This is a genomic window from uncultured Comamonas sp. (genome assembly GCF_964277875.1).
GTDB classification, from domain to species: Bacteria; Pseudomonadota; Gammaproteobacteria; order Burkholderiales; family Burkholderiaceae_C; genus Comamonas; species Comamonas sediminis.
The window spans coordinates 1-56,071 of record NZ_CAXYJV010000046.1 but is presented as its reverse complement, the minus strand read 5'-3'; the positions used below and the strand labels follow the sequence as shown (position 1 = coordinate 56,071).

General features: G+C 65.2%; 46 protein-coding genes, 2 tRNA genes and 1 riboswitch. Of the genes, 27 read left to right on the top strand and 21 right to left on the bottom strand.

What is annotated here, in order from left to right; genetic code table 11:
* Positions 1–82: 82 nt before the first annotated feature.
* The 3 genes from ACHWUQ_RS18940 to ACHWUQ_RS18930 form a co-directional block, all read right to left on the bottom strand.
* A tRNA-Asn gene (locus tag ACHWUQ_RS18940) sits at positions 83–158 on the bottom strand.
* Positions 159–204: 46 nt separating this feature from the next.
* Positions 205–280 (bottom strand) — tRNA-Asn (locus ACHWUQ_RS18935).
* Between the two features lie 101 nt (positions 281–381).
* Positions 382–825, bottom strand: coding sequence for a YbaN family protein (locus ACHWUQ_RS18930; RefSeq protein ID WP_394682062.1), 444 nt, complete (start codon positions 823–825; stop codon positions 382–384).
* Positions 826–952: 127 nt separating this feature from the next.
* Here ACHWUQ_RS18930 and def point away from each other — a divergent pair, with 127 nt between their 5' ends.
* Positions 953–1,492 (top strand): peptide deformylase, encoded by a 540-nt coding sequence (gene def, locus ACHWUQ_RS18925; protein WP_312527123.1) that lies wholly within the window; start codon positions 953–955, stop codon positions 1,490–1,492.
* Positions 1,493–1,505: 13 nt separating this feature from the next.
* Here the strand turns inward: def and ACHWUQ_RS18920 are convergent, their stop codons facing one another.
* Positions 1,506–4,124: a [protein-PII] uridylyltransferase gene (locus ACHWUQ_RS18920; protein ID WP_394682061.1), complete on the bottom strand. Its 2,619-nt coding sequence runs from the start codon at positions 4,122–4,124 to the stop codon at positions 1,506–1,508.
* A 209-nt stretch (positions 4,125–4,333) separates the two neighbouring features.
* On the bottom strand, positions 4,334–5,149 hold the full coding sequence (gene map, locus ACHWUQ_RS18915; protein WP_239808748.1) for a type I methionyl aminopeptidase: 816 nt from the start codon (positions 5,147–5,149) through the stop codon (positions 4,334–4,336).
* A 182-nt stretch (positions 5,150–5,331) separates the two neighbouring features.
* On the opposite strand from map, the gene purL reads away from it, so the two are divergent.
* Positions 5,332–9,342, top strand: a complete 4,011-nt coding sequence (gene purL / locus ACHWUQ_RS18910; RefSeq protein ID WP_394682060.1) for a phosphoribosylformylglycinamidine synthase — start codon at positions 5,332–5,334, stop codon at positions 9,340–9,342.
* Positions 9,343–9,409: 67 nt separating this feature from the next.
* Here the strand turns inward: purL and ACHWUQ_RS18905 are convergent, their stop codons facing one another.
* Both ACHWUQ_RS18905 and ACHWUQ_RS18900 read right to left on the bottom strand, forming a co-directional pair.
* Positions 9,410–10,111, bottom strand: coding sequence for a glutathione S-transferase family protein (locus ACHWUQ_RS18905; protein ID WP_394682059.1), 702 nt, complete (start codon positions 10,109–10,111; stop codon positions 9,410–9,412).
* A gap of 3 nt (positions 10,112–10,114) precedes the next feature.
* The gene (locus tag ACHWUQ_RS18900; protein WP_394682058.1) at positions 10,115–10,900 is read right to left on the bottom strand and encodes an SDR family NAD(P)-dependent oxidoreductase; all 786 of its coding nucleotides are present in this window, start codon (positions 10,898–10,900) and stop codon (positions 10,115–10,117) included.
* Between the two features lie 337 nt (positions 10,901–11,237).
* Here ACHWUQ_RS18900 and ACHWUQ_RS18895 point away from each other — a divergent pair, with 337 nt between their 5' ends.
* The 13 genes from ACHWUQ_RS18895 to ACHWUQ_RS18835 all read left to right on the top strand — a co-directional run bounded on the left by ACHWUQ_RS18895 (position 11,238) and on the right by ACHWUQ_RS18835 (position 28,007).
* Positions 11,238–11,813 carry a sigma-70 family RNA polymerase sigma factor gene (locus ACHWUQ_RS18895; RefSeq protein WP_239808744.1) on the top strand — a complete coding sequence of 192 codons (576 nt, stop codon included), beginning with the start codon at positions 11,238–11,240 and terminating at the stop codon, positions 11,811–11,813.
* A gap of 18 nt (positions 11,814–11,831) precedes the next feature.
* A complete protein-coding gene (locus tag ACHWUQ_RS18890; protein ID WP_394682057.1) occupies positions 11,832–12,632 on the top strand; it encodes an anti-sigma factor domain-containing protein in 801 nt (266 codons plus the stop codon).
* Between the two features lie 218 nt (positions 12,633–12,850).
* Positions 12,851–14,164, top strand: coding sequence for a sigma-70 family RNA polymerase sigma factor (locus ACHWUQ_RS18885; protein WP_394682056.1), 1,314 nt, complete (start codon positions 12,851–12,853; stop codon positions 14,162–14,164).
* Positions 14,165–14,290: 126 nt separating this feature from the next.
* Entirely contained in the window at positions 14,291–16,636 is a 2,346-nt protein-coding gene (locus tag ACHWUQ_RS18880) for a TonB-dependent siderophore receptor (protein ID WP_394682055.1), read from the top strand.
* Positions 16,637–16,756: 120 nt separating this feature from the next.
* A complete protein-coding gene (locus ACHWUQ_RS18875) occupies positions 16,757–17,482 on the top strand; it encodes a cobalt ABC transporter substrate-binding protein (RefSeq protein ID WP_394682064.1) in 726 nt (241 codons plus the stop codon).
* A complete protein-coding gene (locus tag ACHWUQ_RS18870; protein ID WP_312836131.1) occupies positions 17,479–17,805 on the top strand; it encodes a DUF3649 domain-containing protein in 327 nt (108 codons plus the stop codon). The genes ACHWUQ_RS18875 and ACHWUQ_RS18870 overlap by 4 nt, the downstream gene beginning before the upstream one ends.
* The gene (locus ACHWUQ_RS18865; RefSeq protein ID WP_394682054.1) at positions 17,802–19,508 is read left to right on the top strand and encodes a PepSY-associated TM helix domain-containing protein; all 1,707 of its coding nucleotides are present in this window, start codon (positions 17,802–17,804) and stop codon (positions 19,506–19,508) included. Before ACHWUQ_RS18870 ends, ACHWUQ_RS18865 begins: the two co-directional genes overlap by 4 nt.
* Positions 19,505–19,792 carry a DUF3325 domain-containing protein gene (locus ACHWUQ_RS18860; protein WP_394682053.1) on the top strand — a complete coding sequence of 96 codons (288 nt, stop codon included), beginning with the start codon at positions 19,505–19,507 and terminating at the stop codon, positions 19,790–19,792. The genes ACHWUQ_RS18865 and ACHWUQ_RS18860 overlap by 4 nt, the downstream gene beginning before the upstream one ends.
* A 125-nt stretch (positions 19,793–19,917) precedes the next feature.
* A complete protein-coding gene (locus ACHWUQ_RS18855; RefSeq protein WP_394682052.1) occupies positions 19,918–21,330 on the top strand; it encodes an SWIM zinc finger family protein in 1,413 nt (470 codons plus the stop codon).
* Positions 21,327–23,036 (top strand): DUF5691 domain-containing protein, encoded by a 1,710-nt coding sequence (locus ACHWUQ_RS18850; RefSeq protein WP_394682051.1) that lies wholly within the window; start codon positions 21,327–21,329, stop codon positions 23,034–23,036. Before ACHWUQ_RS18855 ends, ACHWUQ_RS18850 begins: the two co-directional genes overlap by 4 nt.
* Positions 23,037–23,079: 43 nt before the next feature.
* A complete protein-coding gene (locus tag ACHWUQ_RS18845; protein WP_239808734.1) occupies positions 23,080–24,162 on the top strand; it encodes an AAA family ATPase in 1,083 nt (360 codons plus the stop codon).
* A 48-nt stretch (positions 24,163–24,210) separates the two neighbouring features.
* A complete protein-coding gene (locus ACHWUQ_RS18840) occupies positions 24,211–26,769 on the top strand; it encodes a DUF5682 family protein (protein WP_394682050.1) in 2,559 nt (852 codons plus the stop codon).
* Between the two features lie 116 nt (positions 26,770–26,885).
* Positions 26,886–28,007: a VWA domain-containing protein gene (locus tag ACHWUQ_RS18835; RefSeq protein WP_312416084.1), complete on the top strand. Its 1,122-nt coding sequence runs from the start codon at positions 26,886–26,888 to the stop codon at positions 28,005–28,007.
* 85 nt (positions 28,008–28,092) lie between these two features.
* On the opposite strand, the gene ACHWUQ_RS18830 is transcribed toward ACHWUQ_RS18835, so the two are convergent.
* Entirely contained in the window at positions 28,093–28,827 is a 735-nt protein-coding gene (locus tag ACHWUQ_RS18830) for an aspartate/glutamate racemase family protein (protein ID WP_021027627.1), read from the bottom strand.
* Positions 28,828–28,842: 15 nt separating this feature from the next.
* A complete protein-coding gene (locus ACHWUQ_RS18825) occupies positions 28,843–30,375 on the bottom strand; it encodes an NCS1 family nucleobase:cation symporter-1 (RefSeq protein WP_239808732.1) in 1,533 nt (510 codons plus the stop codon).
* A gap of 420 nt (positions 30,376–30,795) precedes the next feature.
* Positions 30,796–30,961: riboswitch (yybP-ykoY riboswitch) on the top strand.
* A gap of 17 nt (positions 30,962–30,978) precedes the next feature.
* On the opposite strand from ACHWUQ_RS18825, the gene mntP reads away from it, so the two are divergent.
* The 3 genes from mntP to ACHWUQ_RS18810 all read left to right on the top strand — a co-directional run bounded on the left by mntP (position 30,979) and on the right by ACHWUQ_RS18810 (position 33,870).
* The gene (mntP, locus tag ACHWUQ_RS18820; protein ID WP_239808731.1) at positions 30,979–31,548 is read left to right on the top strand and encodes a manganese efflux pump MntP; all 570 of its coding nucleotides are present in this window, start codon (positions 30,979–30,981) and stop codon (positions 31,546–31,548) included.
* Positions 31,549–31,990: 442 nt separating this feature from the next.
* Positions 31,991–32,986 carry a DUF808 domain-containing protein gene (locus ACHWUQ_RS18815; protein WP_312527092.1) on the top strand — a complete coding sequence of 332 codons (996 nt, stop codon included), beginning with the start codon at positions 31,991–31,993 and terminating at the stop codon, positions 32,984–32,986.
* A gap of 272 nt (positions 32,987–33,258) precedes the next feature.
* Positions 33,259–33,870 (top strand): OmpW family protein, encoded by a 612-nt coding sequence (locus tag ACHWUQ_RS18810; RefSeq protein ID WP_230773008.1) that lies wholly within the window; start codon positions 33,259–33,261, stop codon positions 33,868–33,870.
* An 87-nt stretch (positions 33,871–33,957) separates the two neighbouring features.
* Here the strand turns inward: ACHWUQ_RS18810 and ACHWUQ_RS18805 are convergent, their stop codons facing one another.
* Together ACHWUQ_RS18805 and ACHWUQ_RS18800 are read right to left on the bottom strand one after the other, a co-directional pair.
* Positions 33,958–35,241, bottom strand: a complete 1,284-nt coding sequence (locus ACHWUQ_RS18805; protein ID WP_394682049.1) for an O-acetylhomoserine aminocarboxypropyltransferase/cysteine synthase family protein — start codon at positions 35,239–35,241, stop codon at positions 33,958–33,960.
* Positions 35,242–35,356: 115 nt separating this feature from the next.
* Complete coding sequence (locus tag ACHWUQ_RS18800; protein WP_373451022.1) at positions 35,357–36,448, bottom strand: YeiH family protein; 1,092 nt, start codon at positions 36,446–36,448, stop codon at positions 35,357–35,359.
* A gap of 164 nt (positions 36,449–36,612) precedes the next feature.
* Here ACHWUQ_RS18800 and ACHWUQ_RS18795 point away from each other — a divergent pair, with 164 nt between their 5' ends.
* Positions 36,613–37,512 (top strand): LysR family transcriptional regulator, encoded by a 900-nt coding sequence (locus tag ACHWUQ_RS18795; RefSeq protein WP_394682048.1) that lies wholly within the window; start codon positions 36,613–36,615, stop codon positions 37,510–37,512.
* A gap of 7 nt (positions 37,513–37,519) precedes the next feature.
* On the opposite strand, the gene ACHWUQ_RS18790 is transcribed toward ACHWUQ_RS18795, so the two are convergent.
* From ACHWUQ_RS18790 to cyoA, 7 genes are all read right to left on the bottom strand, one after another.
* Complete coding sequence (locus ACHWUQ_RS18790; RefSeq protein ID WP_239808726.1) at positions 37,520–38,062, bottom strand: response regulator transcription factor; 543 nt, start codon at positions 38,060–38,062, stop codon at positions 37,520–37,522.
* Positions 38,025–39,383 (bottom strand): ATP-binding protein, encoded by a 1,359-nt coding sequence (locus ACHWUQ_RS18785; RefSeq protein ID WP_312836121.1) that lies wholly within the window; start codon positions 39,381–39,383, stop codon positions 38,025–38,027. Before ACHWUQ_RS18785 ends, ACHWUQ_RS18790 begins: the two co-directional genes overlap by 38 nt.
* An 81-nt stretch (positions 39,384–39,464) precedes the next feature.
* Positions 39,465–40,220, bottom strand: a complete 756-nt coding sequence (locus tag ACHWUQ_RS18780; RefSeq protein ID WP_394682063.1) for an SURF1 family protein — start codon at positions 40,218–40,220, stop codon at positions 39,465–39,467.
* 69 nt (positions 40,221–40,289) lie between these two features.
* Positions 40,290–40,718: a cytochrome o ubiquinol oxidase subunit IV gene (gene cyoD / locus ACHWUQ_RS18775; protein ID WP_394682047.1), complete on the bottom strand. Its 429-nt coding sequence runs from the start codon at positions 40,716–40,718 to the stop codon at positions 40,290–40,292.
* The gene (gene cyoC, locus ACHWUQ_RS18770; RefSeq protein ID WP_312527084.1) at positions 40,719–41,348 is read right to left on the bottom strand and encodes a cytochrome o ubiquinol oxidase subunit III; all 630 of its coding nucleotides are present in this window, start codon (positions 41,346–41,348) and stop codon (positions 40,719–40,721) included. It lies immediately after the preceding gene.
* Positions 41,341–43,344, bottom strand: coding sequence for a cytochrome o ubiquinol oxidase subunit I (cyoB, locus tag ACHWUQ_RS18765; protein WP_256460929.1), 2,004 nt, complete (start codon positions 43,342–43,344; stop codon positions 41,341–41,343). The genes cyoC and cyoB overlap by 8 nt, the downstream gene beginning before the upstream one ends.
* Positions 43,345–43,374: 30 nt before the next feature.
* A complete protein-coding gene (gene cyoA / locus ACHWUQ_RS18760) occupies positions 43,375–44,430 on the bottom strand; it encodes a ubiquinol oxidase subunit II (protein WP_239808722.1) in 1,056 nt (351 codons plus the stop codon).
* Positions 44,431–44,617: 187 nt separating this feature from the next.
* Here cyoA and ACHWUQ_RS18755 point away from each other — a divergent pair, with 187 nt between their 5' ends.
* Positions 44,618–45,970 (top strand): MFS transporter, encoded by a 1,353-nt coding sequence (locus ACHWUQ_RS18755; protein WP_239808721.1) that lies wholly within the window; start codon positions 44,618–44,620, stop codon positions 45,968–45,970.
* 135 nt (positions 45,971–46,105) lie between these two features.
* Here the strand turns inward: ACHWUQ_RS18755 and ACHWUQ_RS18750 are convergent, their stop codons facing one another.
* Positions 46,106–48,109 carry a U32 family peptidase gene (locus tag ACHWUQ_RS18750; RefSeq protein ID WP_369459855.1) on the bottom strand — a complete coding sequence of 668 codons (2,004 nt, stop codon included), beginning with the start codon at positions 48,107–48,109 and terminating at the stop codon, positions 46,106–46,108.
* Between the two features lie 93 nt (positions 48,110–48,202).
* Positions 48,203–48,931 carry an NUDIX domain-containing protein gene (locus tag ACHWUQ_RS18745; protein ID WP_394682046.1) on the bottom strand — a complete coding sequence of 243 codons (729 nt, stop codon included), beginning with the start codon at positions 48,929–48,931 and terminating at the stop codon, positions 48,203–48,205.
* 144 nt (positions 48,932–49,075) lie between these two features.
* Between ACHWUQ_RS18745 and ACHWUQ_RS18740 the strand changes: the two genes are divergently transcribed.
* The 6 genes from ACHWUQ_RS18740 (at position 49,076) to ACHWUQ_RS18715 (ending at position 54,411) form a co-directional block, all read left to right on the top strand.
* Positions 49,076–49,666, top strand: coding sequence for an RNA 2'-phosphotransferase (locus tag ACHWUQ_RS18740; RefSeq protein ID WP_394682045.1), 591 nt, complete (start codon positions 49,076–49,078; stop codon positions 49,664–49,666).
* Positions 49,663–50,277 (top strand): HAD family hydrolase, encoded by a 615-nt coding sequence (locus ACHWUQ_RS18735; RefSeq protein ID WP_394682044.1) that lies wholly within the window; start codon positions 49,663–49,665, stop codon positions 50,275–50,277. Before ACHWUQ_RS18740 ends, ACHWUQ_RS18735 begins: the two co-directional genes overlap by 4 nt.
* 108 nt (positions 50,278–50,385) lie before the next feature.
* Positions 50,386–51,321 carry an ADP-ribosylglycohydrolase family protein gene (locus ACHWUQ_RS18730; protein WP_394682043.1) on the top strand — a complete coding sequence of 312 codons (936 nt, stop codon included), beginning with the start codon at positions 50,386–50,388 and terminating at the stop codon, positions 51,319–51,321.
* Positions 51,322–51,354: 33 nt separating this feature from the next.
* On the top strand, positions 51,355–51,600 hold the full coding sequence (locus tag ACHWUQ_RS18725) for a hypothetical protein (protein WP_394682042.1): 246 nt from the start codon (positions 51,355–51,357) through the stop codon (positions 51,598–51,600).
* 5 nt (positions 51,601–51,605) lie between these two features.
* The gene (tadA, locus tag ACHWUQ_RS18720; RefSeq protein ID WP_394682041.1) at positions 51,606–53,111 is read left to right on the top strand and encodes a tRNA adenosine(34) deaminase TadA; all 1,506 of its coding nucleotides are present in this window, start codon (positions 51,606–51,608) and stop codon (positions 53,109–53,111) included.
* Between the two features lie 58 nt (positions 53,112–53,169).
* Complete coding sequence (locus ACHWUQ_RS18715) at positions 53,170–54,411, top strand: PLP-dependent transferase (protein ID WP_312835950.1); 1,242 nt, start codon at positions 53,170–53,172, stop codon at positions 54,409–54,411.
* 145 nt (positions 54,412–54,556) lie between these two features.
* Here ACHWUQ_RS18715 and ACHWUQ_RS18710 read toward each other — a convergent pair whose 3' ends face one another.
* Positions 54,557–55,171, bottom strand: a complete 615-nt coding sequence (locus ACHWUQ_RS18710; RefSeq protein ID WP_394682040.1) for an arylesterase — start codon at positions 55,169–55,171, stop codon at positions 54,557–54,559.
* Between the two features lie 79 nt (positions 55,172–55,250).
* Between ACHWUQ_RS18710 and ACHWUQ_RS18705 the strand changes: the two genes are divergently transcribed.
* Entirely contained in the window at positions 55,251–55,964 is a 714-nt protein-coding gene (locus ACHWUQ_RS18705; RefSeq protein WP_312835949.1) for an ABC transporter ATP-binding protein, read from the top strand.
* Positions 55,965–56,071 lie beyond the last annotated feature (107 nt).

Sequence of the window (56,071 nt, the reverse complement as noted above, 5' to 3'; positions counted from 1 at the left end):
AACAGTCCGGCGCTCTACCAACTGAGCTATTGAGGAACAAATTTTGGTCAATGCCCTGAACGATTGCAGGGCAGATAAGTGATGGCTCCTCAACCTGGGCTCGAACCAGGGACCTACGGATTAACAGTCCGGCGCTCTACCGACTGAGCTATTGAGGAATATCGGTCAACAGGCTTTGTTCGATTGCAAAGCCAAAAAATTCTGTGGCTCCTCAACCTGGGCTCGAACCAGGGACCTACGGATTAACAGTCCGGCGCTCTACCAACTGAGCTATTGAGGAACAAGACTGCGATTATAGAACGAATTTTTGGCCTGAAAAACGGACCAGGTCATTTTTTGCCGCCGGGGGCCGTACGCGAGGCTGTCCGCCAGGCCGTACGCTCAGCGGGGTGCGGGCGGTTCGGGCCGGCACCATAGCCAGGCCAGCACGCAGGCCATGCAGCTGATCGACAACAGCTTGGCCCAGCCGGGCGCTGGCACCAGCAGCATGATGACTGCACACACCGCCATCGTGATGCTGGCGCTCCACTTGGCCTTGCGGCTGACAAAGCCGCCTGCCGCCCAGTTGCGCAGCATGCCGCCAAACAGGCGGTGGCGCCACAGCCAGCCATGCAGCCGCGCCGAGCTGCGCGCGGCGCAGGCCCCGGCCATCAGGATGAAGACCGTTGTGGGCAGGCCCGGCACAAAGATGCCGATGATGCCCATTGTGAGGCAGGCCACCGCAGCCAGCAGCAGCAGCCAGCGCAGCACCGGGCTGCGGATGGGGCAGTAGGCCGGTGTCTGCGCTTCCTGCAGCGCAGTGGAGGAGGCTGCGGGCTCGTTCATGGTCATGCATTGTGCATCGCGCCGCATAACAGTGTCTTGATGCTGGGCAAGCCAGGCATTCTGAATAGCGCTGCTTTGGGTGGCAAAAGGCGTCAGACCGCATGCCCTGCTGCGCTACCATCCCGGTATGGCGATCTATCCAATCCTGAAAATGGGCGATGCCCGTTTGCTGCGCACTGCGCAGCCCGTGACCGAGTTTGACACCGATGCGCTGCACCAGCTGGTGCAGGACCTGCTCGACACCATGCGCGATGCCAATGGCGCGGGCTTGGCTGCGCCGCAGATCGGCGTGGATCTGCAGGTGGTGTTCTTCGGCTCGCCCGATCGCAACCCGCGCTACCCGGATCGTCCGCTGGTGCCGCCCACGGTGCTGGTCAACCCGGTGATCACGCCGTTGTCGGACGAGGAAGAGGATGACTGGGAAGGTTGTCTGTCGGTGCCGGGCCTGCGCGGCATGGTGCCGCGCTGGCGCAAGATCCGCTACACCGGTTTCGACCAGTATGGCGATCCGATCGACCGCGTGGCCGAAGGCTTCCATGCCCGGGTGGTACAGCATGAATGCGACCACCTCTGGGGCAAGCTCTACCCGATGCGGGTGCGCGATTTCAGCCAGTTTGGCTTCACCGAAGTGCTGTTCCCCGGCATCAGCGCGGCTGAGGACGACTGAGCCGGCCCCCGCGTCAACCGGCGGCGCCGCTGCCGGTCGCGGCCAGCGCCCACAGCAGCTCGGTCTCGATCGCGATCTGGCTCACATTGTTCTGCAGCTCCGGGCCCTGCAGCAAAAAGCTGTCTTCCACCCGCTCGCCCAAGGTGCTGATCTTGGCCAGCTCCACACTCAGCTGGTGGCGCGCGAGGATGCGCGCTACCGTGTAGAGCAGGCCTGCGCGGTCTGCCGCTGAAATGGACAGCAGCCAGCGCTGGCCCTTGTCATCGGGGCGCAGCAGCACGCGCGGCGCCACCGGAAAGCTCTTGACCCGGCGCGATACCCGGCGCTGCGCCGGCTCGGGCAGTGGCTGAGCGGCCACCAGCACGCGCGTCAGCTCGCTCTCGACCAGGTTGATCAACTCGCGGTAGCTTTGCGGTGCATCGGTGGCCACCACCTGGAAGGTATCGAGCGCATAGCGGTTGAGGGCGGTATGCACCCGGGCGTCCAGGATCGAGAAACCCGCCTGGTCAAAATAGCTGCAGATGCGGGCAAACAGATCGGGCTGGTCGGGCGCATACACCATCACCTGCAGGCCCTCGCCAGCCAGCGACTGGCGGGCGCGCACCAACGTGGCCTTGCTGCCCACCGAACGGGACAGGTGGCGCGTGTGCCAGGCAATATCGGCGGCCTCGTGGCGCAGAAAATAGTCCAGGCCCAAGGTGTCCCACAGCGCTTTTTGCGATTCATGCGGCTGGGCCGACAGCGCCAGCAGCACCAAGGCCTCGCGCTTGCGGATTTCCACCTGGGCGGCCACATCGGGGGCCCGCCCGCCCAGCACGCGCAAGGTGGCGCGGTACAGGTCTTCGAGCAGCTTGCCTTTCCAGGCATTCCAGACCTTGGGGCTGGTGCCGCGGATATCCGCCACCGTGAGCAGGTAGAGGGCAGTGAGCCTGCGCTCATTGCCCATGCGCTGGGCAAAGGCGGTGATCACCTCGGGGTCCGACGTGTCCTGCTTTTGCGCCACCTGGCTCATCGTCAGGTGCTCGCGCACCAGAAACTCGACCAGCTGCCGGTCGTCCTTGGCAATCTGGTGGTCGCGGCAAAAGCGCTTGACCTCCAGCGCACCGATCTCCGAATGGTCACCGCCCCGGCCCTTGCCGATATCGTGGAAGAGGGCGGCGAGGTACAGAATCCAGGGCTTGTCCCAGCCTGCGGCCAGCTGCGAGCAGAACGGGTACTCGTGCGCATGCTCGGCCATGAAGAAGCGCCGCACATTGCGCAGCACCATCAGGATGTGCTGGTCCACCGTGTAGACATGGAACAGGTCATGCTGCATCTGGCCGACGATGCGGCGAAACGGCCAGAGGTAGCGGCCCAGCACCGAGGTCTGGTTGAGCAGCCGCATCGCATGGGTGATGCCATGGGGCTGCTGCAGGATCTGCATGAAGGTGGCGCGGTTGACCGGGTCGCGCCGGAACTGCGCATCCATCAGCTGGCGTGCATGGTAGAGCGCGCGGAAGGTGCGGGCCGACAGGTCCTTCAGGCCCGGCTCGGTCTCGTAGAGCAGGAAGGTGCGCAAGATCGCATGCGGGTTGCGCTGGTAGACCTCGTCGTCGGCCACCTCGATGAGGCCGGCCTTGTCGTAGAACTCGTCATCGATGCGGCGCAGGGTGTGGTTGCCCGGGTGCAGGCGCTCGTCCATGTTCAGCATCAGGATCTGTGTGAGCTGGGCCACGGCCTTGGCGGCCCAGTAGTAGCGCTTCATCAGCTCCTCGCTGGCGCGCTTGGGAAAGCGTTGGCCGGCAGGGGTCACCGTCTTGAAACCAAAGGACTCGGCCACCGGCGTTTGCAGGTCGAAGACCAGCCGGTCCTCGCGGCGCCGCGCCACAATGTGCAACCGCGCGCGGATGAGGCAAATCAGGTCCTCGTTGCGCTGCAGGTTGCGCACCTCGTAGACGGTCGCCAGGCCCTTGTCGGCGAGCTCCTTCCAGCGGCTGCCCAGGCCGGTGGCGCGGCCCAGCCACAGGATCAGTTGCAGATCGCGCAGGCCGCCGGGCGATTCCTTGCAATTGGGCTCCAGCGCATAGACGGTGTTTTCGTATTTGTTGTGGCGCTGCTGCATCTCCAGCACCTTGGCCACGACAAAGGCATCGGGCTGGATGGACTGGGCCAGCGCTGACTGGAACAGGTGGTAGAGGCGCGGTGAGCCGATGATGCGGCGCGACTCCAGCAGCGCCGTCTGCACCGTCACATCGGCCTGGGCCTCGCTGATGCACTGGCTGAGGGTGCGCACGCTCGAGCCGATCTCCAGCCCCGCATCCCAGCAGGAGCCGATGAACTGCTCGATCGCGCTGCGCAATTCGCTGTCCTGCTCGGGGTCTGTGCCCTCGGGCAGCAGCAGCAGCACATCGATATCGGAATAAGGAAAGAGCTTGCCCCGGCCAAAGCCCCCTACGCCTACCAGGTTCAGGCGGCCGGGCAGGCCGGCCAGATGCCACAGCTCACGCAGCAAACCATCGGCCAGCTGCGACAGCTTGCGCAATTGCGTCTGTATGCCCCGGGTGCTGCTGCCCCCGGCCATGATGTCGTCAAACAGGGCGCTGCGTTGGGCCTGGTACTGCTCGCGCAGCTGCGGAATGCGAGGATCGTTCATGGTGCTCTATTCTGCTGTCGCTGGCAGTGTGCCATAGCATTCAACAGCGGATGCGAATAAGCACATTCCATGCCACGGCGCACCAAATGAGGGCGTGGCGGGGATCGGCCACCCGAAACGACAAAGGCGGCACGCTTGTCGCGATGCCGCCTTGGGTGCCGGGACCGCCGCCGGCCCGGTGCAGAGGGGTGGGCCGGATCAGCGCGCCATCAGCACTTGATCGTGGTCACAAAGCTTGGCGGCGTGGGCGAGCCTTCCGACCAGGTCAGCACTTCATAGCCGGTGTCGGTCACCAGCACTTCGACTTCCCATTGGGCCGACAGGCTGTGGTCCTTGGTGATGACCGTCCAGCCGTCATTGCCCAGGTCCTTGATGTCCTTCTTGCCCAGGTTGAGCATCGGCTCGATCGTGAAGATCATGCCGGTCTTGAGTTCCACCCCGGTGCCCGGGCGGCCATAGTGCAGCACCTGGGGCTCGTCGTGGAACACCTTGCCGATGCCGTGGCCGCAGTACTCGCGCACGACCGACAGGCCATGGCCTTCGGCGAACTTCTGGATCGCATGGCCGATATCGCCCAGATGGGCGCCGTTCTTGACCTGCACGATGCCATGCCACATCGCTTCAAAGGTCAGCTGGCACAGGCGCTTGCCGGCAATCGTGCCTTCGCCGATCACGAACATGCGGCTGTTGTCGCCGAAGTAGCCTTCGGGCGTGATGATGGTCACGTCCACATTGACGACATCGCCCTTCTTGAGCGGCTTGTCATTGGGAATGCCGTGGCAGACCACGTGGTTGACCGAGGTGCAGACATAGGCCGGGTAGGGCGTCATGCCCGGAGGCTGGTAGCCCAGGCAGGCCGATTTGGTGCCTTGCTTTTCCATCGCCTCGGCGCACAGCAGATCGATCTGCTTGGTCGTGATGCCCGGTTGGATGTGGGGGGTGATGTAGTCCAGGACCTCCGAGGCCAGACGGCCTGCGATCCGCATCTGCGCAATATCTTCTTCGGTATTGATTTTGATGGTCATAGCCCATGATTATCCCACCGCCGCCATTGGCCTGTTGTCCATGCGGCTACGTGTCCTGGCGGGGCACAGTAGAATCCCGGGTTATCCCGCCCTTGTCATGGTGCTGCCACGGTCCACCCGTCGCAGTGGGCAAGGCGCATGCGTGCTTTCTTCCCATCCTCCTAGTCCACATAGGCTGCCACGTGACACTGCACCTGACTCAGCTACCAGGCGGCAACGCCCTCAGCTCCTTCCGCGCCCAACAACTGCAGACTGCATTGACGGCGATCCATCCAAAGATAACGGGCATTGCTGCCCGTTTTGTGCATCTGGTCGCCACCGAGCAGCCGCTGGCCGGCGCGCAGGCCGAGCGCGTCGCAGCCCTGCTGACCTATGGCGACCCCTATGAAGGCGGCAGCGACGGCCAGGCCTTCATCGTCACGCCGCGCATGGGCACGATCTCGCCCTGGGCCTCCAAGGCCACCGACATCGCCCGCAACTGCGGCCTGGCGGTGTTCCGCATCGAGCGCCTGACCGAGTACCGCATCGAGCTCAAGGCCGGCCTGCTGGGCGGCAAGCCCGAGCTGAGCGCCGAGCAGACCGCGCAGATCGCCGCGCTGCTGCACGACCGCATGACCGAGTCGGTGTTTGGCACCCGTGCCGAGGCCGAGCAGCTGTTCTCCGCACTGCAAGCGCAGCCGATGGAGTTTGTCGATGTGCTGGGCGGCGGCCGCAGCGCGCTGGAACAAGCCAACAAGCAATGGGGCCTGGCGCTGGCTGAGGACGAGATCGAGTACCTGGAAAACGCCTTCAAGGGCCTGGCACGCAACCCCAGCGATGTCGAGCTGATGATGTTTGCCCAGGCGAACTCCGAGCACTGCCGCCACAAGATCTTCAATGCCCACTTCACCATCGACGGTGTGGCGCAGGACAAGAGCCTGTTCGGCATGATCCGCCACACCGAGGCGGTATCGCCCCAGCACACCGTGGTGGCGTACTCGGACAATGCCTCCATCATGGAAGGCCACCAGGTCGAGCGCTTTGTGGCACCGTTCAACACCCAGGCCGATGCGGTGACGGCGCCCAGCTACCAGAAGCAGGCGGCCACCAGCCATGTGCTGATGAAGGTCGAGACCCACAACCACCCGACGGCCATCTCGCCTTTCCCCGGTGCTTCCACCGGCGCGGGCGGTGAGATCCGTGACGAAGGCGCAACCGGCCGGGGCTCCAAGCCCAAGGCCGGCCTGACCGGTTTCACCGTCTCCAAGCTCTGGGGCAGCGAGGTCGGCAAGCCCGAGCACATCGCCAGCCCGCTGCAGATCATGATCGAAGGCCCGCTGGGCGGCGCCGCATTCAACAACGAATTCGGCCGTCCCAACCTGACCGGCTACTTCCGCGAGTACGAGCAGCAAGTCGGTGATATCACCCGTGGCTACCACAAGCCCATCATGATCGCCGGTGGCCTGGGCGTGATCGATGCCGAGCAGACCCGGAAGATCCTGTTCCCCGCCGGCACCTTGCTGATCCAGCTGGGCGGCCCGGGCATGCGCATCGGCATGGGCGGCGGTGCGGCCAGCTCGATGGCCAGCGGCACCAATGCAGCCGAGCTGGACTTTGACTCGGTGCAGCGCGGCAACCCCGAGATCGAGCGCCGTGCGCAGGAAGTCATCAACCACTGCTGGCAGCAGGGCGCGGCCAACCCCATCCTGGCGATCCACGACGTGGGCGCCGGTGGCCTGTCCAACGCCTTCCCCGAGCTGACCAATGACGCCGGCCGTGGCGCTCGCTTTGACCTGCGCAAGGTCAACCTCGAAGAATCGGGCCTGGCGCCCAAGGAAATCTGGTCCAACGAAAGCCAGGAACGCTATGTGATGGCGATTGCGCCCGAGTCGCTGGCACAGTTCACCGCCTTTTGCGAGCGCGAGCGCTGCCCGTTTGCCGTCATCGGCACGGCGACCGAAGAGCGCCAGCTGGTGCTCGAAGACCCGGCTGCGACTGCGGACGACCAGAAATTCCCGGTCGATATGCCGATGGATGTGCTGCTGGGCAAACCGCCCAAGATGCACAAGGATGTGCAGACCGTGGCGCGCAGCCTGCCCGCCATCGACCTGACCGGCGTGCCGCTGGAAAAGGCCGTGATCGACGTGCTGGCCCACCCGACGGTGGCGTCCAAGCGCTTCCTGGTCACCATTGGTGACCGCGCCGTGGGCGGCCTGACCCACCGTGACCAGATGGTCGGCCCCTGGCAGGTGCCGGTGGCCGACGTGGCCGTGACCCTGGCCGATTTCCAGGGCTTCAAGGGTGAAGCGATGGCCATGGGCGAGCGCACCCCGCTGGCAGCGATCAATGCCCCCGCCTCGGGCCGCATGGCGGTTGCCGAAGCCATCACCAACATGCTGGCCGCGCCGATTGCGCTGTCCAAGGTGAAGATGTCGGCCAACTGGATGGCCGCTTGCGGCGAGCCCGGTGAAGACGCAGATCTGTACGCCACCGTCAAGGCCGTCGGCATGGAGCTGTGCCCGCAGCTGAACATCTCCATCCCCGTGGGCAAGGACAGCCTGTCGATGCGCACGCAGTGGAGCGAAGGCGGCGAGACCAAGAAGGTCACCTCGCCGGTCAGCCTGATCATCACCGGCTTTGCCTCGATCGATGATGTGCGCGGCACGCTCACGCCCCAGCTGGATGCCAGCGAGCCTGACACCACCTTGGTGCTGGTCGATCTCTCGCGCGGCAAGATGCGCATGGGCGGCTCCATCCTGGGCCAGGTGCTGGGCCAAAGCGGCAATGAAACGCCTGACCTCGACGAGGCCAAGGACCTGATCGCACTGGTCGACGCTGTCAACGCGCTGCGCGCCCAGGGCAAGATCCTCGCCTACCACGACAAGGGCGACGGCGGCCTGCTGGCCACCGTGGCGGAAATGGCCTTTGCCGGCCATGTCGGCGTGGCACTGAATGTGGACATGCTGATCACCGAAGGCGATGGCATCTCCGACAGCCGCATGGACAGTGGCGAAGGCAAGAACTGGGGCGCCCAGGTATCGGGCCGCCGCGAAGACCTGACCTTGCGTGCGCTGTTCAACGAAGAGCTGGGCGTGGTGCTGCAGGTCAAGACCAGCGACAGCGCCGACGTGCTGGAGACCCTGCGCGCGCATGGCCTGTCCACCTGCAGCCACATCGTGGGCAAGACCCGTCCGGCCTCGTCCAGCATGGACATGGGCAAGGGCGAACTGCAAGTCTGGCGCGATGCCAAGAAGGTGTTTGGCGCCAGCCTGAGCGATCTGCACCAGGTCTGGGATGCCGTGAGCTGGAAGATTGCCCAGCAGCGTGACAACCCCGCCTGCGCCGACAGCGAGCACGCCTCGGTCGGTGTGCCGTCCGACCCCGGCATGCATGTGCACCTGACCTTCGATCCGCAGGAAGCGCTGTCTGCGCCTTTCGTCAATGTGGCGGCCAAGCCCCGCGTGGCGGTGCTGCGCGAGCAGGGCGTGAACTCCCACGTAGAAATGGCCTATGCCTTTGGCGAAGCCGGCTTTGAAGCGGTGGACGTGCACATGACCGACCTGCAGACCGGCCGCGCCCAGCTGCGTGACTTTGCCGGTATCGTCGCCTGCGGCGGCTTCAGCTACGGTGACACGCTGGGCGCCGGCATTGGCTGGGCCCGCTCGATCACCTTCAACGAGCCGCTGTCCGAGCAGTTCCAGGCCTTCTTCAGCCGCAAGGACACCTTCGGACTGGGCGTCTGCAATGGCTGCCAGATGTTTGCCGAGCTGGCCGACATCATCCCCGGTGCGCAAGACTGGCCGCGCTTCACGCAAAACCAGAGCAACCGCTTCGAGGCGCGTCTGTCGATGGTCGAGGTGCTGGAGTCGCCCAGCCTGTTCCTGCAAGGCATGGCCGGCTCGCGCCTGCCGATCGCGGTGGCGCACGGTGAGGGCTATGCCAACTTCCGCTTCCGCGGCAATGCCGACACGGTGATCGCCGCGATGCGCTATGTGGACAACCATGGCCAGGCCACCGAGCAGTACCCGTTCAACCCGAACGGCTCGGCCGGCGGTCTGACCGCGGTCACCACGGCCGATGGCCGCTTCACCGCGATGATGCCGCACCCCGAGCGCGTGTTCCGCAACGTGCAGATGAGCTGGACCGACGGCGACCGCTCGGCCCACAGTCCCTGGATGCGCGTCTGGCGCAATGCCCGCCACTGGCTGGGCTGATCTGCTGAACGCTCCATGACGAAGGCCCTGCACTGCAGGGCCTTTTTACAGCGCGGGTGTCGAGCGCTCAGAGCTTCATCACCACCGGGCCGCCTTTGGCAATGGCCCGCTGGTAGGCCTCGCGGGCCTGCATGCGCTGGCGGTAGGCATGCAGATGGGGCCAATCGGCTGCATTGGCGCAGCGGGCCAATGCCGCTTCCACCGCAAAGCCCATCTGGAAGTCGGCCATCGTCAGGTGGTCCCCGGCAAACCAGGGCTGGTGGGCCAGGTGGTTGTTCATATAGGCCATCGCTGCTTCCATGTGGGGGCTGATCAGCTGTTTGTGCACCTGCTGGCGAAGGGTGCGCAGCACCGGTCCCACAACGGGGCGCACCAGCAGCGGCAAAGGCTTGGCCGCGATGCTGTCGAACACCAGCTGCAGCAGCAGCCAGTTCATCAGCGAGCCCTCGGCAAAGTGCATCCAGTAGCGGCACTGCAGATGCTCGGGGCTGCCGCGCGGAGGCTCCAGGTAGGCCATGTCCGGGGGCGCCCAGGCGCCATAGCGCTCGGCCAGGTACTCGATGATGGCGCCGGATTCGGCGATCACCAGCCCCCGGTCGCAGAGGATGGGCGACAGGCCCAGCGGGTGGATGCGTTTGAGCGCCGGCGGTGCCAGGCGGGTCTTGGCATCGCGCGGGTAGGTTTGCAGCGCATAGGGGAGGTTCAGCTCTTCGAGCAGCCACAGCACGCGCTGCGAGCGCGAGGTTTCCAGGTGGTGAAGGGTCAGCATGCTTCAGTTCCCCTGCAAGCGGCGCACCCAGGCGAACAGACTGGATGCCGGGGAGGTGAACCCTGGGCGCCAGCTCAGCCTGGAGCGCCACGGCGCACCCAGCAAAAAGTGGCCGTGGGCCCAGCCTTTGAGCATGGCCTCGGCCGCCTGTGCCGGGTGCTGCCAGACCGGCAGGCTGGCAGGATGGGGTTCGGTCAACGAGGTCGCGGTCAGCGCGGGCTTGACGACGGCCAGGCTGACGCCCACACCTTGCGCCGGCAACTCCAGCTGCAAGGTCTGGGCCAGGTTGATGAGTGCCGCCTGGCTGGGTCCATAGGCCAGGTTGCCCTGCAGGCCACGCAGACCGGCGACGCTGGCCACCAGGCTGAGATGGGGTTGTCGCCCGTCGCGTGCCGCTGCCAGCAGGTGGGGGGTGACGGCCGTGATCACATGCAGCGCGCCAGTCAGATTGACCTCCCGGTGCAGCATGCGGTTGAGGTCCAGATCATCGGCCCTCATCGTCTGCCGCTGGCCTGCGCAGTAGCACACCATGTCCAGGGGCCCGTCCTCCAGCAGCTGGTGTACGGCGCTGACGACGGCATCGCGGTCGCTGACATCCAGCGGCAGGGGCAGACAGCCGGGGTGCTGCTCGGCGAAGGCGTCCAGCACCTCCTGCCGGCGCGCCGACACGATAATGCGGGCCCCTGCGGCATGCAGTTGCTCTGCCAGCGCCAGGCCGATGCCCGAGCTGGCGCCGATCAGCCAGACACGCAAGCCATACCAGCGCTCGATGGGGGTGTTCAGCGGCATGGTGGCCTCCGGGCGGGCGCGCAGGGGCCCGAGGGTATGGCAACTGCGGTGGTGGCTGTTTTCATAGGGTGCTCCGTTTTCCGACCCTGTCTGGGCAAGGTCTACGTTCTTCACTACGCATCAGCAGCTGGTTTGGATTCAGGGCTGCCGATTATTTTTTTGCATCGTTTTTGCATCCAGTGGGCCGTTTGCTGCGTATAGCGGCCAGATACCTGAAAGTTTTGGGGGTGTGCGAGTACTTACCTGTGGGCGATTGCCGATCGGGCTGCGCCGCTTGTTGCTTGGCAGCAATACAACGGATGCACCGGCCACCCGGCCTTCGCCCCACAATGCTTGGATGCGCACACCTACCACTGACACTGAACTGATGCTCTTGTTAGACCGCATTGCCGCCCGCGACGAAAAAGCGCTGCGGCTGTTGTACGACGATACCGCCTCGCGGCTGTATGGCCTGGCGCTGCGCATTCTGGGCAACAAGGCCTGGGCTGAAGACGTGCTGCAGGACAGTTTTGTCGCCATCTGGCGCCATGCCGGCAGTTACCGCGATTCGCTCAGCCCGCCGCTGGCCTGGATGGGTCTGCTGGTGCGCAGCCGGGCGCTGGATTTTCTGCGCCGGCGCAAGGCCGAGCGGCTCGACCAGCATGCGGTGGTGGACGACATGGATGACCTGCCGCAGGGCGACGACGCACAAAGCCCGATGCAGTCGGTGGAAGCGAGTGAGCAGGCGACGGTCTTGCAGCAGTGCATGGAGCGCCTGCAGCAGGCCCAGCGCCAGGTGGTGAGCCTGGCCTATTTGCGAGATTTGAGCCACAGCGAGCTGGCCAGCCATTTCCAGCTGCCGCTGGGCACCGTCAAAACCTGGATGCGCCGCAGTCTGGAGCAACTGCGCAAGTGCATGGACCGCCACGTGTAGGCGCAAAGGAGCGCTCTGATGAACCTGGTACAACACCCCGAACTGCTCGACCGTCTGGCCGCCGCCTATGCGCTGGGCACCTTGCGCGCAGGCGCCCGCCGCCGCTTTGAGCAGATGGCCCGCGCGCATCCGCAGGTGCGCTCGGCCGCACTGCTGTGGCAGGGCCGCTGGTCGGCGCTGTCCGAGCTGCAGTCGCCGGTGCAGCCCGATGCCGCCGTCTGGACCCGTATCCAGAACATGGTCGATGCCGACAAGGCTGGCTTGGCCCTTGAGCAGCAGCGCAGTGCTGCCAACGCCCGCAGCCCCAAGGCGCTGGCCTGGTGGCGTTCGCTGGCGCTGACGGGGGCCGTGGCCACCGTCGCTGCGGTGGCCATTGGCCTGTATGCGCAGCAAAGCCTGCAACGCAACACCGGCCAGCAGCTGGCCGCCTTGCAAACCGAGCTGCAAAAGACCCAGACCGCATTGCAGGCCGCCCCTCAGGTCCAGTACGTGGCCGTACTGGCCGATGGCAAGGCCCAGGCCTCGATGCTGGTGACCTTCGATGCCCGCCAGGGCCGGCTGGTGCTGCAGCGCGTCGGTGGCTACCAGGAGGCGGCCGACCGGTCACTGCAGCTGTGGGCCTTGCCGGCGCAGGGCGCGCCGCAGTCGCTGGGTGTCATGGGGGAGGGGCGGCTGGAGCAACTGCAGGCGCAGCTGGCCCAGGTGCAGGCGGTCCCGGCACTGGCGGTCAGCCTGGAGCCCAAGGGCGGCGTGCCCAGCGAGACGGGGCCCACCGGGCCGGTCTTGTTCAGCGGGGCTTTGATCAAGCGCGATTTGTAAGCAGTTTTGCCCGCCCCCACGCCCTGCAGCTGGCGCTGCAGGGCGTTTTTAGCGCTTATTACACAGCGGAAAACAGGTGTACAGGCACCAGTACCCGCCTTCCCGGGTGGGCGATTTAAGCCCCTGTTTTAAAAGAAAATTTCTATAACAAATGAGATTTATTCTCATTCGTAATATACTGGCGCGCCTCGTCATTTTTACTGCCCGCCCGTTCCGCCATGTCCGCCCTCCCGTTGGAAGCCTTTCGCGATAGCTATCGCGAGCTGATTGCCTTTGTCGCACGCCGTACCGGCAGCCGCCAATCGGCGCAGGACATCGTGCATGACGCCTGGCTGCGCGTGGTGGAAGCGGGGCCGCTGGCGCAGAGCCCGCACCCGGCGCCGCGTGCCTATCTGTACACGGTGGCCGAGCATCTGGTGATCGACCACCTGCGCCGGGCGGCGCGCACCTCCGAGCGCTTTGACAGCGCCCTGCATGACAGCAGCGCCGGTGTGCAGGCACTGGGCCAGGATGTGGCCGAGGCCAGCCTGCGGCGCGAAGCGCTGGCAGCCGTCGATGCCGCAATAGCCGCCTTGCCTGAGCGCTGCCGCAGCATGTTGCTGGCCGACCGGCTCGATGGCGAATCGCAGGCGTCGATTGCCGCAGCGCACGGCGTCTCGGTCAAGACGGTGGAGCGCGAGATCATGCGCGCCATGGATGCGATCGAGGCCGCGTTGCACGCATGGCGTGGTGATGGCGTTGTGCCGGCGCTGCCGCGCAAGGGGCGGCGCCGTGCGCTGTCGGCCTTGCTCGGCGTGGCAGGGCTGGGCGCCAGCGGCAGCCTGGCCTGGCGCATCTACCAAAGCCAGGTGGTGACATGGCAGATCCAGCTGGCCACGGCCACCGGCCGCCAGCTCAACCAGGCCCTGCCCGATGGCAGCAGCATTGCGCTGGATGCGCAGACCCGGCTGGAGGTGCGCTACTACGGCAACCGCCGCCATGTGCAGCTGCACGAAGGCGTGGCCTTCTTCCAGGTAGCACGCCAGGCCGATGCGCCTTTCATCGTCGATGCCGGCCCGGCCCGTATCACCGTGCTGGGCACCCGGTTTGAAGTCGCACTCGATGCCCAGGGCGGGCTGCGCGTGGCGGTTGAAGAGGGCCGGGTGCGCGTGCAGCAGCGGGGCAGCGATGGTGATTTGGCCGATGCGGGTGATGGCTGGGAGCTGACGGGCAGCCAGACCCTGGACTGGCAGCCAGGACAGTCGCCCCGGCGCGATACCAGCGCGGGCGAGGTGGCGGCCTGGCGCAATGGCTGGCTGGACTTCCGCCACGAGCCGCTGGGCCTGGCGGTGCAGCGCCTGGCCCGTTATTGCGACGTGCCCCTGCAGGTGGCGCCCGATGCCGAACATATGGCGATTTTTGGCCGGGTGCGCATTGCCGATGCCCGCGCCTGGCTGCAGCTGCTGCCGCGCAGCGTGCCGGTCGTGGTGCGCGAAGAAGGCCAGGGCGCTGCGCGCCGCATCACGATTGCACGGCGCAGGGCGCAGAGTTGAGCGATGGCGTGCAAGCACTATGGGCCGCTGTCCGGCCATTCAAAAATACTTGCGCAAGCGCTGAGGGAAAACTGCGTCTCGTTCGTATTACCTCGTGTGAACCACATGAGGAAAGTACCCACTGCTATGTCGCACCCCTGCAAACGCCACCTGATGGCCCTGGCGATGGCCGCCTTGGCCGGCGCGGCCTCGGCCGCTGATTTTGATATTTCCGCCCAGCCGCTCGACAGCGCGCTGGCCCAGCTGGCCCGCCAGGCCGGGCTGCAGTTGATGGCACCTCCTGCACTGGTGCAGGGCCGCCCCGGCGCTGCCGTCAAGGGCAGCATGAGCGCGCAGGACGCCGTACGCCAGCTGCTGCGCAACACCAACCTGGTGGCGCGCATCGAGGGCACGACTTTGGTCATCGACAACGGCCAGACCGCCGGTGAAGTGGCACTGAATCCGGTGGTGGTGACGGCCCCCGCCACCCGCGCGGGCGACCGCCCCGAAGCCTATGCCGGTGGCAAGCAGGCACGCGGCAGCCGCATTGGCATGCTGGGCGACCAGGATGTGATGGACACGCCGTTTTCCACCGTGGCCTATACCGCAGAAGCGGTGGCCGACCAGCAGGCACGCACCTTGGGTGAGGTGCTGGCCAATGACGCGTCGGTGCGCCTGACCACCGCCTCGCAGGGCTTCAGCGAAGACATCCAGGTGCGCGGCTTTGGCATCAGCGGTGGCGATGTGGGCCTCAATGGCCTCTATGGCCTGACCTCTGCCAGCCGGGTGCCGGCCGAGATTCTGGAACGTGCCGAGCTGCTCAAGGGCCCGGGCGCGATGGTGGGCGGCATGCCGCCGGGCGGCAGCATTGGTGGCGCGATCAATGTGCAGACCAAGCGTGCGGGCGATGCGCCGCTGAACCGCGTGGGCCTGCAGTACCTGGGCCGTGCGCAGTTCGGCACCAGTGTCGATATCTCGCGCCGCTTTGGCGAAAACAAGGAGTGGGGCGTGCGCGTCAATGGCGCAGCGCGCGGTGGCGAGGCCAGCATCCGTGGTGGTGACCAGAAGCTGGGTGTGGGCGCGATCGCGGTGGACTACCGGGGCAGCAATCTGCGCTGGTCGCTCGACGCCTATGCGCAGCGCGAAGAGATGGAAGACTTCCGCCCGCAGATCGGCTTCAACCCGGCGCTCACGTCCTTGCCCAAGCCGCCCAACGCGCGCAGCAACTGGTTCCCCGATACCGATCTGTCGCTGGACGACAAGGTCATCGCCTCGCGCCTGGAAGTGGATCTGAACGACCAGGTCACGGCGTTTGCGGGTATCGGCTACCGCAAGGGCAAGGCCCAGCAGATTTTCCCGACCACGACGACGTCGATGAATGCGGCTGGCGACTTCACGGTGCGCAGCAGCTTCTACGATTCCTACACCGACACCAGCAGCGCCGATGCGGGGCTGCGGGCCAAGTTCGCGACCGGCGGTGTCAAGCACTCGCTGGTGGTCAGCGCTTCCGATTTGCGCCAGGAATCCGGCAATGCCTATGTGGCCGGCCTGACCACGTCGCCATCGAACATCTACCACCCCGCGCCACTGCCACCGGTCGAGGGCGCGCGCATCGCGCCCAACAAGGCCTCCAAGGCGCACAACTACGGCATCGCGGTGACGGACACCCTCGCCCTGGCCGATGACCGCCTGCTGCTGACCCTGGGCCTGCGCCGCCAGACTGTGGACCTGCGCAACTTCAGCACCGCCACCGGCGCGCAGACCAGCAGCTACGCCAAGAGCGCGACCACGCCGCTGGTCGGCCTGGTGGTCAAGGCCAATGACCAGGTCTCCGTCTACGGCAACTACACGGCCGGTCTCTCGCGTGGTGGCACCGCCCCCAACACGGCCGTCAATGCCGGCGAGGTGTTTCCCCCATTCAAGTCCAAACAGTACGAAGCAGGTGTGAAGGTGGATTGGGGCAGCGTCATGACGACGGCCAGCCTGTTCCAGATCAGCCGCCCCAACAGCATGACCGACCCGGCCACCAACATCTACAGCTTTGATGGTGAGCAGCGCAACCGGGGCCTGGAGCTGGCCGCCTATGGTGAGCTGCAGCGGGGTCTGCGTTGGATGGGAGGCCTTGCCTTCAACCGTGCCAAGGTCACCAAGGCGGCGCAGTACCAGGGCAACGATGCCTACGGCGTGCCCAAGATCAATGCCAACCTGGGCGCCGACTGGGATGTGCCCGGCGTGCAGGGCCTGTCCGTCAACGGCCGGGTGATCCGCACCGGCTCGGCCTGGGCCAGCAATGCCAACACCCTCAAGCTCTCGGGCTGGACCCGCTTGGATGTGGGCGCGCGCTACCGCACCCAGGTCAGCGGCAAGGCGGTGGTGCTGCGTGCCAATGTCGAAAACCTGACGGGCAAGAACGTCTGGTTGATCAGTGGCAACAACTACCTGACCCTGAGCGCGCCGCGTACCGTGGTGCTGTCGGCGACGGTTGATTTTTGAGAACCTGCGGCTGGTCTCCGCGCAGTTGCGTAGAGACCGCCCACCGGTTCTGGGGAGTGGGCTGCGGGAGCGCGCAAGGCGCCGGCAGCATGTTTATCAAAAAAGGAGAGAGAGCATATGTTGAAGAAATCCCTGTCTGCGCTGAGTCTGGCCATGCTGGCCCTGTCCGCCCAGGCCCACCAGGTCTGGCTGGAGCCTGCCGGTGCCGACCAGGCCGTGGTGCTGCGCTTTGGCGAGTTTGGCGACAATTTGCGCGAAGCGTCTCCTGGCCTGCTGGACCACTTTGGCAAGCCCCAGGGCGTGCTGATCAGCGCCAACGGCGAAGAAAAGGCTGCGGCCGGCAACAAGACCGCCCATGGCTTTACGCTGCCTTTCAACGTCCAGGATGGGGTCTCCATCGTCGCTGAAGATGCCAACTACCCGCTGTCCAAGTTCAAGCGCGATGGCAAGGATGTCACCAACTGGTACCACCCTGCTGCACGCTTGGTCACCGGCTTTGCCGCGCAAAAGCCCAAGCTGGCGCTGGACCTGACACCGACCGGCAAGGACGGCGAGTTCAAGGCGACCTTCAAGGGCCAGCCGCTGGCCAAGACCCAGGTCGCGCTGGTCACCCAATCGGGCTGGATGAAGGAAGGCCACACTGACGCGCAAGGCCTGGTGCAGTTCGACCTGCCCTGGCAAGGCCAGTATGTGGCCGAGATCAAGCACAACGACCGCACGCCCGGCGAACGCGCTGGCGAAAAGTACGACGGCGTGAGCTATGTGACGTCGGTCACCTATGTGAAGCCACAAGGCCTGGCCCCGCTGGCGGCCGGCCCGGTTGCCACGCCTAACCCGGCCAAATGACCAGCCCAGCGCTGAGCGGCGCGTTGCGCGCCGCGCTGACCAAGGCCTGCCAGGTCGGGCCGCTGCTCTCGCGCATCGTCGCCGCCATCGGCGGCGGCTATGCGCTGGCGGCGGTGGCCAGTGTTGCCGCGCTGGCGCTGCCGATGGACAAGCCCCAGGCCGTGCTGGCTGGCACGATGGCCAGCTTTCTGGTCTACACCGGCGCGGTGGTCTGGGTGTTCGCGGTGCGCTCGGCCACCCGCGCCTGGCTGGGGCTGCTGCTGGCAGCGATACCGCTGCTGCTGGCCGCCTGGCCGGTATGGAATGGAGTGACTCCGGCATGACTGCCAACGATAAAAAACATAGCAAACCCGGTAAGCCCGCCGCACGCGGCATTCGCCAGACCATGTCCGACCTGCACATCTGGGCCGGCCTGCTGGTGGGCTGGATTCTGTATGCGATGTTTCTCACCGGTACGGTGAGCTATTTCAAGGAAGAGATTTCGCAGTGGATGCGGCCCGAGGTGGCCCACCAGGCCGCCGTGCCCAATGCCGCTGAAGTGGTCCCCCGCATCGCCGAGGAGCTGCAGCAGATGGTGCCCGGCAGCTCGCAGTGGAGCCTGGGCATGGCCGATGCGCGCAACAACGTCGTGAGTGCGTTCTGGCGCATCGCCAAGCCCGCGAAGGGCGAGCGCGGCTTTGGCAGCGCCGTGTTCGATCCGCAAACCGGCCAGAAGGTCAGCAGCCGCGAGACTGTGGGCGGTGAGTTCTTCTACCGCTTCCACTTCCAGTTCCATTACATGCCGGTGCTCTGGGCCCGCTGGCTGGCCAGTTTCTGCGCGATGTTCATGCTGGTGGCCATTGTCAGCGGCGTGATCACGCACAAGAAGATCTTTGTCGACTTCTTCACCTTCCGCTGGGGCAAGGGCCAACGCTCCTGGCTGGATGCGCACAATGCGCTGTCGGTTTTCGGCCTGCCTTTCCACGCGATGATCACCTATACCGGCCTGGTCACGCTGATGGCGATGACCATGCCCTGGGCCAGCAGTGCCGCCTTCAAGACCCAGGCCGAGCGCCAGGCCATGCAAAGCGAGATCAGCGCCTTCGTTCCTGCCGGCAAGCCCAGCGGCCAGGCTGTGCCGCTCGCCCCGTTGGGCGATATGGTGCGCCAGGCCCAACAGCGCTGGGGCGCGGACCGCATTGGCCGCGTCACCGTCAACAACGCCGGCGACGCCTCGGCACGCGTGATCGTCACCTACGGCGATTTCGAGCGCGTGTCGATCAGCCCCAAGTACATGCTGTTCGAGGGCAGCACCGGCAAGCTGCTGGAGGTCAAGGACCAGGTGGGCGCGGCAGCCGAGACGCGGGGCGTGCTCTATGCCTTGCACCTGGGCCGCTTTGGCGATACCACCGTGCGCTGGCTCTACTTCCTCACCAGTCTGGCAGGCACGGCCATGGTGGGCACGGGCCTGGTGATGTGGACCGTCAAGCGCCGCACCAAGCTGCCCCATCCGGACAAGCCGTACTTTGGCTTCTGGCTGGTGGAGCGGCTGAACATCGCTGCCATTGCCGGCCTGAGCATCGGCATGGCCGCCATGCTCTGGGCCAACCGCCTGCTGCCGCTGGACATGGAAAAGCGCAGCGACTGGGAGATCCACTGGTTCTTCATCCTCTGGGGGGCCAGCCTGGTCTGGGCCATGCTGCGGCCTGCCAAGCGCGCCTGGGTGGAACTGCTCTGGGCCGGTTGCGCGGCGCTGGCCTTGCTGCCGGTCGTCAATGTGCTGACCACGGACCGGCCGCTGTGGCGCAGCGCCATCGACGGTGACTGGGTGTTCACCGGGCTGGAGCTGACCTTGCTGGCGTTGGCCGCGCTGCATGCCTGGCTGGCGATCCGCACCTGGCGCCACCAACCCAAGCGCAAGCCGCAGCGCCAGGCGGCACCGCGCCCGGCTGCCAACTCCCCGGCGCCTGCCGCCCGGGATGTGGATTCCGGCGCAACGGCTGCCAGCGCGGCCATGGCGCCCGATCTGCAGGAGGCCCGGCCATGAACCACCTTGCCATTCAGCTGGTGTCGCTGCCGGCGTTTGCACTGCTGGCGCTGGCGATGGACCGCCACCAGCTCGATCTGTTGGGCCGTGAGCTGCCACCCGGCCCCACCCGGCGCCTGCGCCTGGCCGGCTGGCTGGCGCTGCTGGCCTCGCTGGCGATTGCCGTGGGGCTCAAGGGCTGGTCGCTCGGCCTGGTCACCTGGTGCGGCCATATCTCGCTCAGCGCCGCGATTGTCCTTCTCACGATGGTGGCCTGGGAACGCCGCAAATCTGTAAAAAAGTGACACGCAGGCGGGCCGGGGGCCCGTCTTGCCTCATTTCGTCTTCGACCCTGCCTACAATCTCCGTTGCCGCGACTAATAAACACATATAGCGGGTAACTAACAGATTGAACGGAAGGGGAGGCGGTTTGTCACGTGTCTTAGCAACCGAAGCCGAGGTGGTGGCGCTGTCCCCGGATGCCTCTTCCACCAAGGCGGCACAAGGGTTGAAGAACCCCAGCAAATGGCCCAGCCTGGGCTGCAACGAAACGGCAGCCTGGGGCGAATGCCAGGGCAGCGGCTCCAAGCCCTACCAGACCCAGGTCGACCTGAGCGGGCCGTCGTTCAAGTGCTCTTGCCCGAGCCGCAAGTTCCCCTGCAAACATGGCCTGGCGCTGATGCTGCTGCGCGCTGCCGGCCAGGTGGCCGACAACGCCGAGCCACCCGCCTGGGTCAGCGCCTGGCTGGACAGCCGTGCTGAAAAAGCCGAGAAAAAAGAAGCCAAGGCCGCTGCCATTGCCGCAGCGCCCCCGGCCGATCCCGCGCTGCTGGCCAAGCAGCAAGCCAAACGTGACGACAAGCGCTGGGACAAGGTGGCCGCCGGCATGCAGGAGCTGCAACTGTGGATGCAGGACATGCTGCGCAATGGCCTGGCCAACCTCTCGGGCGACCAGCAGGCGCGCCAGCACTGGAACACCATGGCCGCGCGCATGGTCGATGCGCAGGCCAGCGGCATGGCCGCCCGCATCAAGGACGCCTGGGAGCTGGTGGACAGCCACCCCCAATGGTCGCGTGACCTGCTGGTGCAGTTGGGCCACTGGCAACTGCTGGCCGATGCGGTGGCACGCCGCGATGCGCTGAGCGCCGATACCCGTGCCGATGTGATGGCCGCGCTGGGCTGGCCCATGGACAAGGCCGAGGTGCAGGCACGGGGCGAGGCGCTGGCCGACGACTGGTTGGTCGTGGGCCTGCGCCAGATCGAACGCGAGGGCCGCCTGCTGGAGCGCCGCGTCTGGCTGCAGGGCCAGCACAGCGGGCGCATCGCCTGGTTGCTGGATTACGCGCAGGGCGGGCGTGGTTTTGAGACCGCCTGGGTGCCGGCGCAAAGCTACCGGGGCAGCCTGCATTTCTACCCCGGCCAGGCACCGCTGCGCGCCATCGCGGGGGCTGATATCGAACTGCTGGCTCCCGGCGCCGGCGCCCCGTTGGGCGAGGGCGCATGGCGCGATGCGTTGGCGCAGCTGAGCCAGCGCATTGCCGCCAATCCCTTGCAGCCGGTGCAGCCGCTGTGGTGCGGCCAGGCGCGTCTGCAGGTCAGCGCGGGCCAGTGGTATGCGGTCTGGCCGCAAGGGGATGCGGCCGCCGCGCTGGTGAAGCTGGCCGTGGCCGATGACCATGCCTGGCAGCTGCAGGCACTCGGTGGAGGCGCGCCGATGGCGCTGTTTGGCGAATGGGAGGGCGGCCAGCAGTCAGGGCGCTGGCGCCTGCTCAGTGCCTGGCAGGCCGGCGATGGCCAGGCGCCGTGGACCAACATCTGGCAGAACCGGGGTGAAGTGCTGTGAGCCATGCAAATCTTTGGGCTGCGCTGCAGCAATCGGCGCTCGTCGGCGCCGAGCGGCTGGCGCTGCCAGCCATCTTTACCCAGGGCATCGACCGCACGGCGCCCGCCAGCCATCAGGCGCTGCAGGCGGCTTTGCTGCAACCGGCAGACAGCAAGGCGCAGCAGTTGCTGCGCGCCACCGCGGTGGCAGCGGTGCTGGAGCAGGCCGGTTGGCGCCCCGCGCAACCCGCTGCGACGGTGGCAACTGCCGCTTTGCCGCCACCGGCCGCTGAATCGCGCCCGGCGCCGCAGGGCGAGCCGCTGTTGCGGTTGCTGGGCGAGGTGCTGCAGGGCAATGCGCCCGAGCTGCTCGCGCTGGCCTTGGCCAGCCTTGATGAAGCCGGCCAGCGCCTGCCTTATGCGCTGTTGGTGGATGCGCTGCACCAAGGCCGCCAATCGGTCGAGCTGCGCCAGTGGCTGACCCCGGTGCTGGGCGAGCGCGGCCGCTGGCTGGCCGCCCAGAACCCGCAGTGGGCCTATGCGCATGGCGTGCAAGAGACGGCCGATGCCGAGCAGATCTGGCAGGAAGGCTCGCTGGAGCAGCGCGTGGCCTTGCTGCAGCAGCAGCGTGCCACGGACCCGGCAGGCGCCCGCGCGCGGCTGGAAGCCAGCCTCAAGGAGCTGGGTGCCCGCGAACGCGCACCGATGGTGCAGAGCCTGGCGCGCGGCCTGTCGGCAGACGACGAGGCCTTGCTGGAAAAGCTGCTCGGCGACCGCAGCAAGGAGGTGCGCGAATCGGCCGCCAGCCTGCTCGCGCGCCTGCCGCACAGCCCGCACAGCCAGCGCATGGGCGCCGCGCTGCAGGCCATGCTGAGCCAGGATGCCCAGGGCGAGTGGCAGATCGAGCCGCCGCAGGAAGGCCACAAGGACTGGGAGCGCGATGGCGTCACTTTGCAGCCGCCCGCCTATGTCAAGGGCCATCGCGCCTGGTGGCTGCAGCAACTGGTGGAACTCACGCCCCTCGATTTCTGGCACCAGCAACTGAACAAGACGCCCGAGCAGCTGTGGGAATGGAGCCGGCGCAGCGACTGGAAAAGCGCGCTGCGCCAGGGCTGGATCGCGGCGTTGCGCGCCCAGCGCGATGTGCGCTGGCTGCCACTGATCCAGAGCATGGAGAGCGACTCGCGCAGCAGCGATGTGCTGCCGCTGCTGATGGCCGAGCTGAGCGCCGAAGAACGCGAAACCCAGTGGCTGGCACAGCTGCAGGCCAAGCTGGGCAAGAGCGCGTTCATCGAGGCCATCCACCGCATCGACGAGGGCATGGGCCGCACCGAGTTGCTGTCGCCTGCGATGTCCCGCTGGTTGCTCGAGGCCTTGCTCGGCACCTTGCAGTCGCGCCAGCCTGCGGGCAACTGGCACAGCTGGCAGGCAGACCATGCGATTCTTGCCTGCGCACGCCGCCTGCAGGTGGGCGACCTGGAGCGCTTTGCGCAGCTGTGGCGTGCGCCACCTGCGGCAGCGCCCGCCGAGCCCGTGGCGTCGGACGACGCTAGCGCACTGGTGGTGCCCGAAGGCAGCGGCGAGGCCGACATCGCCAAGCTCCAACAGGAGCAGCAGGCGCGCCTGGAGCGCTCGCGCCTGCGCCCCTGGGATGACGAGCAGGTGCTCGCCCAACTCAACCGCATTGTCGATCTGCGCCTGGCGCTGCAAGCGGCCCGAATCGCCTGATGGCGCCCACCACGAACCTTTTGATCTCTACCGGAAGCACACCATGAGCCAAGTACTCCGCCAGCACGCCGAGCAGCAATTTGCCGAAGAACTGGATGCCTTGCAAAAGGCCGATGACCGTCCGCGTCCACCGAACTGGAAGCTCTCGCCCTGGGCCGTGCTGCAGTACCTGATGGGCGGCACGCTGAGCAATGGTTTTGAAGTGAGCGCCAAGTACATCGGCAGTCCGCGCCTGATGGAGATTGCCGTCTCAACCCTGGCCACCGACCGCGCACTGCTGCTGTACGGGGTGCCTGGCACCGCCAAGTCCTGGGTGTCCGAGCATCTGTCGGCGGCGGTGAGTGGCGACTCGACCATGCTGATCCAGGGCACGGCCGGCACCAGCGAAGAGCAGCTGCGCTATGGCTGGAACTATGCCCAGCTGCTGGCCCACGGCCCGTCGGAAAAGGCGCTGATCCCCAGCCCGCTGGTGCATGCGATGAAGCTGGGCAAGATCGCCCGCATCGAAGAGCTGACCCGCATCCCTGCCGATGTGCAGGACACCCTGATCACCGTGCTGTCCGAAAAGACCTTGCCGGTGCCCGAGCTCTCGACCGAGTTCCAGGCCGTCGCCGGCTTCTCGGTGATCGCCACGGCCAACAACCGCGACAAGGGTGTCAACGAACTCTCCAGCGCGTTGAAGCGCCGCTTCAACACCGTCGTGCTGCCCGTGCCTGCGTCGCAGGATGAGGAGGTGCAGATCGTCACCAAGCGCGTGGGCGAGCAAAGCCGCGCGCTGCAGCTGCCTGCCGAGGCCCCGGCACTGGAAGAAGTGCGCCGCGTGGTGCAGATCTTCCGCGAGCTGCGCCATGGCCAGACCGAAGACGGCAAGACCGTGCGCATCAAGTCGCCCAGCTCTACCTTGTCGACCGCCGAAGCGATCTCGGTGATCAACAGCGGCATGGCGCTGGCCGGCCATTTTGGCGATGGCGTGCTGCGTGCGCACGATGTGGCCTCCGGCCTGCTGGGCGCCGTCATCAAGGACCCGGTGCAGGACAGCGTGGTCTGGAAGGAATACCTGGAGACGGTGGTGAAGGAGCGCGCGGAGTGGAAGGATCTCTACCGCGCCTGCCGCGAGCAAATCTAAGCCGCTGATACCGTTCTTCTTCTGCCCCCGACAACGCTGACCGAGCCCATGGCCACTTCTGCTGACAACGTCCATTTCTTTGGCATTCGCCACCATGGCCCGGGCTGTGCGCGCAGCCTGGTGCAAGCGCTGGCGCAACTGCAGCCCGACTGCCTGCTGGTGGAAGGCCCGCCCGAGGGCGAGGCCCTGCTGCCGATGCTGCGCAGTGCCGAGCTGCGCCCGCCGGTGGCCATGCTGGTGTACATGCAGGACGAGCCCAGCCAGGCGGCGTTCTACCCCTTTGCCGAGTTTTCGCCCGAGTGGCAGGCGCTGCAGTGGGCGAGCGCGCAGGGGGTGACCACGCGCTTTATCGACCTGCCCCAGACCCATGCGATGGCCCAGGACTGGGCGCGGCGCCAGGCGCTGAAAAAGCCGGAGCCTGCGCAAGACGTGGATGGCGAAGAGGGCGAGGACGATGCGGTGAAGGCAGCGGACGAGGCGCCAGGCGATGCCGCCGAGGCCAGCGCCGACACGGCCCCGGTCGCCGATGTGGACAGCGATGCAGCGGATACCACTGCGCCCCCGCAGGCGCCGATGCGCGACCCGCTCGACTGGCTCGCCCATGCGGCCGGCTTTGAGGACGGCGAGAGCTGGTGGAACCGCCTGGTGGAAGAGCGCGGCAACAGCGAAGCGCTGTTTACCAGCATCAACGAGGCCATGACGGCGGTGCGCAGCGAGCTGGGTGACGAGGGCGAGGCCTGGCGCGGCCCGCACCATGTGCTGCGCGAGGCCCAGCGGGAGGCGCATATGCGCCAGTGCATCCGCGAAGCAGTTAAGGCCGGTTACCAGCGCATTGCCGTGGTCTGCGGCGCCTGGCATGTGCCGGCCCTTCAGCTAAGCACCACCGCCAAGGCCGACAGCGCGGTGCTCAAGGGCCTGCCCAAGGCCAAGGTGCTGGCGACCTGGGCGCCCTGGACCTACCGCAACCTGGCCAGCCGTAGCGGCTATGGCGCAGGCGTCACCTCGCCGGGCTGGTACGAGCACCTGTGGCAGTGCTACCGGGCCGATGCGGCCTTGGCACAGCAAGCGGAAGAAGGCCTGTCCGTACCTGCACGCAGCGCGCGTGATGCCGCCACCTTGCGTACCGCAGGCTGGCTGACCCGCGTGGCACGCCTGCTGCGCGACAAGGACCTGGACTGCTCCAGCGCCCACATCATCGAGGCCACCCGCTTGGCCGAAGGCCTGGCTGCCATGCGCGGCCAGCCGATACCGGGATTGCAGGAGATCAACGAGGCCATCGTCACGGTGGTCTGTATGGGCGAGACCGCGCCGCTGAACCTGATCGACGACGAGCTCACCGTCGGCCATGTGCTGGGCACGGTGCCCGCCGATGTGCCGCAGGTGCCGTTGCAGCGGGATATCGAGCAGCAGCAGAAATCGCTGCGCATGAAGCCCGAAGCAGCCAGCAAGCTGCTGGCCTTGGATCTGCGCAAGGAGACCGACCTGGCGCGCAGCCATTTTCTGCACCGCCTGCGTTTGTTGGGCATTGGCTGGGGCACCCGTGCCGCCGATGCGCAGCGCAACCGCGGCACCTTCCGCGAGAGCTGGCAGATGCAGTGGGAGCCGGAGCTGGCCGTGCGCATCATCGAGGCCAGCGTGCATGGCGCCACCGTGGCGCAGGCCGCCACCGCGCGCCTGCGCGCCAGCCTCTCGCCCGATACCCCCTTGCCCGAGATTGCACAGGCGATTGACGACGCGCTGCTGGCGAACCTGCCGCAGCTGGTCGAGTCGCTGATTGCCACGTTGGCTGATCGCGCGGCCACCACCGGTGATGTGGCCCAGCTGCTGCAGGCGCTGCCGCCACTGGCCAATGTGTACCGCTACGGCAGCGTGCGCCAGACCGATACCGCCCTGCTGGCCACGGTCATCGATTCGCTGGTGCTGCGCGCAGCCATTGGCTTGCCAGTGGCCTGCATGGCGATGGACGAAGAGGCCGCTGCGGCGATGAAGGGCAAGGTGCTGGCCGCGCACGAGGCACTGCGCCTGCGCGGCACCGATGCCCAGGCCGCCGTGGACGCCTGGCGCGCTGCGCTGCGCAGCCTGGCGATGGGCGATGCCGCTGCGGCCTTGCTGCGCGGCATGGCCTGCCGGCTGCTGCTGGACGAGCATCTGCTAGACAGCGCCGAGGTGGTGCTGCAGTTCAACCGCAACCTGTCGCTGGGCGCGGCGCCGCTGGATGTGGCCGCCTGGCTGGATGGCTTTTTGAACCAGCAGGCGCTGGTGCTGCTGCATGACGAAGCGATCTGGGGCGCCGTCGATGCCTGGCTGGCCGGGCTGGGCGAAGTGCAGTTTGCACAGATCTTGCCGCTGGTGCGGCGCAGCTTTGCCCACTTCAGCAAGCATGAGCGCCAGAGCCTGGGCGACAAGGCCCGGCGCGCGCCGGTGGCCGGTGCTGCCGCGCCTGCTGCGTTGGCAGCCGGGGATGACGATTCGCCCTGGGACGAGGCGCGCGCCGTGCTGGCGCTGCCGCTGCTCAACACCTTGCTGGGGCTGGAGCTGCCGCCCGAGTTGCTGGCGCAGATCGCCGCTGCCTCGGCCCCCCGCAACGACGCCCCAGCGCTGGAGTGATGACGATGACGAATGCCACCCATTCCGCGCCAGGACCGGCGCAAAACGATAGCCAAACCCTGGCCGCCGACGCGGCAGAGGCGCTGCAGCCAACCACCCGCTTGCAACGCTGGCGCATGGTGCTGGGCAGCCCGGCCGATGCCAGCTGCGGGACCGTGGGCGGGCGCCTGCAGGAGATGGACCAGGCGCTGGCCGCGCTCTACGAGGGCGACAGCCAGCTGGGCTCACGCAAGGGTGGCCGGGGCAATTCTTCGCCGTCGGTGTCGCGCTGGCTGGGCGATATCCGCAAGTACTTCCCCAGCCAGGTGGTGCAGGTGATGCAGCGCGACGCGATGGAGCGCCTGCAGCTGCGCGAGTTGCTGCTGCAACCCGAGATGCTGGAGAACGTGCAACCCGATGTGCACCTGGTCGCCAACCTGATGTCGCTGGGCTCGGTCATCCCGCAAAACACCAAGGCCACCGCGCGCCTGGTGGTGCGCAAGGTCGTGGACGAGCTGATGAAAAAGCTCGAAGAGCCGATGCGCAGTGCCGTGGCCGGCGCGCTGGACCGCAGCCAGCGCAACCGCCGCCCGCGCCATGCCGAGATCGACTGGAACCGCACGATACGCGCCAATCTGCGCCATTGGCAGCCCGAGTACAAGACCATCGTTCCCGAGACCTTGATCGGCTATGGCCGCAAGGCGCGCCGCCCGCAGCGCGAGGTGATTCTGTGCATCGACCAAAGCGGCTCCATGGCCAACTCGGTGGTCTATTCCAGCATCTTTGGTGCGGTGATGGCCAGCCTGCCTGCGGTCGCCACCAAGCTGGTGGTGTTTGACACGGCCGTCGTGGACCTGACCGAGAAGCTCGACGACCCGGTCGATGTGCTGTTTGGCGTGCAGCTGGGCGGCGGCACCGACATCAATGGCGCCGTGGGTTATTGCCAGAGCCTGATCAGCGAGCCGCGCAACACCATCCTGGTGCTGATCTCGGATCTGTACGAGGGGGGCGTGGAGTCAGGCCTGCTGCGCCGCGCCCATGAGCTGGTGGAGTCGGGCGTGCAGTTCATCACCTTGCTGGCGCTGAGCGACGAAGGTGCCCCCGCTTACGATGCCGCACTGGCGGCCAAGCTGGCCGCCTTGGGCGTGCCTTCCTTTGCCTGCACGCCGGACGCCTTCCCGCAGCTGATGGCCGCTGCGATCCGCCGCGATGATGTGGCCGCCTGGGCGGCGACCCAGGGCTTCAAGACCAGCCAATAACGGCCAACAGCGGCCAACAGCGGCCAGAAAAAAGCCCTGCGGAGCAGGGCGGTTGGAGTAAACAGGGATGGGTGGTTGAAGACGTTCAGCGGCCCAGCGAATCGGGCAGCGGAAAGCCGGTAATCCGCTTGGCGCGCGGCGGTGCATAGGTGCGCACCTTGGAGGTCTTGAGGCCCAGGCGCACCAGCGATTCGGCAATCGTCACCGCTGCAGCCACGCCATCGACCACCGGCACGCCGGTGCGGCTGCGCACCTTGTCTTCGAGCTCGGCCATGCCGCCGCAGCCCAGGCAGATCACCTCTGCATGGTCTTCTTCAACAGCCTTGGCGGCCTGCTGCACGATGGCATCGACCGCGCGCTCGGGCTGGCTCTCCAGCTCCAGCACGGCCATGCCGCTGGCGCGCACCGAGGCGCAGCGCGCATCCAGACCGGCCAGCTTGAGCCGGTCTTCGATCAGTGGCACGGCCCGGTCCAGGGTGGTCACGACGGCGTACTTGTGGCCCAGGAACATGGCCGTCGATGCCGCTGCCTCGGTGATGTCCACCACCGGCACTTCCAGCAGCTCTTGCAGGCCTTCGCGGCCATGCTCGCCGTAGCCGGCCTGGATGACGGCATCAAAGGGCTGGTCATAGCGCATGACCGCATCCATCACACCGACAGCGCAGAGGTAGCTCTCAAAATTGCCCTCCACCGACTCGGCGCCAAAACGCGGGGTGAGGGCGACGATCTCGGTGCCCGGTGCCGCTGCCCGGCGCGCCTGGGCGCCAATGGCCTCGGTCATGCTCTCGGTGGTGTTGACGTTCACGATCAGAATGCGCATGCAAAAAACTCCGTCTCAATGTTGGGCATGGTTCACGGCAATGGCCTCGCCGTCCTGGTCTTCGTAGTGCTGGCCCTTGGGGGTCAGCAGCCAGTAGAACAGGCCGCCGAGCCCGGCTGCAATGAACCAGGAGAAATGGGACACCGACTCCAGCGCCGGCAGAAAGGCGAACAGCAGCGCAATCAGCGCCGAGGGCACCAGGGCCTGGATGGCGCGGCGGTTGACGCCGTTGTGGTAATGGTAAGGGCCACGGTGGTCATCGCTGTAGAGGGCAGGCACATGCACGCGCTCCTTGCGGATCAGCCAGTAGTCGGCCATCACGATACCGAACAGCGGGCCCAGGAAGGAGCCCAGGCCACCGAGGAAATACAGGATCACCAGCGGCGAATCGTAGAGGTTCCACGGCAGGATCACAAAGCCCAGGATGGCGCTGACCAGCGCCGCGCGGCGGAAGTTGAGCTGGCGCGGCAGCAGGTTGGCCAGGGCCAGCGCGGGGGCGACAAAGTTGGCCATCAGGTTCACGGCGATGGTCAGGATCAGCAGCGACAGGCTGGCCAGGATCAGCAGCGGCTTGTTGGGGATCTTCTCGACGATGTCGGTGGGGCTGAGAATCAGGGTGCCATCGATGGCCAGTTGGCCGCCGGTCAGCACGACGACGATCAGGCCGAAGATCAGCATGTTGATGGGGATGCCCCAGAAGTTGCCCTTGACCACGGCGCTGCGCGAGGTGGCGCCCCGGGTGAAGTCACAGAAATTGAGCACAAAGGTGCCGTAGATGGCGACCCACAGCGAAGCCGCACCCATGATCTGCACCCACATCGCCCCACCGGTGCTGGGCTGGGGCGCCGTCCACTGGATCCTGCCGCCCGAGCTGTACAGCACCCAGCCGGCCAGCGCGATGAAGGTCACCAGAATCACCGGGCCGGCAAAGGCCTCGTACTTGCGGATGCTCTCCATGCCCCAGCAGGCAATCATCGTCTGCACCACCCACAGCAGGCTGAAGCTGATCCAGCCCAGCACCGGCAGGCCCAGCACCTGGTGCGCCAGCAGCGCCTGCAGGCTGGGAAAGAGGGTGATCAGCAGCACATCGAGCACCTTGGAGGCCAGGTAGGTCTGGATGCCGAACCAGGCAATCGCGACGCCGCCCCGGATCAGCGCCGGGATCTGCGCGCCCCGCGTGCCAAAGCTGATGCGGCTCATCACTGGAAAGGGCACGCCCGTCTTGGGGCCCATGAAGCCCGACAAGGTCAGCAGCACAAACAGCAGTGCGGCGCCCATCATCAGCGCCGTCAGAATCTGCCAGCCGCCCAGGCCCAGCGCAAACAGGCCGATGGCAAAGGCATAGTTGCCCAGGCTGTGCACATCATTGGCCCACAGCGTGAACAGGCTGTAAGCGCCCCAGGACCGGCTGTCTTTCCGGGTGGGTGCCAGGTCCTTGTTGTAGAGCGAGGGGCATACACCAGCGGGCAAATCGGTGGTGGCCGCGGGCCGCTGCTGGGCGGGGTTGAAGGCAAAGCCTGCGTTCTGGTCTGCTGCAAGATCGGTCATTGACATCCTTGGATCGGGCGCATCCAGGTGCGCCTTAGTAACGGCCTGGCGGCCTGATTTGTCTCGTCATGTGCGCGGTTCCATGCATGGCATGTGCAGCAGAGAAGCGGGCCTCAATGGCTATGCTTTGTGTGCACATATGCATACATTAAGTGTATACAAAGCGTCCAAAAATGAACTAGGGCCAACCCTGAAAGGGCGCCGTTGCTGTTGCCTGGGAGACGCGTTTACCGGCGCTGCCAGAGGGCGCATCGCAGCAGCGCGGGTACATGAGGTTGCTCTTGTTTCGGCCTGTAGCTATCGGCCGTTTCGCTGCACCAACGCTGGGGCACCAGGCAGAAATGCGATCCATTTCTAAAGAGCCTGGCGCCTCCGGGGCCATGCGCCGCAACGCGCTGCGCAAGGTTTAGACTGCGGGCTCCCTTGGGGAGTAGCCTGCTTCCGCGCTGGAAGCGTCTGCGTCAACATACTCGGCATGACCCATGCTGTGGCGCAGACATCCGTTCTTCGGTTGGCGAGACCATCGGCATGCCAGCACGACCTCGGTCGGGCAGTGGTGGCATGCCGTTGTGCTCATGCCCGACTGTCCCAGAAGAACCTCCGATGAACGCTGCTTCCATTTCCCTGTTGGCGCTTGCCATGTCTACCGATGCCTTTGCCGCCGCGATTGGCAAAGGCTCTGCCCTTGTCAAACCCCGTTGGTCCGAGGCGCTGCGCACCGGCCTGATCTTTGGTGTCATTGAGGCCATCACCCCGCTGGTGGGCTGGGCGCTGGGCTATGCCGCTGCCGATTATGTGAAGGCCTGGGACCACTGGATTGCCTTTGTGCTGCTGCTGGTGCTGGGTGGCCGCATGGTGCTGGGCGCTTTCAAAAGTGCCGATGAACCCGGGATGGGCCGCCCGGCGCGCCATGGCTTCTGGCTGCTGGTCGCGACCGGCTTTGCCACCAGCATTGATGCGATGGCGGTGGGCGTGGGCCTGGCTTTCCTGGATGTGAACATCACCGTGGTCGCGCTGAGCATCGGCTTTGCGACCTTTGCAATGGTGACCTTGGGGGTGATGGTGGGCCGTGTGCTGGGCCATATCACCGGCCGCTGGGCAGAGGCGGTGGGTGGCGTGGTGCTGATCGCGATTGGCTCGCTGATTCTGTACGAGCACCTGGTGGCGGTATAAAAGCAGGCCCTCTGCGGTTGCCACGGCAGAGGGCTTTGGTGTGTGGCCCTGTAGGAGGACGGCGCCAGACAAAACAAAGCCCCGCAGAGCGGGGCTAAAGTGAGAGAGATCAGTGAGCCTGCAATCGCTGCGGGTGCCGGGTTTTCAGTTCTGGCTCAACCGCTGGCAAGCTGCGCTGATATCAGAAGCGGGCAGGAGCACGCTTACGGTCACGTTCGTCTTCAGGCCAAATAGCAAACACTTCAGTCATTTCAGTCCTTTCACCTTTCTGGTGTAGATGGGTGTACAACGGGCCGCGCGCTGAAGTGGTTGACAAGGCCTGCATAAAGTTTTGTGAACAACCTCCAACAAAACGTAGAGATCACCGTTTTACGGGGCTTGAGACGGCATTGCATTGTGAAATCGCTATGATTTGCCACCTAATTTGGACAGGGAGTGCGTAATGGCTGGTGCTGGTTTATTGATGTTGCTCGATGATATTGCGACCTTGCTTGACGATGTGGCGCTGATGACCAAGACGGCTGCGGGCAAGAGCACGGCCATCCTGGACGATGTGGCCACGCAGACCAAGGTGGCGGTGCAAAAGACGGCGGGGGTGCTGGGCGATGACCTGGCGCTGAATGCCGAGCAGGTGACCGGCGTCAAGGCCAACCGGGAGTTGCCGGTGGTCTGGGCGGTGGCCAAGGGCTCACTGAAGAACAAGGCCATTTTGGTGCCGGCAGCGTTGCTGATCAGTGCTTTTGCGCCCTGGCTGATCACGCCGCTGTTGATGATTGGCGGCGCTTTCCTGTGTTTTGAGGGGGTGGAGAAGGTGCTCAGCCTGTTCCACAAGCCCAAGCACACCCATGACGCCGTCAAGGAGTCTGAGCAGGCCGCACAAATGGGTGTAGCCCCTTCGTCGGTCAAAGCCGCCAACGAGAAGAACATGGACCCGGTGGCCTATGAAAAGGCCAAGGTCGCGGGTGCCGTCCGGACCGATTTCATTCTGTCGGCCGAGATCATGGCTATTGCGCTGGGCACCGTCGCCAGCAAGCCGATTGCCGAGCAGTTGGTGGTGCTGGTCGCTGTGGCGCTGGCGATCACCGTGTTTGTCTATGGCCTGGTGGCCGGCATTGTGCGTATGGACGATGTGGGCATGTGGCTGATGCGCAAGACCAGTGCCGCTGCAAAGGCGTTTGGCCGGGGCCTGATCGCTTTTACGCCCTGGCTGATGCGCGGCTTGTCGATTGTGGGTACGGCTGCGATGTTCATGGTGGGCGGCAGCTTGCTGGTGCACGGCATCGGCCCGATCGAGCACTGGCTGCAGAGCACCGTGACCCCGATGGGCGGTGTGGTGGCCCTGCTGGCACCGACGCTGGTGCACGTGGTCGTCGGCGCGGCCATTGGCGGCTTGGTGGTGCTGGCGGTGGAGGCCTGGCACAAGTTGCGCGGGCACTGACCAGCAGCAGCGCCGCATCGTTGGGATGCGGCTGCAGTAAAGACCTCAAGGCGGCATCGCAACAGCGGGCCGCCTTTTTTCACGGCTTGTTTTGTCTCGTTGATCTGGGTCAGGGCCGCCTGGCGCGTAGAGGAAGAAGATGCAGGGCATGGACAGCAGGCAGATCTGCCACCCACCTATCCGGCGCTTGGCGCTGGCCGGGCATGCAGATGCTGGCTCGTTTCAGCTACTTTTCAATCCATGCGAGCAAGATCGCAGCGAGGGCAATGATGATGAAAAAGATGATGTTGGCAGCGGCGGCTGTATGTGCAATGGCGTCGGGCGCCGCGATGGCGCAAGAGGCGCAAAGCCCCTGGCAAGTGCGTTTGCGTGCGGTGCACCTGGACAGCGCCAACAAGGACTCCACCGGCCTGGGTCTGTCGATCAATGACAAGACCATTCCCGAAGTGGATGTGACCTACTTCTTCACGCCCAACATCGCGGCCGAGCTGGTGCTGACCTACCCGCAAAAGCACGACCTGCGCTCGGACGGCGCCAAGATCGGCACGCTCAAGCACCTGCCGCCCAGCCTGCTGGCGCAGTACCACTTCACCAACATGGGCGCGTTCAAGCCCTATCTGGGCGCTGGTGTGAACTACACGCGCTTCTCGAACGTGAACTTCGCACCGGCGGTTGAGGCCGCGCTCGATCCATCGATCAAGAAGAACAGCTTTGGCGCCGCACTGCAGATCGGCTTTGACTACATGCTCGACAAGAACTGGTCGATCAACGTGGATGTGAAGAAGGTCTACATCAAGACCGATGTGCGCTCGGCGGGCACCAAGGTGGGAACCTTCAAGGTCGATCCTTGGCTGCTGGGTGTCGGTGTGGGCTACCGCTTCTAAACGGGGTCTGAAGCCGTCCACGGATCAAAGAGCACTGTGATTGAGCCGCTTGTTGCAAGCGGCTCTTTTTTTGCGTGCGAGGGCCCTTCAGACCTTGGCCAGCGCCTGCTCCAGATCGGCCAGCAGGTCATCGACATGCTCGATGCCGACGGACAGACGCACCATGCCTTCGCTCACACCTGCTTTTTCCAGCTCGCCACTGTCGAGCTGGCGGTGGGTGGTCGAGGCCGGGTGCGTGGCCAGTGATTTGGCATCGCCAATATTGACCAGGCGCGTGAACAGCTGCAAAGCATCCAGAAAGCGGGCGCCTGCGGCACGGACTTCGCCATCGGCGGCCTTAAGGCTGAACGACAAAATACCCGAGGCGCGGCCGCCCGACTGCTTTTGCAGAATGGCATGGTCCGGGTGATCAGGCAGGCCGGCATAGCGCACCCAGGCGACCTTGGGGTGCTTTTGCAGGGTCTCGGCGATCTTCTGGGTGTTCTCGCAAATGCGGTCCATGCGCAGCGCCAAGGTTTCGATGCCTTGCAGGATCTGGAACGCGTTCTGCGGCGAGATGGCCGCGCCCATATTGCGCAGCGGCACCACGCGCGCGCGGCCGATGTAGGCCGCAGGGCCCAGCGCTTCGGTATAGACCACGCCGTGGTAGCTCACATCGGGTTCGTTGAGGCGCTTGAAGCGCGCCTTGTGCTCCGCCCAGGGGAAGGTGCCGCTGTCGACGATGGCGCCGCCGACGCTGGTGCCATGGCCGCCGAGGTATTTGGTGAGCGAGTGCACGACGATGTCAGCGCCATGCTCGATGGGGCGCAGCAGGTAGGGCGATGGCACGGTGTTGTCGACGATCAGCGGCACGCCATGGCGGTGGGCCACATCGGCCAGCGCGCGGATGTCGGTGACATTGCCCAGCGGGTTGCCGATGGACTCGATGAACACGGCCTTGGTCTTGTCGTCGATCAGTGCGCCAAAGCTGGCCGGGTCACGCGGATCGGCAAAGCGCACCTCGATGCCTTGCTGCGGAAAGGTGTGGGCAAACAGGTTGTAGGTGCCGCCATACAAGGTGCTGGCCGAGACGATGTTGTCGCCCGCTTCGGCCAAGGTCTGGATGGCGGCGGTGATCGCTGCCATGCCCGAGGCCAGTGCCAGCGCGGCAATGCCGCCTTCCAGCGCGGCCACGCGCTTTTCCAGCACATCGGTGGTCGGGTTCATGATGCGGGTGTAGATATTGCCCGGCACCTTCAGGTCAAACAGGTCGGCGCCATGCTGCGCGCTGTCAAAGGCGTAGGCCACCGTTTGGTAGATGGGCACTGCCGCAGCCTTGGTGGTCGGGTCGGGCGAATAGCCTGCGTGAACGGCCAATGTCTCGATGCGCATGGTGTTGGAATCCTTTTTGTGGGCAGAAATATGCCTCCCGGTTGTAGCAGTTTTGTGCGGCAGACCAACGATTTTTTGGGTATGAGCTTATGAGCGCTCAGCGCCATCAACACGCTCAGAGCCAGGTATTGACCGCCAGCCCGCCCAGCACCAGCCAGACAAACAGCACCAGCCCCAGCAGCAAGGGCTTGATGCCCGCAGCCCGCACGGCGCGCACATGGGTGGTGAGCCCCAGGCCGGCCATCGCCATCGTCAGCAAGGCGTTGTCCCACTGCACACCGATGGCGAGCGCCTGCGCAGGGATGACGCCCAGCGAATGGATGCCCGCGACTGCGACAAAGCCCAACGCAAACCAGGGAATGGTGATCTGGCGGGCCTGCACGGCGCCACCGGCTGCCGGCTGCCGGACCGCTGCAGCGCTGCCAGGGCGCCTGGCCAGCCACAGCGACAGCGCGATCAGAAACGGGGCCAGCATCATCACCCGCACCATCTTGGCGACCACGGCAGTATCGGCCGCGCTGCTGCTGACGGCGCCGCCAGCCGCCACGACCTGGGCGACCTCGTGCACGGTCGAGCCGACCCAGAGGCCATAGCCGGCCTCGGTCATCTGCAGACTGGGTGCGAGCCACTGGTAAAGCACGGGGTAGAGAAAGGTGCCCACCGTGCCAAAGACCACCACGGTGGCAATCGCGACCGCCACATCATCAGCCCGCGCCTTGGCCACCGGAGCCGTGGCCAGCACGGCCGCTGCGCCGCAGATGGCGCTGCCCGCGCCCACCAGCATGCTGGTGCGTGCATCCAGCCCCAGCCAGCGCCGGCCCAGCCATTGCGCCAGCACAAAGGTGCTGATGAGCATCAGCGCATCGGTCAGCACTCCGGCCAGGCCCACGGCGGCGATGTCCTGGAAGGTCAGGCGCAGGCCATAGAGGATGATGCCCAGGCGCAGCAGCTGCTGCTTGGACAGCCCGACTCCCGCTGCCGCCGGCGCCTGTACCGCGCCATAGACGGTATTGCCCACCAGCATGCCGATGACGATGGCCACCGTGAGCGCGCTCAGCCCATGGCTGCTAAACCAGGGCAGTGCCGCCAGCCCGCTGGCCAGCCAGGCAATGGCCGCGCACAGCAGCAGGCCGGGCGCCAGGCGTCTGGCGGTATCGAGCCAGTGGCCGTGGCGCAGCCGGGGGAGGGGGAGGTGGGCGAGTGACATGGGCGGTTCCAGACGCCCTGGCAGGGCCGAAAGCGGCAGGCTGCTGGGCGATGTGGTGTCACTATAGAAATTATTCTTATATCTGTATAACGGATTGTTTGATTAAGTTCTATCGATAAAATAGGTAGATATAGGCCCATCAACCGACCGAGTTTCTGTTCACCATGCTCCATCTCAGCCTGCGCCAGTGGGAGGTTTTCTGCGCCATTGCCCATAGCGGCAGTACCGTCGCTGCGGCCCAGACCATTGGCCTGTCGCAGTCGGCGGTCAGCGCCGCCCTGCAGCAGCTGGAGGCAGGCCTGGGCGCGCAGCTGTTTGCGCGCAGCGGCAAGCGCCTGGTGCTCAACGACCTGGGCCGCAGCCTGTGGCCGCAGGCACAGGCCTTGCTGGAGCTGGCCTTGCAGCTGGAGCAGGCCACCCAGCACAGCGAGCCCATGGCGCCCGTGGTGCTGCGGGTGGCGGCCAGCACCACCATTGCCAACCATGTGCTGCCGGCCATCCTGGCGGACTTCATGCAGCGCTATGCCCAGGTGCAGTTTGAGGTGGTGATCGGCAATACCCGCGAGGTGGCCGAGGCGGTCGGCGAGGCCAGTGTGGACCTGGGCTTTATCGAAGGGGTGAGCCACTGGCCGGCACTGGAGGTTCAGCCCTGGCGCGAGGATGAGCTGGTGCTGATTGCCGCGCCTGGCCATGCGCTGGTGGCGGCAGCAGGCCACAGCCCTGTCAGCGCGCAGCAGCTGGGCGCCTGCCGCTGGCTGTTGCGTGAGGAGGGGTCGGGCACGCGCGAGGCGGTGGAGTTCAGCGTGCTCTCCCAGTTGCGGGAATGGCCGATTGCGGCGGTGCTGGGCAGCTCGGAGGCGATCTGCACCGCCGTTGCGCGGGGGGCGGGCATCAGTTGCCTGTCGCGGGTGATTGCCCAGCCCTGGATCGACCGGGGCGAGCTGGCCGTGTTGCACAGCCTGTTGCCGCCGATGCGGCGGCAGTTCTCGCTGTTGCAGCGCCAGGGCAAGCAGCGCTCACCGGTATTGCAGGCGCTGGTGCAGGCCTGTGAGGACGCTGCCTGAGCGCTGTTCAACGGACGTGGTGCTTTTCCAGCTTGCGGGCCAGGGTGCGGCGGTGCATGCCCAGGCGGCGTGCGGTTTCGGAGATGTTGAAGCCGGTCTCGGCCAGGGTCTCGTGGATCTTCTCCCACTCCAGTGTCTTGATCGAGGTCGTGGCGGCGGTCAGGTCGACCTCGGTGCTGCCTTCGACCCGGCTGAAGGCCGCTTCGATGTCATCGGTGTTGGACGGTTTGGCCAGGTAGTGGCAGGCGCCGAGCTTGATGGCTTCGACCGCGGTGGCAATGCTGGCGTAGCCGGTGAGCACGACGATCAGCGCATCGGGGTTTTGCGCATGCAGCAGCTGCACGCAGGACAGGCCCGAGGCATGGCCGGCCAGCTTCAGGTCCATCACCGCGTACTGCGGGCGCTCGGTCTGCAGCAGTTGGGCCACCTCGTCAGCGCTGCTGGCATGCAGCACGCGGTAGCCCCGGCGCTCAAAGGAGCGGCGCAGCGTGCGGGCAAAAGCGGCATCGTCTTCAACCAGGAGTAGCAGGCGTTCTTGGGTGGAGGTCATGGTGTGGTTCATCATCCAGGGCAATGGAGGCCAGCGGCAGGCTGATGCGTACAGCTGCACCGCCGCCCAGGTGCTGCTCGCGGTTGCGGGCCTCGACATGGCCGCCCAGCGAGCGGGCCACATTCATCACCAGAAAGAGGCCCAGGCCACCGCCAGGGCGTTGTTTGGTCGACTGGTAGGGCTTGCCCAGATGGGCCAGGATCTCGCTCTTGAAACCCGGGCCGCTGTCGGTCACCTGCAGCACCAGCTGGGCGTCGTCCTGCGCGGGGCATTCCACCACCAGCTGGACAAAATCGGGCGAGGCCTCCAGTGCATTGTCCAGCACATTGAAAATCATCTGTTGCAACGAGGTATCCGAGATGATGGGAACGTCGCGTGCCACCTGCTTGCGGTAGACAAAATTGCCGGGCTGGCGGTGGCTTTGCCACTGCGCCACCACGCGGTCCATGAAGGTGACCAGGGTGGTGGTCTCGGGCGCATCGCCGCGCGTCTCACCGGCCGACAGCAGCACGCCGGTGACGATGGATTTGCAGCGCTGCACCTGGTGCTCCATCTCGTGCAGGTCCTCCATCAGCTCGCCGTCTTGCGCGATCGAGGGCATGCGCTGCCAGTCGCCCAGAATCACCGCCAGGGTCGACAGCGGCGTGCCCAGCTCATGGGCTGCGCCGCTGGCCAGCAGGCCCATGCGCACGATGTGCTCTTCCTCGGCGGCGCGCTGGCGCAGGTCGGCCAGGCGCGTATCGCGCAGCTGCAGGTTGGACATGATGCGGTTGATGAACGAGACCAGCAAGATCGCATTGAGCCCGAAGCTGATCAGCAGCCCCAGCAGGTACAGCGAATGCATCGCGCCGCTGCGGTGGCTCATGATCTGCAGCGGCTGGTAGAAAAAGGCCAGCGCCACCGCGCAGCAGCCGGTGACCACCACAATGCCCCAGGCATAGAAGGGCTTGAGCAGTACCGCCCCCAGCGTGACTTGCAGCAGGAACAACGTGATGAAGGGGTTGTTGGCGCCGCCGCTGAGGTAGAGCTGCAGGCTCAGCGCACCGACATCGGCGAGCAGTGCCACGAACAGATCGCTCGACGAGATATCGTGCTGGCGCCAGCGCAGCCACCAGATGCAGATCAGGTTGGTGATGACCAGCCCGGCCAGCACGGCCAGCATCTCGTACAGCGGCAGGTAGATGTCAAAGCCCCAGCGGACCAGCGAGATGGTGACCACCTGCCCCACCACGGCCAGCCAGCGCAGCTGGATCAGCAGCTGCATGTTCTGGCGGTCGGTGGTGTGGGTGACCTGAAAAGGGGAGGGGATGGACAGTGGCACCGTGCGATTGTGCCGCAGTCGGCAGGCCTTGCGCCTGCCAGTGTTACCAGCGCCGCCAGGCGCCGGTAAGTCTGAGGGTGATTAACGCGCGCGCTTGCGTTTGCGCAGCACCAGCCAGGTCGCGCCTGCCACCATCAGTGCCAGGCCGTACCAGGTCAGCGCATAGACCAGGTGGTTGTTAACAAAGCGCACCTGCGTGAGACCGGCGCGTGGCCATGGCTGGCTTTGCAGGTCGCTGGCGCTGCTGCGCTTTTGCTCGCCCACCAGCTCGGCGCTGCCATCGGGCAGGCCTTCGTCGATGAAGAAGGGGGCCACCTGCGTCAGGCCCTGGGCCTGTGCGATGGCCTGCACATCGCGGGAGAACCAGCGCTGGGCTTGCGGGTCGTTGTTGCGCAGAAAGCCGCCCTTGGGCTCGGTGGCGCGCAGCAGGCCCGTCACGCGGACCTCGCCCGTTGGCGTAGCAGCTGCCAGCTGCGGGCCGCCTGCCCAGTCACGGCGCAAGGTATCGGGCACAAAGCCCCGGTTGACCAGCACCTGGCTGCCATCGGCCTGCTGCAAAGGGGTCAGCACCCAAAAGCCCGAGCCCAGCGCGGTGGCGGCCTGGGTCAGCACGGTCTTGTCGGTCAGCCACTGGCCTTGCAGACTGCTGGGCTGGTATTCCACCGCCTTGGCATCGAGCTGGTTCCAGCTGGCCGGGGCGGGCAGCGCTTGGGGCGCGCTGTGCACCCGGCGCTCGACCCGTTCGATCAGGTCCAGCTTCCACTGCAGGCGGTAGACCTGCCAGGTGCCCAAGGCGATAAAGCCCAAGAACAAGGCGATGCCCACGGTCGCGAGCATCGCCTGAAAAAGTGCGGAATGCCGGGGCAGACCCGGTGCATTCCGTTGCGTTTCGTTGGTCAAAACAGCTTAGTGGTTGGTGTGGCCTTTGCCGGCAGGTTGCTGCGGGTTCACGACCGTGGGGCTGTGGTTGTGGCCCGGCATCATGTTGGTGTTCATGTGGTACATGACCCACAAGGTACCGGCCAGGGTCACGGCCACGAACACGATGGTGAAGATCGTGGACATCAGGGTCCAGCCGCCTTCGACCTTGCCGTTCATGTGCAGGAAATAGATCATGTGCACGATGATCTGCACGACTGCGAAGAAGGCGATCACGACGACGGTGGTAGTGCGGTTTTCGAACACGTCACCCATCACTACGGCAAAGGGGATGGCCGTCAGGATGATCGACAGGAAAAAGCCGATCATGTAGCCCGAGAAGGTGCTGTGCGGGCCATCGTCATGACCGTGGTGGTCGTCATGGCCGTGTGCAGCGTGGTGGTGTTGTGCGCTCATTTACAGCACTCCAATCAGATAAACGAAGGAGAAGACGCCGATCCAGACCACGTCCAAGAAGTGCCAGAACATCGACAGGCACATCAGGCGGCGGTTGTTCTCACGGGTCAGGCCGTGCTTGCCGATTTGCAGCAGCAGCACCACCAGCCACACCAGACCGAAGGTCACGTGCAGACCGTGGGTGCCCACCAGTGCAAAGAAGGCCGACATCGCAGCGCTGCTTTGCGGGCCGGCGCCCACATGGATCAGATGGTGGAACTCATACAGTTCCACGCCCAGGAAGCCCGCACCGAACAGGCCAGTGATGATCAGCCAGACGACGGTGCCCTTGACCGAGCCCTTTTGCTTGGCCAGCATCGCAAAGCCGAAGGTGATGGACGAGAACAGCAGCAATGCCGTGTTGATGGCCACCAGGCTCAGGTCGAACAGCTCGGCACCACCGGCGCCGCCGGCATAGTTGCGGCCCAGCGCGCCGTAGGTGGCGAAGAGGGCTGCAAAGATCAGGCAGTCGCTCATCAGGTAGAGCCAGAAGCCCAGAGCGGTGCCATTTTCAACATGCGGCTCTTCCTTGAGGAAGTAGTCGCGGTTCAGGGCGCCGGGCGCCCCGGCGAGTGTGTTGTGATTAGACATGGCGGGCCAACAGTTGGGTACGTTCTTCTTCGGTGGCTGCTACCTGCGTTGCAGGGATGTAGTAGTCACGCTTGTAGTTGAAGGTGTGGATGATCGAGGCCAACACGATGCCGGCAAAGCTCAGACCCGCCAGCCACCACATGTGCCAGATCATCGCAAAGCCGAAGACCAGGGCGATCATCGAGATCACGAAGCCGGCGCCGGTGTTCTTGGGCATGTGGATTTCCACGAAACCGTCGAGCTTGCGCTTGAAGCCGTGCTTCTTCATGTCCCACCAGGCGTCGCTGTCATGCACCGCTGGCGTGAAGGCGAAGTTGTACTGAGGAGGAGGCGAAGAGGTCGCCCATTCCAGCGTACGGCCGTTCCAGCAGTCACCGGTCACGTCACGCAGCTGGTCGCGCTTGAGGTAGCTGACGAACAACTGGATGAAGAAGCAGGCGATACCCAGAGCGATCAGCACGGCGCCGAACGCAGCGATGATGAACCAGATCTGCAGCGAGGTGTCTTCGTAGTGGTTGACACGGCGGGTCACACCCATCAGGCCCAGCACGTACAGCGGGGTGAAGGCCACCCAGAAACCGACGAACCAGAACCAGAACGAGGCCTTGCCCCAGAACTCGTCGAGGCGGTAGCCGAAGGCCTTGGGGTACCAATAGTTGATACCGGCAAACACGGCAAACACCACGCCACCAATGATCACGTTGTGGAAGTGGGCGATCAGGAACAGCGAGTTGTGCAGCACGAAGTCAGCAGGCGGCACGGCCAGCAGCACACCGGTCATACCACCGATGGTGAAGGTCAGCATGAAGCCCACGGTCCACAGCATGGGCACGGTGAACTTGATGCGGCCACGGTACATCGTGAACAGCCAGTTGAAGATTTTGGCGCCGGTCGGGATCGAGATGATCATCGTCGTGATGCCGAAGAACGAGTTCACGCTGGCACCGGACCCCATCGTGAAGAAGTGGTGCAGCCAGACCAGCCAGGACAGGATGGTGATACAGACGGTCGCATACACCATCGAGGTGTAGCCGAACAGGCGCTTGCGGGAGAAGGTGGCGACGATTTCGGAGAACACGCCGAACGCAGGCAGGATCAGGATGTAGACCTCAGGGTGGCCCCAGATCCAGATCAGGTTCACGTACAGCATGGGGTTGCCGCCCAGCTCGTTGGTGAAGAAGTTGGTGCCGACGTAGCGGTCCAGGGTCATCAGCACCAGCACGGCGGTCAGGATCGGGAACGAGGCCACGATCAGCGCGTTGGTGCACAGCGAGGTCCAGGTGAAGATAGGCATCTTCATCAGGTTCATGCCGGGTGCGCGCATCTTGATGATGGTCACGATCAGGTTGATACCGGACAAGGTCGTCCCGACACCGGCAATCTGCAGCGCCCAGATGTAGTAATCCAGACCGACGCCCGGGTGGTACTCGCCCAGACCCGACAGTGCCAGCCAGCCCAGGGTGGAGAACTCACCGACGAACAGCGAGGCCATCACCAGCACGGCACCGGAGGTGGTCATCCAGAAGCTGAAGTTGTTCAGGAACGGGAAGGCCACGTCACGCGCACCGATTTGCAGCGGCACCAGATAGTTCATCAGGCCGGTCACAAAAGGCATGGCCACGAAGAAGATCATGATCACGCCGTGGGCGGTGAAGATCTGGTCGTAGTGGTGCGGAGGCAGGTAGCCCATCGATTCACCGGCAGCCAGCGCCTGCTGGCCACGCATCATGATCGCATCGGCAAAGCCGCGCAGGAACATGACCAGGCCGAGGATCATGTACATGATCCCGATGTTCTTGTGGTCGATGGAGCAGATCCAGTTCTTCCACAGCGGACCCCAAAGCTTGAACTTGGTGATACCGGCGAAGACGACGAGGCCGCCCAGGACCACGGCAATGAAGGTCCACAACACGATGGGCTCATGCACCATCGGTATGTCATTCCATGTCAGCCGCCCGAGGAGCGGGTCATGGCTTACGTTTGTAGCTACGGACATATTGAGTCTCTTTGAAAATTCTCGATGGGGTTACTGCGCCACGGGGGTGCCAGGCGCCTGCTCGCCCAGGGAGGCGACCACCGCAGGGGCGTTGGCCACCGTGCACACGTCGTCTTCAGGGATCAGCGAAACACTCTTGCCTGCAGCTGCACGGGCCTTGATGTTGGCCATGGCATCCTTGGCCATGATCTCGTCCATGCACATCTTGCCGGCTTCAACGCAGCGGTTGAGCACGGCGTGGTACAGGGTGTTGTCAACGGTGCCGAACAAACGGACCGGATCGCGCTCGCTGGGCTTTTCCAGCTTCACGTATTCAGCGCGGTCCAAGGTAGCGCCTTCTGTCTTGGCCTTTTGCACCCAGGCGTCGAAATCGCCATTGCTCAGGCCATGGAACTTGAAGGTCATACCGGCAAAACCCGAGCCGCTGTAGTGCGAGCTCATGCCCTTGTACACACCGGGCTTGTTGATCACGGCGTTCAGCTGCGTCTGCATCGAAGGCATGGCATAAATCATGCCTGCCAGGTCAGGGACGTAGAAAGCATTCATCGTCGTGGTCGCCGTCAGCTTGAAGCGGATAGGGCGGTCGACAGGTGCAGCCAGCTCGTTGACGGTCGCAATGCCTTGCTCTGGGTAGATGAAGAGCCATTTCCAGTCCATCGCCACCACTTCCACTTCGAGCGGCTTGACGTCGGCGGCCAGAGGGCGGTTGGCGTCAATGCGGTCCAGGGGGCGGTAGGGGTCGAGCTTGTGGGTGTAGATCCAGGTCAGCGCGCCCAGCGCGATGATGATCAACAGCGGTACGGACCAGATCACCAGCTCCAGCACCGTGGAGTGGTGCCATTCGGGATCGTAGTCCGCGGGCTCATTGCTTTCGCGGTATTTGAACGCGAAGAGCAGGATCAGCACGATCACCGGAACGATGATGATCAGCATCAGCAACGTGGCGATGATCACCAGATTGCCGGACTGCGCCGCCACGTCTCCCGCAGGGTTGAGGACAACGGTATTACAGCCTGCAAGGCTGGCGGCAACCAGTAACGCCGCAACGAGCCGTGAAGGCCCGCGAAGTTTTTTGAGATCAGGCATGCGAAAGGGCACGGCAAGCGCGCTTAGGTATAAACATGGATTGCAAAATCCCCCCAAATGTAAATGCTAGAGGCAGGCCTGTCGATTGGACATTTTGTCCTACGCCCTCTCAGAAAGTACCCAGCTAGGCTCCTGGTGAAGGTACGGTCTCAGCAGGCCGGTAACAGCTTGAGGAAGGAGCTTTTGTATGAGTAGTCTCGGTTACACAGCATCTCCTGTCGGCGGCACCCCCGGTGCTGATCCCCATTCCCGTGCCCATTCTGACGAAGATGTAACACCTGGCGAGATCGCGGTCGGCGTTATTATCGGCCGTTCGTCAGAGTACTTTGACTTTTTCGTATTTGGTATAGCGGCCGTCTTGGTCTTTCCAAGCGTTTTCTTCCCCAATTTCTCTCAGCTGAACGGCACTTTGCTGTCGTTTGCGGTCTTTGCAATCGCCTTCATTGCCCGACCGGTGGGCACTGCGATTTCGATGGCCATCCAGCGCCGCTGGGGCCGGGCCGCCAAGATGACCGTGGCTTTGTTCCTGCTCGGTGTCTCCACGGTCGGCATCGCCTTTTTACCCGGGTATGACGTGCTGGGCCGTACGGCCATCTGGCTGCTGGCGCTGTTTCGCTTTGCCCAGGGCCTGGCACTTGGCGGCTCCTGGGACGGGCTGCCATCGCTGCTGGCGATGAATGCCCCCAGCAACCGCCGTGGCTGGTACGCAATGATTGGGCAACTGGGTGCGCCGCTGGGCTTTGTGCTGGCGGCCGGTCTGTTTGCCTACTTGTACAGCGCGCTGTCGAAGGCCGAGTTCCTCAGCTTCGGCTGGCGCTATCCGTTCTATGTCGCCTTTGCGGTGAACGTGGTGGCCTTGTTTGCGCGGCTGCAGCTGGTGCTGGGCCAGACCTACACCCAGGCCATGCAGGAGCGGGAGCTGGAGCCTGTCAGCGTCACCCGCCTGATCGATGAGGAAGGCAGCCACGTGGCCATCGGTGCGTTTGCTGCGCTGGCCAGCTTTGCGCTGTTCCACCTGGTCACGGTCTTTCCGCTGTCCTGGATTTCGCTGTACTCCCAGCAGCCCATCACGCATGTGCTGGGCGTGCAGATACTGGGCGCCTTCTGTGCGGCGCTGGCCATTGTGGCCTCGGGCACGCTGGCAGACCGCTTTGGCCGGCGCAATACCTTGGGTGCGATGGCCGTGTTGATTGCACTGTTCAGCCTGGCCACACCGAAGCTGCTGTCCAGCGGCGTTACTGGTAACAACATCTTCATCATTGTCGGCTTTGTGCTGCTGGGCCTGTCCTATGGCCAGTCCTCGGGCACGGTCACTGCGAACTTCTCCGCCCGTTACCGCTACACCGGCGCCGCGCTGTCCACCGACATGGCCTGGCTGGTGGGTGCGGCGTTTGCACCGCTGGTGGCTCTGGGGCTGTCGGCCAAGTTCGGCCTGATCGCCGTCTGCCTGTACCTGCTGTCGGGTGCCATCTGCACGTTGGCTGCGCTGGGGATCAATCGCGCGCTGGAGTCGCGCGAGAGCGCCGAGTCCGGCGCGTGACCGGTTTTATCAAGGGACTGCCCATTGCGGGCAGCCAGGCCAAGGATTGACCTCGGTGCCTGGACCTTGGTGAAAATAAAGCTGCAGAGCGAAGCTCTTGCAGCTTTTTTTATGGGCGCAGGCCAGCAGCGGCGATCAGCTGCGCACCACCGCAGGCCGGGTGCGGTAGAACTGCATCGGGAACTCCTGCATCTCCTTGGCATGCTGGTTGATCACCGAGCGCTTCATCTTGCCCACCACATGCATCTCGCAGGGCTTGCAGTCAAAGCGCAGGGTCAGCTTTTCCTTGCCATTGATCAGCTGCAGCGGCTCGGCCTTGATGGTGCCCTTGACGCCGATCACACCCTTGGCCTGCTTGGGGCAGAGGCTCATTGAGAAGCGCACGCAGTGCTTGGTGATCATCAGCGAGACTTCGCCTTCCTCTTCCTTGCTCTCGTAGGCCGCGTCGATCACCTTGACGCCATGCTTCACATAGAAGTCATGCGCCTTCTGGTTGAACACGTTGGACAGGTAGGTCAAGGTGTCTTCCGGGAAGGGTACCGGTGGCTCCACCGGCAGCGCGCGCGGCAGGCGCACAAAGCCGGCCTCGCGGGCCGCTTCCAGCGCGGCCACCGCATCGCGGCGCAGCTGGTTCAGCGCCGAAGCCGGAATGAACCAGGGCTGGTCCAGCTGCAGGCTGATGTCATGCACCGAGAAGATCGTTGCGCCAAAACGGCCGAGCTGGTCGCGCAAGGTCGCCTCGGCCCGTTCGCTGTCGGTGGCGGGCTGGTGCGGCTGCACCAGGCTGGCGCTGCCGACAAAGCCGTCCTCGTCGGTCAGGGTCAGTGCAAAGCCGTCTGGGGTCTGGCTGAGCTGGGCCCACAGGCCAATGCGGCGCTCGCTGGATTTCTTGTCCAGCGTGCGCACCCAGGCCATGTCGCGGTTGCGGTTCACTTCCAGGCCCTTGCGCAGGTCCTTGAAGCCGGCGATCGGGTCCTTCGGGAATACGCGCCACAGCGATTTCTTCGCATCCACCGATTCGGCGCGGTTGATCTGCATGCCGACCAGCTCTTTTTGCAGGTCGTAGTAGCACAGGCCATCGCCGTTGTGCAGCACGGTGTCGCGGCTGGAGGCTTCGAGCTCAACAAAGTTCTCGCCCACCTTGGTGACCCAGCCGATCGCACGGCCCGGCGTCTTGGGGGTGTCAAAGGCGCCGATATCGTCCTTGCGGCCATTGACGAAGTAGTCGGTGAACTCGCGGTTGAAGTTCTGGTCCGGGTCGGGCGTGAAGCTGAAGCTGGTGCGCCCCGACGACGAGCGCGCCAGTGGCGCATCCGAGAATTCGCGCTCCTCGATGATCTCGTCGAGCAGCTTGCGGTAGTGGGCGGTGATGTTCTTCACATAGCCCATGTCCTTGTAGCGCCCCTCGATCTTGAAGCTGCGCACACCGGCATCGATCAGCGCGCGCAGGTTGTCGCTCTGGTTGTTGTCCTTCATCGACAGCACATGCTTTTCATGCGCAATGATGCGGCCCTGGGCATCCAGCACCTCATAAGGCAGGCGGCAGGCCTGGTTGCAATCGCCCCGGTTGGCGCTGCGGCCCGTGTGGGCGTGGGTGATATAGCACTGGCCCGAATAGGCCACGCACAAGGCGCCATGGACAAAGAATTCAATCGTCGTGCGCGCCGGGTCGGTCGCGGCACGCACGGCGGCAATCTGTTTCAGATCCAGCTCACGCGCCACCACGATCTGCGACAGGCCGGCATCCTGCAGAAAGCGGGCTTTCTCGGGCGTGCGGATATCGCTCTGGGTGGAGGCATGCAGCTGGATCGGGGGCAGGTCCAGCTCCAGCAGGCCCATGTCCTGGATGATCAGCGCATCGGCGCCGGCCTCATACACCTGCCAGGCCATCTGGCGCGCGCCTTCGAGCTCATCATCGCGCAGGATGGTGTTGAGCGTGATGAAGATGCGGCTGCCAAAGCGGTGCGCGTGGTTGATCAGGCGCTCCAGGTCGCGGATGTCATTGCCCGCCGTGGCGCGTGCGCCAAAGGCCGGACCTCCGATATAGACGGCATCGGCGCCATGGTTGATGGCTTCCATACCAATATCGGCATCACGGGCCGGGGAGAGCAGTTCGAGCTGGTGGGGCAGGAGGGACATAGGGGCCGGATTATCTCAGGTCGCTGCACTATGCCCTCGGCGCTGGGCGATAAGCTGACTGCCGTGCCAGCCCAAGCACCCAGGCAGCCCGGTTCAGCCGCGCGGGCTGAAGGTGCGCGGAAACACCACTGGCGCGCTGCGGTCGGCCAGGCGGTAGCCCATCGCCGGGCGGTTGGAGGGGCCCGCGACATGCCCGGCCTCATGCAGAAACTGCGCCGCCAGCATGCGGGTGCGAAAGCCGCTCTTGTCCACCGGCCGGCCCAGCACCGTCTCGTACACCTGCTGCAGCTGGGGCAGCGTAAAGGGCTCGGGCAGCAAAAAGGCGGGCAGCGAGGTGTACTCCACCTTGCCGCGCAGGCGTTCGACCGCAGCGCGCAGGATCTCGCTGTGGTCAAAGGCGAGTGCCGGCTCGCCGCCGAGCGCATCGACCTCGAACCAGGCCACATCGGCCGCATTGGCGCCCTTGGCCAGGGTCAGCGGCTGCGCAGCAATCAACGCAAAGTAGACATGGGTGGCGGACCAGCCACGTGGGTCCCGGCTGCGGCCGCCCCAGCTGCCCAGTTGCTCCAGGTAGGGGCTGGCGACATTGGTCTTCTCGCGCAGTTTGCGGTGGGCGCAGGCCTGCAGATCGCTGTCCTGCGCCACATCGACAAAGCCACCGGGCAGCGCCCACAGTCCCGGGAACGGCTCCGAGCCGGACGCCGGGCGCTGCACCAGCAAAACCTTCAAGGCCCCGTCCACCACACTGAAGATCACCACATCCACCGTGGTGTAGGGGCGTTCAAAATCAACGGGTTGGATGCTGGCAGCGCTGGAAGCCATAGAAAAACCTTGACGGATGGAAAAGCTAGTTGTATTGTACAACTCATATAAGTTGTTCAATACAACTTAAGGCTTGTAAGCGTGGAGCAGCCCGAAGGCGGGCGCTCCCAAGGATGCATAACTACAACAAAAGAAAGATAGATGATGACTTTTAACCCACCAACCAACGGCATCCAGGCCGGCGAGCAGTCCGCCGCCATGACCCGCCGCAGCAAGCTGCTCAGCCTGGTGCTGCGGCACAGCCCCCAGACCATCGGGCTGCAGCTCGATGATGCAGGTTGGGCGCATACGGACGAACTGCTCGCCTGCCTGGCCCGCAGTGGCAAAGCCATGAGCCTGGCCCAATTGCACGCGGTGGTGGCAAGCTGCGCCAAGCAGCGCTTTGCGTTCAGCGCGGATGGCAAGCGCATCCGGGCCAACCAGGGGCATTCGGTCACCATCGAGCTGCAATTGGCCCCCAGCACCCCACCGGACGCGCTCTACCATGGCACGGCGACCCGCTTTCTCGACGCGATCCTGGCGCAAGGCCTGCAGCGCCAAAAGCGCCACCATGTGCACCTGTCGGCCAGCATCGAGACGGCTGGCGCGGTAGGGCGGCGCCATGGCAAGCTGGCCCTGCTGCGGGTAGATGCGGCAGGCATGGTCGCCGATGGCCATGTGTTCTATTGCTCGGACAATGGCGTCTGGTTGACTGACGCTGTACCCGTGGCCTACCTGCAGAGGCTGGACGCATGAGCAGCCATCGCGTGTTGGCGCTGGATGCTGACGGCGTGCTGCTCGACTACAACCTGGCTTATGCCGGTGCCTGGCAGCGCGCTTTCGGCCGCCGGCCTGCCTTGCGCAACCCCCATGCCTACTGGGCAGCAGACCGCTGGGATGTCGAGCGCCTGAGTGGCGAGGCGCTGCACCGGTTTCGCGCAGGCTTGGATGTGCAGTTCTGGTCCGCCTTGCCTGCCGTACATGGTGCGCTAGAGGCTTGCCAGCAGCTGGTGGCCGGCGGCTTTGAGCTGGTCTGCCTGACTGCCCTTCAGCCCCAGTTTGCCCAGGCAAGGCTTGGCAACCTGCGGGCCCTCGGCTTTCCGATCGAGCGGGTGATCGCTACTGGCAGCGGTGCCACCGCCGGCAGTCCCAAGGCGACAGCGCTCGCCCAGCTGCAGCCGCTGGCCTTTGTGGATGACTATTTACCAAACTTTGCGGGCCTGCCAGACGGTATCCATCGCGCATTGGTGCTGCGCGAACCCGAGGGCAGCCCCAACTGCGGGCCGACATTGCAACAACTGCATTCCACCCATACCAGCCTGGCCGCGTTTGCGCACTGGTGGCTGGCGGAGAGACAAGAGAATTGACATGACATACACCCACCCCATCCAGCGGCCCGCGCTGGCGCGGCGTGCCTATCGCCGGGCCGGGTTCTTCATGGTGGCGCGGGCGCAGCTGCGCAGCGGAGGCCAGTGATGCCGCCTACCTTGGATCGCTTCCAAGGCGCATTGCTGGGCCTGGCCTGTGGCGATGCGGTGGGCACCACGGTCGAGTTTCAGCCGCGCGGCAGCTTTGTGCCGCTGACCGACATGGTGGGCGGGGGCCCGTTCTCGCTGCGGGCGGGGCAGTGGACCGACGACACCTCGATGGCGCTGTGCCTGGCCGAGAGCCTGGTCACCAAGGGCGGCTGCGACCCGGCAGACCAGATGGCGCGCTATGCGAACTGGTACCAGTGGGGCTACTGGAGTTCCACCGGGCATTGCTTTGACATTGGCATGGCCACGCGGGAAGCTTTGCAGCGGTTCTTGCTCACCGGCAATCCACTGGCAGGCAGCACCGACCCGCACAGCGCTGGCAATGGCTCGATCATGCGGCTGGCGCCTGTGGCGCTGCGCTTTTGCGGTGATGCGCAGCGATTGCAGGACCAGGCGGCGCTCAGCTCGCAAACCACCCACGGCGCGGCCGAGTGCGTGGATGCCTGCCGCCTATTGGCCGTAGCGATAGCCCGCGCGCTGCAGGGCCGCTCCAAACACGAGGTGCTGGCGCTGGCGGATCTGCGGCTGGCCAGCCCCCAACTGCAGCAGATTGCGCAGGGCCATTACCTGGCCAAAAACCGGGAGGACATCAGCGGTTCAGGCTATGTGGTGCGCAGCCTGGAGGCGGCGCTGTGGTGCTTTGCCCGGCATGATTGTTTTGAGGACGCGGTGCTGGAGGCAGCAAATCTGGGCGATGACGCCGACACCACGGCGGCCATCACCGGGCAGATAGCGGGCGCCTTCTGGGGCGAGCAGGGCATACCAAGCCACTGGTTGCAGCGCCTGCACCTGGCCGATGACATCCGGGCGCTGGCTGGGCAGCTGTGGCAGGCCAACCAGGGCCTGCCGGCCACGGGCTGCGATGCCGCGCGATAATCAGACCCGCATACGGAATGGAGGGAGGATGCTATGCGGGCTGTATTGGGTTTGGCAGGGTTGCTGGTGGTGATGGCGATGGTCGCGCTGTTGATGAAGCAGAACATGGCCGTGACCAAGGCGCCTGCGCCGGCCGCCGTGGAAGGCGTACCCGTGCCGCAGATCGACACCAGCAAGGATGTGAATGCACAAAGCCGGCAGATCCAGCAGCAGGTACAGGACCAGCTGAACCAGGCGGTGCAGCAGGATGCCCAGCGCCTGAAACAAGCCGAAGAGTGACGGCGATGGCCGGCAGCATCGTCCCCACCGCCACCGGCAGCCAGCTGGCCCACCAGCCTGGCGATGCGCACTGGATGCGCGCTGCGCTGGAGCAGGCGCGCGCTGCGGCTGAGGCGGGTGAAGTGCCGGTGGGCGCCGTGGTGGTGCGTGATGGCCAGATCGTAGGTCGGGGCTTCAACCACCCGATTGGCGCCCATGACCCCAGCGCCCATGCCGAGATCGAGGCCCTGCGCGATGCGGCCCAGCGCCTGGGCAATTACCGGCTTGAGGGCTGCACCTTGTATGTGACCCTGGAGCCCTGCGCCATGTGTGCAGGCGCCATCCTGCATGCGCGCCTGGACCGCGTGGTCTGGGGCGCTGCCGAGCCGCGCACCGGTGCCGGCGGATCGGTGCTGGACCTGTTTGCGCAGGCCGCGCTGAACCACCACACCGCGGTGACCCCGGGGGTGTTGGCGGACGAGGCCGCAGCGCTGCTGACCGCATTTTTTGGCAAACGCCGCGTGCAGCAAAGGCAGCAGGCGCTGGCCAGCCACCCGCTGCGCGACGACGCACTGCGCACCCCCGACACGCTGTTTGCAGCGGCGCTGGATTGCGGCTGCCCCAGCTGCTTCTACAGCGATTGGCCCGCATTGGCGGGCCTGCGCCTGCATGTCAAAGACAGCGCGGGCCAGAACCCCCTGCCAGCCGCCGCAGCCCGGCAATGGCTGCTGTTGCCCGGCATGCCGGCCCATCAAGGGCTTTTTCGTGAATTGGCGGCAGGCCTGGCCGCGCGGGGAGATCGCGTCGTGGCCCCGGATTGGCTGGGCCTGGGACGCAGCGACAAGCCCAAAAAGGACCAGCGCCTGGGCGATGCGCAGCAGCTGGCGATGCTGCAGGACCTCATCGAGCATTTGCATCTGGATGGCGAGCAGGGGCTGGTCGTCGTCGCCCATGGCGATGCCGCGCGCCTGGCCCAGGCCCTGGTGGCGCAGCTGGCGGCACTGGGCCGGCCGGTACAAGGGCTGTGGCTGGTCAACCCGCCCAATGCCGCAGTGCCGAGTGCGGACTACCGGCTCTGGCTGGAGCAGCTGGCGCGCAAGCCGGCGCTGGATATGGCCGCCGCGCTGGGCAGCAGCGCAATCGGTGCCGAGATGGATGCGGACCGCCAGCAATGGGCGGCGCAGTTTCCTGACAAGGGCTACCGCGCCGGCCTGCGTGCCTGGGCGCGTGATGCGTTGGCCGCCCTGGATGCCCCGGCTATGGCGCCGGCCGCATCAGGGCAAGCGCTGCCTGTGCTGGTCAGCCTGGGCGAGCAAGCCCGCTGGTGGCCTGCACCGGTGGACGGACTGGATGCCTGGCTGGCGGATGTCGCTACCAAAGCGGGCGGCACCGGGCCGCTGGCCTGGCAGCGTTGCGCTGGCGGCGACTGGCTGCCCTTGCAAAACAGCGCCGCACTGCTGCAGGCCAGCCGCTTCTTTGACGCCGGTGCGCAGCCCGCAGCACTGGGCTTGGCGGCAGCGGCTTTGCGCTGAGCCTATCTGCTGCACAATAGCCCGCAGCTGTTCCGTTTTCTGACCGACTTTTTTTGCTATGAGCTCCACCCCCAAAAACCAGGCACCGATCACCGGCATCATCCACCACCCCTACACGGTCGATGCGCCCTTTGCAGCGCCGCAGCCCGGCGTGTTCAAGGCTTCGAGCGTGTTCTTCCCGAACGTGGCGGCGATGCGCAACTGGGAGTGGAAGGACAAGAGCGCCTTCACCTATGGCCTGCACGGCACGCCCACCACCTACATCCTGGAAGAGCGCATTGCCACGTTGGAAGGCGGCACCCACTGCGTGCTGGTGCCCAGTGGCCTGGCATCGGTCTCGGTGATCGGGTTGGCGCTGCTCAAGAGCGGTGACCATGTGCTGCTGCCCGACAACGTCTACGGCCCAAGCAAGGGCTTTGCCGAGAGCGAGCTGCAGCGCTATGGCGTCAGTGTCGGCTACTACGACCCGATGCGTGTGGACCACTGCGCCAGCCTGATCCAGGACAACACCCGTCTGGTGTGGCTGGAAGCGGCCGGCTCGGTCAGCATGGAGTTCCCTGATCTGGTGGGCCTCGTGCGCCTGTGCCGGCAAAAAGGCATTGCCACGGCGCTGGACAACACCTGGGGCGCAGGCCTGGCCTTCAACTGCTTTGACCTGGATGGCGATGGCAGCTACCGCCTGGGCGTGGATGTCTCGGCGCATGCGCTCACCAAGTACCCCAGCGGCGGTGGCGATGTGCTGATGGGCTCCATCGTGACCCGTGATGCCGCCGTGCACCGCAAGGTGCAGGCCACGCATATGCACCTGGGCCTGGGCGTGGGGGTGAACGATATCGAAACCGTGCTGCGCAGCCTGCCCAGCATCGCGCTGCGCTACCACGCGCAAGATGCCGCTGCCCGGCAGCTGGCCGCCTTCATGGCCGAGCATCCCGCCGTCGTGCAACTGCTGCACCCGGCGTTTGCTGGATCGCCCGGCCACGCGCATTGGCAGCAGCTGTGCGGCGCTGGTGCGGTGGCCGGCAAGCAGGGCACGGCAGCCGGTCTTTTCAGCGTGGTGATCGATCCGCGCTACGGCCAGAAGCAGATCGACCTGTTCTGCGAAAGCCTGCGTCTGTTCAAGCTGGCCTACAGCTGGGGCGGCCCGGTCAGCCTGGTCGTGCCCTACAAGATCGGCAGCATGCGCGCGCTGGGCGAGTCGCAGTTGCAGCCCGGCATGGTGGTGCGCTTTGCGATCGGGCTGGAGGATGTGAACGACCTGCAGCAGGATTTGGCCCAGGCGCTGCAAAAAGCCTTTGGCTGAACGCAAGGGACCCTCTGCAGAACGCTCTGCCGTGGTCTGAAAGCGGTCTCGGGCGATCCGCGTCCATCCCGCTTGGCGAGGGTCTTGCAGAGAATCCGTGGAGCCAAACCCATGAATGCCGCCCGCATCGCGCTGGCGGCGTTTTTTATTTCATCAGCTTTTGCAGCTCGGGCCAGACATTGGCAAGCAGCTGCGGGTGGGCGCTGGCCAACGGGTGGATGCGGTCGGCCTGGAAGTTCTTCTCGGCGTTGGGCACATCGGCCACGCCGTGCAGCAAGAAGGGCACGACAGCGGTTTTCTTCTCGCGCGCCAAGGTGGTGAAGACCTGGGCAAAGTCCGTGGTGTACTTGGTGCCGTAGTTGGGGGGCACCTGCATGCCCAGCAGCAGCACCTGGGCGCCGGCCTTTTGCGCGCTTTCCACCATCGCTGCCAGGTTGGCCTGGGTGCTGGCCAGCGGCAGGCCGCGCAGCGCATCGTTGGCGCCCAGCTCCAGCACGACGATGCCGGGCTTGTGCTGCGTCAGCAGCTGGCCAAAACGGGCCCGGCCGCCGGCGGTGGTGTCACCGCTGATGCTGGCGTTGTGCACCTGGTAGGCGTTGGCGGTTTTGCTTTTTTCGAGCTTGTCCTGCAGCAGCGCCACCCAGCCCGTTCCGCGTGCGATGCCGTATTCGGCGCTGATCGAGTCGCCCACGACCAAAATTGTGGCAGGCGCCTGTGGTGCAGCCGCCTGTGCTGTAAAACCTATAGCGATGGAGGTCATCATTGCCCCCGTTACGATGCTGCGCAGACACCGGCGTCGTGTGACGGGTGCTCGACCATTGGAGGAAAGATTGGTTGTCATGACAGATGCAGTGCTTTCTCAATCGCAGGCGCCTGAAGCGGTGTTGGTGGCCCAGGGCCTGGGCAAATCGGTCTCGGATTCGACCGGCAGTCTGACCATTCTGCGTGATGTGGACTTTAGCATCGCCCAAGGGGAAACCGTAGCGATTGTCGGTGCATCGGGCTCGGGCAAAAGCACCTTGCTGTCGATCCTGGCGGGCCTGGATACGCCCAGCGTCGGCACGGTGTGCATTGCTGGGCAGGACCTGTTTGCGCTGAGCGAAGATGACCGGGCCGCGCTGCGTGCGCGCACGATGGGCTTTGTGTTTCAGAACTTTCAATTGATGGGCAATTTGACAGCGCTGGAGAACGTGATGCTGCCGCTGGAGCTGGCCGGACAGCGCGATGCCCGCAAGCAGGCGACTGCGATGCTCGAGCGCGTGGGCCTGGGCCAGCGCCTGTCGCACTACCCCAAGCTGCTGTCGGGTGGCGAGCAGCAACGCGTGGCATTGGCGCGCGCCTTTGTGGTGCAGCCTGCCGTGCTGCTGGCCGACGAGCCCACCGGCAGCCTGGACTTTGCCACCGGCGAGGCGGTGATGCAGCTGGTGATGGACCTGAACCGCGAGGCGGGCACGACCTTGGTCATGGTCACGCACGACCGGGCCATTGCCGCCCAGTGCCAGCGCGTCATCACGATCGCCGCCGGCGCGGTCGTGCAGGACAGCCGCATTTAAATTCGTTATCGCTTTTTCCATGCATTTAGGATCCTCTGCAAAACCCTCGCCAAGCGGGATGGACGCGGATCGGGATGAGGCGCAAGGCGTCTTTTGCAGTCAATAGC

Excerpts from the sequence above, each read along its gene's own strand:
- ACHWUQ_RS18930 (WP_394682062.1), bottom strand. The coding sequence starts at position 825 with ATGAACGAGCCCGCAGCCTCCTCCACTGCGCTGCAGGAAGCGCAGACA.
- def (WP_312527123.1), top strand. The coding sequence starts at position 953 with ATGGCGATCTATCCAATCCTGAAAATGGGCGATGCCCGTTTGCTGCGC.
- ACHWUQ_RS18920 (WP_394682061.1), bottom strand. The coding sequence starts at position 4,124 with ATGAACGATCCTCGCATTCCGCAGCTGCGCGAGCAGTACCAGGCCCAA.
- map (WP_239808748.1), bottom strand. The coding sequence starts at position 5,149 with ATGACCATCAAAATCAATACCGAAGAAGATATTGCGCAGATGCGGATC.
- ACHWUQ_RS18905 (WP_394682059.1), bottom strand. The coding sequence starts at position 10,111 with ATGCTGACCCTTCACCACCTGGAAACCTCGCGCTCGCAGCGCGTGCTG.
- ACHWUQ_RS18900 (WP_394682058.1), bottom strand. The coding sequence starts at position 10,900 with ATGCCGCTGAACACCCCCATCGAGCGCTGGTATGGCTTGCGTGTCTGG.
- ACHWUQ_RS18895 (WP_239808744.1), top strand. The coding sequence starts at position 11,238 with ATGCGCACACCTACCACTGACACTGAACTGATGCTCTTGTTAGACCGC.
- ACHWUQ_RS18890 (WP_394682057.1), top strand. The coding sequence starts at position 11,832 with ATGAACCTGGTACAACACCCCGAACTGCTCGACCGTCTGGCCGCCGCC.
- ACHWUQ_RS18885 (WP_394682056.1), top strand. The coding sequence starts at position 12,851 with ATGTCCGCCCTCCCGTTGGAAGCCTTTCGCGATAGCTATCGCGAGCTG.
- ACHWUQ_RS18880 (WP_394682055.1), top strand. The coding sequence starts at position 14,291 with ATGTCGCACCCCTGCAAACGCCACCTGATGGCCCTGGCGATGGCCGCC.
- ACHWUQ_RS18870 (WP_312836131.1), top strand. The coding sequence starts at position 17,479 with ATGACCAGCCCAGCGCTGAGCGGCGCGTTGCGCGCCGCGCTGACCAAG.
- ACHWUQ_RS18865 (WP_394682054.1), top strand. The coding sequence starts at position 17,802 with ATGACTGCCAACGATAAAAAACATAGCAAACCCGGTAAGCCCGCCGCA.
- ACHWUQ_RS18860 (WP_394682053.1), top strand. The coding sequence starts at position 19,505 with ATGAACCACCTTGCCATTCAGCTGGTGTCGCTGCCGGCGTTTGCACTG.
- ACHWUQ_RS18845 (WP_239808734.1), top strand. The coding sequence starts at position 23,080 with ATGAGCCAAGTACTCCGCCAGCACGCCGAGCAGCAATTTGCCGAAGAA.
- ACHWUQ_RS18840 (WP_394682050.1), top strand. The coding sequence starts at position 24,211 with ATGGCCACTTCTGCTGACAACGTCCATTTCTTTGGCATTCGCCACCAT.
- ACHWUQ_RS18835 (WP_312416084.1), top strand. The coding sequence starts at position 26,886 with ATGGTGCTGGGCAGCCCGGCCGATGCCAGCTGCGGGACCGTGGGCGGG.
- ACHWUQ_RS18830 (WP_021027627.1), bottom strand. The coding sequence starts at position 28,827 with ATGCGCATTCTGATCGTGAACGTCAACACCACCGAGAGCATGACCGAG.
- ACHWUQ_RS18825 (WP_239808732.1), bottom strand. The coding sequence starts at position 30,375 with ATGACCGATCTTGCAGCAGACCAGAACGCAGGCTTTGCCTTCAACCCC.
- mntP (WP_239808731.1), top strand. The coding sequence starts at position 30,979 with ATGAACGCTGCTTCCATTTCCCTGTTGGCGCTTGCCATGTCTACCGAT.
- ACHWUQ_RS18815 (WP_312527092.1), top strand. The coding sequence starts at position 31,991 with ATGGCTGGTGCTGGTTTATTGATGTTGCTCGATGATATTGCGACCTTG.
- ACHWUQ_RS18810 (WP_230773008.1), top strand. The coding sequence starts at position 33,259 with ATGAAAAAGATGATGTTGGCAGCGGCGGCTGTATGTGCAATGGCGTCG.
- ACHWUQ_RS18805 (WP_394682049.1), bottom strand. The coding sequence starts at position 35,241 with ATGCGCATCGAGACATTGGCCGTTCACGCAGGCTATTCGCCCGACCCG.
- ACHWUQ_RS18800 (WP_373451022.1), bottom strand. The coding sequence starts at position 36,448 with ATGTCACTCGCCCACCTCCCCCTCCCCCGGCTGCGCCACGGCCACTGG.
- ACHWUQ_RS18795 (WP_394682048.1), top strand. The coding sequence starts at position 36,613 with ATGCTCCATCTCAGCCTGCGCCAGTGGGAGGTTTTCTGCGCCATTGCC.
- ACHWUQ_RS18790 (WP_239808726.1), bottom strand. The coding sequence starts at position 38,062 with ATGACCTCCACCCAAGAACGCCTGCTACTCCTGGTTGAAGACGATGCC.
- ACHWUQ_RS18780 (WP_394682063.1), bottom strand. The coding sequence starts at position 40,220 with ATGCTCGCGACCGTGGGCATCGCCTTGTTCTTGGGCTTTATCGCCTTG.
- cyoD (WP_394682047.1), bottom strand. The coding sequence starts at position 40,718 with ATGAGCGCACAACACCACCACGCTGCACACGGCCATGACGACCACCAC.
- cyoC (WP_312527084.1), bottom strand. The coding sequence starts at position 41,348 with ATGTCTAATCACAACACACTCGCCGGGGCGCCCGGCGCCCTGAACCGC.
- cyoB (WP_256460929.1), bottom strand. The coding sequence starts at position 43,344 with ATGTCCGTAGCTACAAACGTAAGCCATGACCCGCTCCTCGGGCGGCTG.
- cyoA (WP_239808722.1), bottom strand. The coding sequence starts at position 44,430 with ATGCCTGATCTCAAAAAACTTCGCGGGCCTTCACGGCTCGTTGCGGCG.
- ACHWUQ_RS18755 (WP_239808721.1), top strand. The coding sequence starts at position 44,618 with ATGAGTAGTCTCGGTTACACAGCATCTCCTGTCGGCGGCACCCCCGGT.
- ACHWUQ_RS18750 (WP_369459855.1), bottom strand. The coding sequence starts at position 48,109 with ATGTCCCTCCTGCCCCACCAGCTCGAACTGCTCTCCCCGGCCCGTGAT.
- ACHWUQ_RS18745 (WP_394682046.1), bottom strand. The coding sequence starts at position 48,931 with ATGGCTTCCAGCGCTGCCAGCATCCAACCCGTTGATTTTGAACGCCCC.
- ACHWUQ_RS18740 (WP_394682045.1), top strand. The coding sequence starts at position 49,076 with ATGACTTTTAACCCACCAACCAACGGCATCCAGGCCGGCGAGCAGTCC.
- ACHWUQ_RS18735 (WP_394682044.1), top strand. The coding sequence starts at position 49,663 with ATGAGCAGCCATCGCGTGTTGGCGCTGGATGCTGACGGCGTGCTGCTC.
- ACHWUQ_RS18730 (WP_394682043.1), top strand. The coding sequence starts at position 50,386 with ATGCCGCCTACCTTGGATCGCTTCCAAGGCGCATTGCTGGGCCTGGCC.
- ACHWUQ_RS18725 (WP_394682042.1), top strand. The coding sequence starts at position 51,355 with ATGCGGGCTGTATTGGGTTTGGCAGGGTTGCTGGTGGTGATGGCGATG.
- tadA (WP_394682041.1), top strand. The coding sequence starts at position 51,606 with ATGGCCGGCAGCATCGTCCCCACCGCCACCGGCAGCCAGCTGGCCCAC.
- ACHWUQ_RS18715 (WP_312835950.1), top strand. The coding sequence starts at position 53,170 with ATGAGCTCCACCCCCAAAAACCAGGCACCGATCACCGGCATCATCCAC.
- ACHWUQ_RS18710 (WP_394682040.1), bottom strand. The coding sequence starts at position 55,171 with ATGACCTCCATCGCTATAGGTTTTACAGCACAGGCGGCTGCACCACAG.
- ACHWUQ_RS18705 (WP_312835949.1), top strand. The coding sequence starts at position 55,251 with ATGACAGATGCAGTGCTTTCTCAATCGCAGGCGCCTGAAGCGGTGTTG.